Annotated in this window: 56 protein-coding genes (1 of these 56 running past the window's edge); 31 read left to right on the forward strand and 25 right to left on the reverse strand. The window is 73.3% G+C overall.

What is annotated here, in order from left to right:
- Positions 1-16: 16 nt before the first annotated feature.
- On the reverse strand, positions 17-589 hold the full coding sequence (locus BIV28_RS17265) for a VOC family protein (RefSeq protein WP_076263775.1): 573 nt from the start codon (positions 587-589) through the stop codon (positions 17-19).
- 145 nt (positions 590-734) lie between these two features.
- Here BIV28_RS17265 and BIV28_RS17270 point away from each other — a divergent pair, with 145 nt between their 5' ends.
- A complete protein-coding gene (locus tag BIV28_RS17270) occupies positions 735-1,514 on the forward strand; it encodes an SDR family oxidoreductase (protein ID WP_076263776.1) in 780 nt (259 codons plus the stop codon).
- A 65-nt stretch (positions 1,515-1,579) separates the two neighbouring features.
- Complete coding sequence (locus BIV28_RS17275) at positions 1,580-2,167, forward strand: DinB family protein (protein WP_083707466.1); 588 nt, start codon at positions 1,580-1,582, stop codon at positions 2,165-2,167.
- A gap of 6 nt (positions 2,168-2,173) precedes the next feature.
- Here BIV28_RS17275 and BIV28_RS17280 read toward each other — a convergent pair whose 3' ends face one another.
- Positions 2,174-3,022, reverse strand: coding sequence for a nuclease-related domain-containing protein (locus BIV28_RS17280; RefSeq protein ID WP_242653111.1), 849 nt, complete (start codon positions 3,020-3,022; stop codon positions 2,174-2,176).
- 134 nt (positions 3,023-3,156) lie between these two features.
- On the opposite strand from BIV28_RS17280, the gene BIV28_RS17285 reads away from it, so the two are divergent.
- On the forward strand, positions 3,157-4,155 hold the full coding sequence (locus tag BIV28_RS17285; RefSeq protein ID WP_076263777.1) for a patatin-like phospholipase family protein: 999 nt from the start codon (positions 3,157-3,159) through the stop codon (positions 4,153-4,155).
- A gap of 18 nt (positions 4,156-4,173) precedes the next feature.
- Here BIV28_RS17285 and BIV28_RS17290 read toward each other — a convergent pair whose 3' ends face one another.
- Positions 4,174-4,647, reverse strand: a complete 474-nt coding sequence (locus BIV28_RS17290; RefSeq protein ID WP_207556063.1) for a hypothetical protein — start codon at positions 4,645-4,647, stop codon at positions 4,174-4,176.
- A 105-nt stretch (positions 4,648-4,752) separates the two neighbouring features.
- On the opposite strand from BIV28_RS17290, the gene BIV28_RS17295 reads away from it, so the two are divergent.
- Positions 4,753-5,799, forward strand: a complete 1,047-nt coding sequence (locus BIV28_RS17295; RefSeq protein WP_076263779.1) for a Y-family DNA polymerase — start codon at positions 4,753-4,755, stop codon at positions 5,797-5,799.
- A gap of 34 nt (positions 5,800-5,833) precedes the next feature.
- A complete protein-coding gene (locus tag BIV28_RS17300) occupies positions 5,834-6,703 on the forward strand; it encodes an arylamine N-acetyltransferase family protein (protein ID WP_083707467.1) in 870 nt (289 codons plus the stop codon).
- A 31-nt stretch (positions 6,704-6,734) separates the two neighbouring features.
- On the opposite strand, the gene BIV28_RS17305 is transcribed toward BIV28_RS17300, so the two are convergent.
- Together BIV28_RS17305 and BIV28_RS17310 are read right to left on the reverse strand one after the other, a co-directional pair.
- A complete protein-coding gene (locus BIV28_RS17305) occupies positions 6,735-7,172 on the reverse strand; it encodes a VOC family protein (RefSeq protein WP_207556064.1) in 438 nt (145 codons plus the stop codon).
- 75 nt (positions 7,173-7,247) lie between these two features.
- Complete coding sequence (locus tag BIV28_RS17310; protein WP_076263780.1) at positions 7,248-8,675, reverse strand: esterase/lipase family protein; 1,428 nt, start codon at positions 8,673-8,675, stop codon at positions 7,248-7,250.
- 133 nt (positions 8,676-8,808) lie between these two features.
- On the opposite strand from BIV28_RS17310, the gene BIV28_RS17315 reads away from it, so the two are divergent.
- Positions 8,809-9,441: a hemerythrin domain-containing protein gene (locus BIV28_RS17315; RefSeq protein ID WP_076263781.1), complete on the forward strand. Its 633-nt coding sequence runs from the start codon at positions 8,809-8,811 to the stop codon at positions 9,439-9,441.
- A gap of 15 nt (positions 9,442-9,456) precedes the next feature.
- Here the strand turns inward: BIV28_RS17315 and BIV28_RS17320 are convergent, their stop codons facing one another.
- Entirely contained in the window at positions 9,457-10,263 is an 807-nt protein-coding gene (locus tag BIV28_RS17320) for an inositol monophosphatase family protein (RefSeq protein ID WP_076263782.1), read from the reverse strand.
- 238 nt (positions 10,264-10,501) lie between these two features.
- Here BIV28_RS17320 and BIV28_RS17325 point away from each other — a divergent pair, with 238 nt between their 5' ends.
- Positions 10,502-11,818 carry a hypothetical protein gene (locus BIV28_RS17325; RefSeq protein WP_207556065.1) on the forward strand — a complete coding sequence of 439 codons (1,317 nt, stop codon included), beginning with the start codon at positions 10,502-10,504 and terminating at the stop codon, positions 11,816-11,818.
- A gap of 82 nt (positions 11,819-11,900) precedes the next feature.
- On the opposite strand, the gene BIV28_RS17330 is transcribed toward BIV28_RS17325, so the two are convergent.
- Positions 11,901-13,583 (reverse strand): hypothetical protein, encoded by a 1,683-nt coding sequence (locus BIV28_RS17330; RefSeq protein ID WP_076263784.1) that lies wholly within the window; start codon positions 13,581-13,583, stop codon positions 11,901-11,903.
- Positions 13,584-14,130: 547 nt separating this feature from the next.
- Here BIV28_RS17330 and BIV28_RS17335 point away from each other — a divergent pair.
- The 3 genes from BIV28_RS17335 (at position 14,131) to BIV28_RS17345 (ending at position 17,018) form a co-directional block, all read left to right on the forward strand.
- Positions 14,131-15,315, forward strand: a complete 1,185-nt coding sequence (locus tag BIV28_RS17335) for a GNAT family N-acetyltransferase (RefSeq protein WP_242653112.1) — start codon at positions 14,131-14,133, stop codon at positions 15,313-15,315.
- Positions 15,316-15,394: 79 nt separating this feature from the next.
- Positions 15,395-15,952 carry an SRPBCC domain-containing protein gene (locus BIV28_RS17340; protein WP_076263786.1) on the forward strand — a complete coding sequence of 186 codons (558 nt, stop codon included), beginning with the start codon at positions 15,395-15,397 and terminating at the stop codon, positions 15,950-15,952.
- Positions 15,953-15,992: 40 nt separating this feature from the next.
- Positions 15,993-17,018 (forward strand): NAD(P)H-binding protein, encoded by a 1,026-nt coding sequence (locus BIV28_RS17345; RefSeq protein ID WP_207556066.1) that lies wholly within the window; start codon positions 15,993-15,995, stop codon positions 17,016-17,018.
- Here the strand turns inward: BIV28_RS17345 and BIV28_RS17350 are convergent.
- Positions 17,003-17,755 (reverse strand): SDR family NAD(P)-dependent oxidoreductase, encoded by a 753-nt coding sequence (locus BIV28_RS17350; RefSeq protein ID WP_076263927.1) that lies wholly within the window; start codon positions 17,753-17,755, stop codon positions 17,003-17,005. The genes BIV28_RS17345 and BIV28_RS17350 overlap by 16 nt on opposite strands.
- Positions 17,756-18,031: 276 nt before the next feature.
- Here BIV28_RS17350 and BIV28_RS17355 point away from each other — a divergent pair, with 276 nt between their 5' ends.
- Complete coding sequence (locus BIV28_RS17355; RefSeq protein WP_076263788.1) at positions 18,032-18,442, forward strand: antitoxin; 411 nt, start codon at positions 18,032-18,034, stop codon at positions 18,440-18,442.
- A gap of 15 nt (positions 18,443-18,457) precedes the next feature.
- Here the strand turns inward: BIV28_RS17355 and BIV28_RS17360 are convergent, their stop codons facing one another.
- On the reverse strand, positions 18,458-19,423 hold the full coding sequence (locus BIV28_RS17360; RefSeq protein ID WP_083707469.1) for a DUF4097 family beta strand repeat-containing protein: 966 nt from the start codon (positions 19,421-19,423) through the stop codon (positions 18,458-18,460).
- A gap of 144 nt (positions 19,424-19,567) precedes the next feature.
- Between BIV28_RS17360 and BIV28_RS20325 the strand changes: the two genes are divergently transcribed.
- The 5 genes from BIV28_RS20325 (at position 19,568) to BIV28_RS17390 (ending at position 22,683) form a co-directional block, all read left to right on the forward strand.
- Positions 19,568-19,993 carry an NINE protein gene (locus BIV28_RS20325; RefSeq protein WP_083707470.1) on the forward strand — a complete coding sequence of 142 codons (426 nt, stop codon included), beginning with the start codon at positions 19,568-19,570 and terminating at the stop codon, positions 19,991-19,993.
- A 213-nt stretch (positions 19,994-20,206) separates the two neighbouring features.
- A complete protein-coding gene (locus tag BIV28_RS17375) occupies positions 20,207-20,758 on the forward strand; it encodes a DoxX family membrane protein (protein ID WP_083707471.1) in 552 nt (183 codons plus the stop codon).
- 185 nt (positions 20,759-20,943) lie between these two features.
- Entirely contained in the window at positions 20,944-21,438 is a 495-nt protein-coding gene (locus BIV28_RS17380) for a hypothetical protein (RefSeq protein ID WP_076263789.1), read from the forward strand.
- A 40-nt stretch (positions 21,439-21,478) separates the two neighbouring features.
- Positions 21,479-22,207 (forward strand): dienelactone hydrolase family protein, encoded by a 729-nt coding sequence (locus tag BIV28_RS17385; RefSeq protein ID WP_076263790.1) that lies wholly within the window; start codon positions 21,479-21,481, stop codon positions 22,205-22,207.
- A gap of 122 nt (positions 22,208-22,329) precedes the next feature.
- Positions 22,330-22,683, forward strand: coding sequence for a YciI family protein (locus tag BIV28_RS17390; protein WP_076263791.1), 354 nt, complete (start codon positions 22,330-22,332; stop codon positions 22,681-22,683).
- A gap of 14 nt (positions 22,684-22,697) precedes the next feature.
- Here BIV28_RS17390 and BIV28_RS17395 read toward each other — a convergent pair whose 3' ends face one another.
- A complete protein-coding gene (locus BIV28_RS17395) occupies positions 22,698-23,360 on the reverse strand; it encodes an SRPBCC family protein (protein WP_242653113.1) in 663 nt (220 codons plus the stop codon).
- A 14-nt stretch (positions 23,361-23,374) separates the two neighbouring features.
- The gene (locus tag BIV28_RS17400) at positions 23,375-24,817 is read right to left on the reverse strand and encodes a cyclic 2,3-diphosphoglycerate synthase (RefSeq protein WP_242653114.1); all 1,443 of its coding nucleotides are present in this window, start codon (positions 24,815-24,817) and stop codon (positions 23,375-23,377) included.
- Between the two features lie 198 nt (positions 24,818-25,015).
- On the opposite strand from BIV28_RS17400, the gene rocD reads away from it, so the two are divergent.
- The gene (gene rocD / locus BIV28_RS17405) at positions 25,016-26,290 is read left to right on the forward strand and encodes an ornithine--oxo-acid transaminase (RefSeq protein WP_076263792.1); all 1,275 of its coding nucleotides are present in this window, start codon (positions 25,016-25,018) and stop codon (positions 26,288-26,290) included.
- A gap of 97 nt (positions 26,291-26,387) precedes the next feature.
- Here rocD and BIV28_RS17410 read toward each other — a convergent pair whose 3' ends face one another.
- On the reverse strand, positions 26,388-27,551 hold the full coding sequence (locus tag BIV28_RS17410) for a baeRF2 domain-containing protein (protein ID WP_207556067.1): 1,164 nt from the start codon (positions 27,549-27,551) through the stop codon (positions 26,388-26,390).
- A gap of 84 nt (positions 27,552-27,635) precedes the next feature.
- On the opposite strand from BIV28_RS17410, the gene BIV28_RS17415 reads away from it, so the two are divergent.
- The gene (locus tag BIV28_RS17415) at positions 27,636-28,349 is read left to right on the forward strand and encodes a hypothetical protein (protein WP_076263794.1); all 714 of its coding nucleotides are present in this window, start codon (positions 27,636-27,638) and stop codon (positions 28,347-28,349) included.
- A 21-nt stretch (positions 28,350-28,370) separates the two neighbouring features.
- On the opposite strand, the gene BIV28_RS17420 is transcribed toward BIV28_RS17415, so the two are convergent.
- Positions 28,371-28,958 (reverse strand): hypothetical protein, encoded by a 588-nt coding sequence (locus BIV28_RS17420; RefSeq protein WP_207556068.1) that lies wholly within the window; start codon positions 28,956-28,958, stop codon positions 28,371-28,373.
- A gap of 158 nt (positions 28,959-29,116) precedes the next feature.
- Between BIV28_RS17420 and BIV28_RS17425 the strand changes: the two genes are divergently transcribed.
- Both BIV28_RS17425 and BIV28_RS17430 read left to right on the forward strand, forming a co-directional pair.
- Entirely contained in the window at positions 29,117-29,305 is a 189-nt protein-coding gene (locus BIV28_RS17425; protein ID WP_076263796.1) for a hypothetical protein, read from the forward strand.
- 55 nt (positions 29,306-29,360) lie between these two features.
- On the forward strand, positions 29,361-29,762 hold the full coding sequence (locus tag BIV28_RS17430) for a YccF domain-containing protein (RefSeq protein WP_076263797.1): 402 nt from the start codon (positions 29,361-29,363) through the stop codon (positions 29,760-29,762).
- A 24-nt stretch (positions 29,763-29,786) separates the two neighbouring features.
- Here the strand turns inward: BIV28_RS17430 and ptsP are convergent, their stop codons facing one another.
- The 6 genes from ptsP to BIV28_RS17460 form a co-directional block, all read right to left on the reverse strand.
- Positions 29,787-31,469, reverse strand: a complete 1,683-nt coding sequence (gene ptsP, locus BIV28_RS17435; RefSeq protein ID WP_076263798.1) for a phosphoenolpyruvate--protein phosphotransferase — start codon at positions 31,467-31,469, stop codon at positions 29,787-29,789.
- 10 nt (positions 31,470-31,479) lie between these two features.
- Positions 31,480-31,746: an HPr family phosphocarrier protein gene (locus BIV28_RS17440; RefSeq protein WP_076263799.1), complete on the reverse strand. Its 267-nt coding sequence runs from the start codon at positions 31,744-31,746 to the stop codon at positions 31,480-31,482.
- Positions 31,747-31,820: 74 nt separating this feature from the next.
- Positions 31,821-33,926 (reverse strand): PTS fructose transporter subunit IIABC, encoded by a 2,106-nt coding sequence (locus BIV28_RS17445; RefSeq protein WP_076263800.1) that lies wholly within the window; start codon positions 33,924-33,926, stop codon positions 31,821-31,823.
- Between the two features lie 17 nt (positions 33,927-33,943).
- Positions 33,944-34,903, reverse strand: coding sequence for a 1-phosphofructokinase (gene pfkB, locus BIV28_RS17450; RefSeq protein WP_076263801.1), 960 nt, complete (start codon positions 34,901-34,903; stop codon positions 33,944-33,946).
- Positions 34,900-35,661, reverse strand: a complete 762-nt coding sequence (locus tag BIV28_RS17455) for a DeoR/GlpR family DNA-binding transcription regulator (protein WP_076263802.1) — start codon at positions 35,659-35,661, stop codon at positions 34,900-34,902. Before BIV28_RS17455 ends, pfkB begins: the two co-directional genes overlap by 4 nt.
- 260 nt (positions 35,662-35,921) lie before the next feature.
- The gene (locus BIV28_RS17460) at positions 35,922-36,308 is read right to left on the reverse strand and encodes a VOC family protein (RefSeq protein ID WP_076263803.1); all 387 of its coding nucleotides are present in this window, start codon (positions 36,306-36,308) and stop codon (positions 35,922-35,924) included.
- 106 nt (positions 36,309-36,414) lie between these two features.
- Here BIV28_RS17460 and BIV28_RS17465 point away from each other — a divergent pair, with 106 nt between their 5' ends.
- Positions 36,415-38,619, forward strand: coding sequence for an ATP-dependent DNA ligase (locus BIV28_RS17465; protein ID WP_083707472.1), 2,205 nt, complete (start codon positions 36,415-36,417; stop codon positions 38,617-38,619).
- Between the two features lie 18 nt (positions 38,620-38,637).
- On the opposite strand, the gene BIV28_RS17470 is transcribed toward BIV28_RS17465, so the two are convergent.
- Both BIV28_RS17470 and BIV28_RS17475 read right to left on the reverse strand, forming a co-directional pair.
- Positions 38,638-39,099 (reverse strand): hypothetical protein, encoded by a 462-nt coding sequence (locus BIV28_RS17470; RefSeq protein ID WP_076263804.1) that lies wholly within the window; start codon positions 39,097-39,099, stop codon positions 38,638-38,640.
- A 36-nt stretch (positions 39,100-39,135) separates the two neighbouring features.
- Positions 39,136-40,743 carry a DUF4389 domain-containing protein gene (locus tag BIV28_RS17475; RefSeq protein ID WP_207556069.1) on the reverse strand — a complete coding sequence of 536 codons (1,608 nt, stop codon included), beginning with the start codon at positions 40,741-40,743 and terminating at the stop codon, positions 39,136-39,138.
- 221 nt (positions 40,744-40,964) lie between these two features.
- Here BIV28_RS17475 and BIV28_RS17480 point away from each other — a divergent pair, with 221 nt between their 5' ends.
- The 3 genes from BIV28_RS17480 (at position 40,965) to BIV28_RS17490 (ending at position 44,457) form a co-directional block, all read left to right on the forward strand.
- Entirely contained in the window at positions 40,965-41,528 is a 564-nt protein-coding gene (locus BIV28_RS17480; protein ID WP_076263806.1) for a flavodoxin family protein, read from the forward strand.
- Between the two features lie 284 nt (positions 41,529-41,812).
- On the forward strand, positions 41,813-42,745 hold the full coding sequence (locus tag BIV28_RS17485) for an alpha/beta hydrolase (RefSeq protein WP_076263807.1): 933 nt from the start codon (positions 41,813-41,815) through the stop codon (positions 42,743-42,745).
- A gap of 191 nt (positions 42,746-42,936) precedes the next feature.
- The gene (locus BIV28_RS17490) at positions 42,937-44,457 is read left to right on the forward strand and encodes a M28 family metallopeptidase (RefSeq protein ID WP_076263808.1); all 1,521 of its coding nucleotides are present in this window, start codon (positions 42,937-42,939) and stop codon (positions 44,455-44,457) included.
- Positions 44,458-44,576: 119 nt separating this feature from the next.
- Here the strand turns inward: BIV28_RS17490 and BIV28_RS17495 are convergent, their stop codons facing one another.
- A complete protein-coding gene (locus BIV28_RS17495) occupies positions 44,577-45,725 on the reverse strand; it encodes a hypothetical protein (protein ID WP_076263809.1) in 1,149 nt (382 codons plus the stop codon).
- 193 nt (positions 45,726-45,918) lie between these two features.
- Between BIV28_RS17495 and BIV28_RS17500 the strand changes: the two genes are divergently transcribed.
- Complete coding sequence (locus BIV28_RS17500; protein ID WP_207556070.1) at positions 45,919-46,527, forward strand: hypothetical protein; 609 nt, start codon at positions 45,919-45,921, stop codon at positions 46,525-46,527.
- 3 nt (positions 46,528-46,530) lie between these two features.
- Positions 46,531-47,838, forward strand: a complete 1,308-nt coding sequence (locus BIV28_RS17505; RefSeq protein ID WP_076263811.1) for a hypothetical protein — start codon at positions 46,531-46,533, stop codon at positions 47,836-47,838.
- A gap of 18 nt (positions 47,839-47,856) precedes the next feature.
- On the opposite strand, the gene BIV28_RS17510 is transcribed toward BIV28_RS17505, so the two are convergent.
- Positions 47,857-48,381, reverse strand: a complete 525-nt coding sequence (locus BIV28_RS17510; protein ID WP_076263812.1) for a 2'-5' RNA ligase family protein — start codon at positions 48,379-48,381, stop codon at positions 47,857-47,859.
- A gap of 60 nt (positions 48,382-48,441) precedes the next feature.
- Between BIV28_RS17510 and BIV28_RS17515 the strand changes: the two genes are divergently transcribed.
- Both BIV28_RS17515 and BIV28_RS17520 read left to right on the forward strand, forming a co-directional pair.
- Positions 48,442-48,843 (forward strand): PPOX class F420-dependent oxidoreductase, encoded by a 402-nt coding sequence (locus BIV28_RS17515; RefSeq protein WP_076263813.1) that lies wholly within the window; start codon positions 48,442-48,444, stop codon positions 48,841-48,843.
- Between the two features lie 74 nt (positions 48,844-48,917).
- On the forward strand, positions 48,918-49,859 hold the full coding sequence (locus BIV28_RS17520; protein ID WP_076263814.1) for an oxygenase MpaB family protein: 942 nt from the start codon (positions 48,918-48,920) through the stop codon (positions 49,857-49,859).
- 560 nt (positions 49,860-50,419) lie between these two features.
- On the opposite strand, the gene BIV28_RS17530 is transcribed toward BIV28_RS17520, so the two are convergent.
- Entirely contained in the window at positions 50,420-51,595 is a 1,176-nt protein-coding gene (locus BIV28_RS17530; protein ID WP_083707473.1) for a S53 family peptidase, read from the reverse strand.
- A gap of 318 nt (positions 51,596-51,913) precedes the next feature.
- Here BIV28_RS17530 and BIV28_RS17535 point away from each other — a divergent pair, with 318 nt between their 5' ends.
- From BIV28_RS17535 to BIV28_RS17545, 3 genes are read left to right on the forward strand one after another with little or no spacing between them, the layout of a single operon-like run.
- Positions 51,914-52,252: a hypothetical protein gene (locus BIV28_RS17535; RefSeq protein ID WP_076263817.1), complete on the forward strand. Its 339-nt coding sequence runs from the start codon at positions 51,914-51,916 to the stop codon at positions 52,250-52,252.
- On the forward strand, positions 52,252-53,484 hold the full coding sequence (locus BIV28_RS17540) for a hypothetical protein (RefSeq protein WP_076263818.1): 1,233 nt from the start codon (positions 52,252-52,254) through the stop codon (positions 53,482-53,484). Before BIV28_RS17535 ends, BIV28_RS17540 begins: the two co-directional genes overlap by 1 nt.
- Positions 53,484-53,921, forward strand: a complete 438-nt coding sequence (locus BIV28_RS17545; RefSeq protein WP_076263819.1) for a hypothetical protein — start codon at positions 53,484-53,486, stop codon at positions 53,919-53,921. The genes BIV28_RS17540 and BIV28_RS17545 overlap by 1 nt, the downstream gene beginning before the upstream one ends.
- 139 nt (positions 53,922-54,060) lie before the next feature.
- Here the strand turns inward: BIV28_RS17545 and BIV28_RS17550 are convergent, their stop codons facing one another.
- Positions 54,061-55,439, reverse strand: the 3' portion of a protein-coding gene (locus BIV28_RS17550; RefSeq protein ID WP_076263820.1) for an MFS transporter. 136 nt of this gene lie beyond the right edge of the window; 1,379 of the gene's 1,515 nt are visible here — the last part of the coding sequence; the start codon falls outside the window, past its right edge; the stop codon is at positions 54,061-54,063.

The following is a 55,439-nucleotide window of genomic DNA, read 5'->3' on the forward strand; positions in this document are numbered from 1 at the left end:
GCTTGACATAGGGCTCTCAGTCCTGCTCGGGTTGCTCGGACTGCCTGGACTGCTCGGTCTGCTCGGCCGCCCATGCCGCGACGCGTCGGGCGCTCTCCTGCTCGGAGAGGTCCTCGACGCGCGTCAGGACGCTCCACCGCACCCCGAACGGGTCGCGCAGGCTCGCGTACCGGTCGCCCGAGACGAAGTCGGTGGCCGGCTCGCGCAGCGTCGCCCCGGCCGCGAGCGCCCGCGCAACCACGGCGTCGACGTCGGGGCAGTAGAGGCCGAGGGAGTAGCAGTCGTCCTCACCCTGGGGCGGCGCGACGAGGTGGTAGTCCGGCACCGGCTCGCCGAGCTGGAGGTGCCCGTCGCCGAGGTCGAGCTCGGCGTGGACCACCGTGCCGCCCATCTCGGTGACGTCGACGACGCGGGCGCCGAAGACGTCGGCGTAGAACCGGATCGCCTCCGCGGCCCGCGGCACGGCGATGAACGGGGTCAGGCTCGTCGACCCGTGCGGGACGCCGTTCGTCGTGTGGGCCCCGGTGGCGGCGCGGCTGCCGGGAGGGGTCGTGCCGGTGCTGTTGGTCTCGCGCGCGGTGTCCGTCATGGCCTCGACGCTAGGGCGCGGATGCACTGAGGGGCTTGAACATTCGCGACACCCGACGCCCGGAGGTGATCTCAAACCGGTTGTGCCTCCGGTGCGGCATCTGGTTGCGTGGCCGCCGTCGTCGTCCGCGAACGAAGGAGCACCCATGACCCGGCCACCCGGAACCGTCCTCGTCACCGGGGTCGGCCGACGCCGGTCGATCGGCACCGGCATCGCCCTCGGCCTCGCAGCGGACGGCCACGACCTCGTGCTGCACCACTGGCGCCCGTACGACGACCGCCTCGGCTACGAGCAGGGCGCCGACGACCCCGCGAACATCGCGCAGGAGTGCCGTGACCTCGGGGTCCGCGTCGAGCTCGTCGAGTCCGACCTGTCGGACCCCGAGGTTCCCGAAGCGCTGGTGGCACAGGCGGTCTCGGTGTTCGGAGGTCCGCTGCGCGGCGTCGTCATGTCGCACTGCGAGTCGGTCGACAGCTCGGTCACGACGACGACCCTCGAGTCCTGGGAGCGGCACTTCGCCGTCAACACCCGAGCCGCCTGGCTCCTGCTTCGCGCGGTCGCCGACCGCCTGCCCGAGCAGGCCGACCCCGACGAGCCGGTCACGAGCGTCGTGGCCCTGACGAGCGACCACACGGCGAACAACCTGCCGTACGGGGCGAGCAAGGGCGCGCTCGACCGCGTCGTCATCGCCGCCGCGGTCGAGCTCGGCCGCCGCGGGCTCCGCGCCAACGTCCTCAACCCCGGTCCGATCGACACCGGCTGGATGACCGAGGAGATCCGCGGCCTCGGCGTGGGCCAGACCCCCGCCGGTCGCCTCGGGCGGCCCTCCGACACCGCCGACCTCGTGCGCTTCCTCCTGTCGCCCCAAGGTGGCTGGGTCACCGGGCAGCTGCTCCACAGCAACGGCGGTTTCAACGCCGGCTGAGCCCCGGTGAAGGCCACGGACGTTGCGGCTGCAGATCGTCCGCAACCGGTCCTAGCCTCCTTCTCATGACCGACGCGCCTGCTGACGCAGCCCCCTCGACCGACCCGAGCGCCTTCCTCCCGCCACCCGCGCACCCGCCGGTCGCCGGCCCCGAGGTCGAGATGCTGCTCGGCGAGCTCGAGCGGGTCCGCGGCTACGTGCGCTGGAAGTGCAGCGGCGTCGACGCGGACGGCATGCGCAAGCGTCTCGGCCCGTCGGCCCTGACGCTCGGCGGCCTGCTCAAGCACCTGGCGCTCGTCGAGGACCACTGGTTCGGCGTCCGGCTGCTCGGCCGGCCGGCGAGCGAGCCGTGGGCGTCGGTCGACTTCGACGCCGACCCCGAGTGGGAGTTCCGCACCGCCGCCGACGACTCCCCCGACGAGCTTCTCGCGCTGTGGGAGGCCTCGTGCGAGTCGTCGCGCCGGTGGCTCGCAGAGGCCCTCGCCGACGGCGGTCTGGACTACCCGGCCGCCGTCACGGGGCGTGACGGCCGGGCTCCGGACACGCGTCGGATCGTCGTCGACATGGTCGAGGAGTACGCGCGCCACCTCGGCCACATCGACCTGCTCCGCGAGAACGTCGACGGCCTGACCGGTGAGGACCCCGGCCGGTAGGCGGTCTCAGGCGGGCGCGAGCGCCGTCGCCAGCCGCCGGTGCAGGTCGGCGATCGCGTCGGCGTCGAGCGGACCGGGCCTGCCGAGCAGGGAGACGAGGCGTCGCGACCACGTCACGGCCACCCCGTCGATGACGAACGACCCGCCGAAGAGCGGCCAGTCCGCGTCGACGAAGCACAGCGCCGCCGTGACGTCGACGTCGGCGTCGGGACCGAGCGCCGCCCTGACCACCTCGACCTGGCCGCGGGCGGCGGTGACGAGGCGCGTGCAGTCGCGCGTGCCGACGAGCAGCCTGTCGACGCGCGGGCGCAGGAAGCCGCCCTCGACGACGTGCCGGGGTCGCCCCTTGTAGCGCTTCGCGTCGATGACCATGCCGCCCGATGCGCAGACGACGACGTGGTCGATGTTGGCCCGCGAGCCCGGGACCCGTCGGTCGTGCAGGACGCGGAAGCTCGGCCCGGACGCCGCGTCGAGCGCCGCACCGACGTGCTCCTCGCCGCGGGCTCCGGAGTCCCAGGCCCTCGTGCTCTGCGGGTCCTCGAAGAGGGCGAGGAGCAGGCCGCCGATGCGCGGGGCTCGGGCCCGGACGCGCTGCTCCCGAGCCGCGTGGCGGCGGTCGAACTCGCGGCGGGCCGACGCCCCGGCCGCCCCGTCGACGACCGGCAGCTCGCGGAGTGGCTCCTGCGCGTCGGCCTGCACCGCGACGTGGCAGCCGAGGCAGCGCACCGTGCGGGTGATCCGGGAGTACACGGCCGCGGCACCACGGTCCAGTGCCACACCGCAGAGCACGCACGTCCCGGCGTAGCGCAGCCGCATCCGCTTCTCCCCGTCGCCGAGCGACGCCTCCCCCGTCACCCGACGGAGGCTATGTCGCGCTCCGGCGCCGCGTGGACGGTTCGGGGAATCTCGCCGGGGTGTGACGAAGCGCTCGCCGTGGGGCGTGCCCCGGCGGGCGCGCTGCGCGCGGCACGGGTCGTATCGTCGGACGCGTGGCAGAGGGGACGCGTGCAGCGGTCGTGCTCGGGTCGGGCGGAGCCCGCGGCTACGCCCACATCGGGGCGCTGGAGGTGATCGCCGAGCGGGGCATCGAGGTCGTCGCGATCGCCGGCACGTCGATGGGGGCGCTCGTCGGGGGCGTCGCCGCGGCCGGACGCCTCGAGACCTACACCGAGTGGGCGCGCAGCCTCACCCAGCGCGAGGTCTGGCGCCTGCTCGACCTCAACCTCACGGCCTCCGGGGGCGCCATCCGCGCCGAGCGGATCATCGCCCGGGTCGGGGAGATCCTCGACGGCGCGACGATCGAGAGCCTGCCGATCCCGTTCACCGCGGTCGCCACCGACATCAACGCGCGCCGCGAGGTGTGGTTCCAGCGCGGCCCGGTCGAGCACGCCATCCGCGCCTCGATCGCCATCCCCGGCGTCATCACCCCGGCCGTCATCAACGGCCGGGTCCTCGTCGACGGCGGCCTCATCAACCCGATCCCCATCGAGCCCACCGCGGCCGCGCCCGCCGACGTCACCATCGCCGTGTCGCTGGCGGGCATGCGGTCCTCGACCGGCACGGCGACGCCGGTCAAGGAGTCCTCCGAGCAGCGCCCGCACGAGGAGTGGACCTCACGGCTGCGTCGCAGCGCCGCCGAGGTCCTCGACTCCGAGCGGGTGCGGGCTATCACGGGCCGGTTCTCGCACGGTCGCGACGTCGACGCCGAGCTGACGATCCCGCCGGAGGCGGCCGACGTCGTGCCGCAGACGCCGACGGAGGCCCTCGTCACCGGACGCGCCGACATCGGCACCGTCGACCTGCTCAACATGAGCTTCGACACGATGAGCGCCCTCATCTCGCGCTACCGGATGGCGAGCAACCCGCCCGACGTCCTCGTCACCGTCCCGTCGAACGCCGTGCGCACCCTCGACTTCCACCGCGCGGCCGAGATGATCGAGCTGGGCCGCCAGCTGACGACCGAGGCCCTCGACCACGCCGGCCTCTGACGACCGCCGGCCGGTCCGTCACCCGGGTGCCGCCTCGTCGGCCGCGAAGCAGACGGCCGCCCGGCCGAGGACGACCGCCTGGCCACCGGTCGTGTCGGCGGACCGGAAGTCGCTCACGAGGTCGGCGACCTGCTCCCGGTAGGAGTAGGCGTTGGGGAACTGGTCGCGGATCACGCCCCAGATCTTGTCCGGGTCCTGCTCGACGTCGTAGGCCGTCCAGATGTGGCAGCCGGCCTGGACCACCTCGGCCCGGTCCTCCGTGGGCACCGAGGAGAGTCGGCTGAGGAACGAGTCGGCCTCGGCCCGAACCTGTTCCGAGGTGACGGTCACGACAGCGGGAACCTCCGGCACCCACCTGCTGCGGGCGAGGCCGGCGAGGTCGTCGGCGTGCTGGCCCGCCGCGCGCACGAGGTCGTCGACCGCGCCGCACCCGGCCACCGCACCACCGAGCGCCAGCGCCGCTGCCGCCACTGCACCCACGAGAACTCGCACGGCCCTCACCCCCTGCCCCAGTGTGGCCCCGATCCCCCGCGGGCACCCGGCTTTCGGCCGAGGCCTCTGCGGCGTGCTGTCGGCGCAGGCGTGTTGAGTGGGGACGTGGTCCTCCTGCACGCCGACGCCGACGCGTTCTTCGCCTCGGTCGAGCAGCGCGACGACCCGCGGCTGCGCGGTCGCCCGATGGTCGTGGCCCACGAGGTCGTCGCGTGCCCGTCCTACGAGGCGCGGGCCCTCGGCATCCACGCCGGCATGGCGACCCGGATGGTGACCCGGCGCTGGCCCGAGGTTCTCGTCGTCGGCTACCGGGGCGAGGCGTACGAGGAGGCCTCGCGGGCGCTCTTCGAGGTGTTCCACCGCTACACCCCGCTCGTCGAGCCGGGCTCGATCGAGGAGGCGTTCCTCGACGTCACCGACCGCGACCGCGGCGACCCGGCCGGCATGGCGGCCGCCCTGCGGCGCACGGCCCGCGCCGAGGTAGGCCTGCCGGTCAGCGTCGGCGTCGGGCGCACCAAGCTCATGGCCAAGCTCGCGAGCCGGCGCGCCAAGCCCGACGGCCTCGTCGTCGTCGACCCCGACACCGAGGCTCGGGTGCGGCCGCGGCTGCACCTCGACGACCTCTGGGGTGTCGGACCGACGACCTACGAGAAGCTCCACGCCGCAGGCCTTTTCGTCGTGTCCGACCTCTACGGCTGGGACGAGGAGCGGCTCAAGGGCGTCGTCTCCACGGCGATGGCCCGGCGGCTCCTCTCGATCGCCGCCGGCACCGACGACGCCACGGTCCGCCTGCCCGGCCCGCGCCGGTCCGTCAGCGCGACGCGCTCGCTGCCCGCCACCCGCACCCGCTCGAAGGTCGCCGCCGTCCTCGACGAGTGCATCGGCCGGGCGGTCCAGCGCGTCACCGGGCTCGACGACCCGCCCCGGCTGCCGGCACGGGTGGAGGTCGTCGTGCGCTACGACGACGGCGTCCAGGTGCTCCAGCGCGGAGCGCTGTCGGTGCCGACGCTCGACCTCGGCGCCCTGACGGCCCTGTCCCACGACCTCCTCGACCGCACCGGGTTCGAGTGGGACGGCCGCGGCGTCACGATGGTCGGCCTGACGCTGCCGCTGCCGGTTGCACCCACCGCGCCTCCCGCACCGACCCCTTGACCTCAGGGGCACTCGAGGTCGCACGATGACTCCCATGGACCCAAGCACCGACGCGCGCGCCGACTCGCGCACCGACGCGAGCACCGGCACCCTGACCGCTGCCGACGTCGGCGCCTACGCCCGACGCATCGGGGCGGCCCTGCCGGCGGCGCCGACGCTCGCCGCCCTGTCGAGCCTGCACCGGGCGCACCTGCTCGCCGTGCCTTTCGAGAACCTCGACATCGCGCTCGGCCGCCCGATCCGCCTCGACCTCGACGCGTTCGTCGACAAGGTCGTTCGGCACCACCGCGGCGGGTACTGCTACGAGCTCAACGGGCTGTTCGCGGCGCTGCTGCGCAGCGTCGGCTACCGCGTCGACCTCGTGTCGGCGCCGGTGGCCACGAGCGGCGGCGGTTTCACGCCGGAGTTCGACCACCTCGCGCTCGTCGTCGACAGCGACGCCATGGACGAGCGGGTGCTGGCCGACGTCGGGTTCGGCGCGGGCTTCATCGAGCCGCTGCCGCTGCGCGACGGGTTCGTGCGCCGCGAGCGCGGCACCGACGTCGGCCTGGTGCGCGACGGTGACCGGGACGGGAATAGGGACGGTGACAGCGTCACGTGGACCTACCGCGAGCGCTCGGCCGGCTCGCGCACCGAGGACTGGGTGCCGCGGTACACGTTCACCACCCGGCCGCACCCGCTCGAGGACTTCGCGCCCCGCAACGCCTGGCAGCAGACCTCGCCCGAGAGCCACTTCACCCGGCAGCGGCTGGCCTCGCGGCTCACCGCCACCGGACGCGTCACGCTGAGCGGCGACCGTCTCATCACGACGACGCACGGCAGCCGCGACGAGCGCACGGTCGACGCCTCGGACCTGGCCGCCGTGCTCGAGGAGCACTTCGGGATCACGCTCCCCGACCCGTGAGCCGCCGGACGCGTCAGGCGGCCGACGCGCCTCAGCCCCAGGCGTCCCGGGTGGGCCGGCACAGGCAGAACGGGTGGCCCGCCGGGTCGGCGTAGACGCGGAAGCCGCGCTCCGGCGAGGGCGCCGGCGGCTCGACGGGGTCGAGGGCGGTGCCGCCGAGCGCCAGCACGCGCTCGTGGGCGGCCACGATGTCGACGACGACGAAGTCGAGGTGCGCCTGCTGCTGGCCGCGCGGCCAGTCGGGCGAAGTCTGGTTCGGCGCGACCTGCGTGGCGATGCGCGGGCCGTCCCAGAGCACGTTGAACCAGTCGCCGTCGGGATCGGCGTCGACGCGGCCGCCGAGGAGGTCGGCGTAGAACTGGGCCACACCGGCGGCGTCGGCGCAGTCGAGGGCGACGCAGTCCCAGCCGATGCGCTGGTCGGCGGGCAGGCCCACTCCGGTGGAGTCTGCTGCGGTGGTGTCGGTCATCGACCCAGCCCAGCACCCGCCACCGACAGGCGCCAGCGGGTTTCCGGCGACCACCCCGACGGGTCCGGCGACGCGTCAGGTGTCGGTCGGCCAGACGAGCGTCGTCGAGGTCACCGGCCGCACGGTCGAGACCGGACCCGAGCCGGCGATCGTCACGGTGTGCGTGCCCGGCGGCAGGTCGGCGAACCGCACCGACCCGTGCCCGTCCCGCGTGGTCTTCTCCATCGTCGCGAGCACCGTGCCCGTCTCGCTGCTCACGGTGACGACGACGGGCTGGTCGGGCGACCCGGCGTCGGGGTCGTCGGCCTCGAGGTCGAAGGCGACGCGCAGCTGGTGCCCCTCGGTGACGAGGTCGGGCACGACGGCGCGGACGCTGGTGGTGGCCAGGTCGCGCCGGCGCACCGGCTTGGCGGTGAGGATCTCCTGCACCTGGTCGAGGACGAACGGGTTGCACTGGAGGTTGGTGTGCTGCTCGGGGACGCGCACCGCGAGGTTGGTGTCGAGGCTTTCGCCGAGCCCGACCGCCCCGGTCAGGGTGACCGTGCCGTCGCCGTAGTCGTCGTCGGCGCCGAAGGTCTGCGAGGTCACGGCGCGCCCGTCCTGGAAGGTCACGGTGGTCTGCGTCGGCTGGCGCACCCCGAGAACGAGGTGCGTCGTGTCGCGGCTGCCCGGCCGGGCTGCCTCGGCCGCCTGCAGGTCGGTGTGGAAGGCCATGGCGTCGGCGAGCATCGCGGTGTCGACGTTCGGCACCTGCACCTCGGTCGTCTTGGCCCACCCGTCCGCCCCACCGGCGCCGCCGATGCACGCGTACTCCGGCAGCAGCTGGTGCAGCGAGGGCATGCTCCGCGCGAACTGCGTCAGGTCGACCGACAGCGGCCCGATGCCCTTCTTGACGCCGTTGACGAGCTGCTCGAGGGCGTCGGTGGCCCCGCGCCAGGGCGTCCCGAGCGTCACGAGCTTGCGGGTCACCTCGGCGCCGCCGCACTTCTCGATGTACCACCGCGCCACGAGGCCGCCCATCGAGTGGCAGACGAAGACGACCTTCGCGTCGGCCCACTCGCCGCCCCGGGCGCGCAACCGCTCGAGCGCGGGCTCGACGACGGTGCCGAGCCGCTGGCCGTTGTAGCGGTTGGACAGGCGCCAGTCGTAGGCGAACGGGATGAGGGTCGCCGGCTGCGCCCCGTCGTCACGCCGGTAGCCGAGCTTCTCGAGGGCGTCGACGAGCACGTCGTAGCCGCGGATCGGCGTCCAGATGCCGGGGATGACGTGGACGTCCGGCATGAGCGCCACCGCTTCGACGCCGTCGCCCGGGTGGTCGTCGCCGATGCCGGCCGGCAGGGCGTGCTTGAGCACCGAGTCGCCGCCGGTGAACATCTTCCACACCGCGCCGGCGCTCGGCGCCCAGATGAGGTTCGCGCTGGCCGGCGACCCGTCGGCGCCGCGCACCCCGAGGGTGCTGCCCGTGATGCCCGGGAGAACCACGACGAGATCGTTGCTCGTCATCCGACCCACCGCCTCGCTGCCGCTGACCGCTGGTGACCCTTCCGACCAACGGTGGCACCGATGCCCTCCGCTGATACGCGAAACGGGTATGAACGCGACAGTTGCCGAACGCCGAGCCCGCGAAGGAGCATCCGTGGACATCACCGAGGTCATCGCCCACCAGCACGAGGAGCAGCGACGGATGTTCGCGATGCTCGAGGAGTGGCCCCGCGACGACCACGAGGGACTTGCCGCTGTGTGGAAGCGCCTCGAGGTGCTCCTCGAGGTGCACGCCGAGGCCGAGGAGCGCTACTTCTACCCCGAGCTGCTCCGCCTCGGCACGGGCGGCGCCGACGCCGAGTCGGTCGACGAGGAGGTCGAGGACGCCGTCCACGACCACAACGAGATCCGCAAGGCGGTGCGCAAGGTGGGCCGGTGCCGCACCGGGTCCGACGCGTGGTGGACCGCCGTCGTCGACGCCAACGTGCACAACAGCGACCACATGGGCGAGGAGGAGCGCCAGGACCTCGCCGACTTCCGCCAGCGCGCGAGCCTCGAGCTGCGACACGAGATCGCCGTGCAGTTCCTGCGCTACGAGGCCCAGCGCTGGGCCGACGGGATCACCCCGAGGGACAAGGACCCCGAGCGCTACGTCGACACGAAGAAGCCCGCGCGGGCCACGCGCACCGAGAAGCGCGCGGCCCGGTCCGCGACGAAGGCGACGCGCACCGGCCCCGCGCGCAAGGCCGCCTCGAAGAAGGCCTCGAAGGAGGCGTCCGAGGGCTGAGGCTGCGGGCCGCCGTCAGTCGGCGTCGGCGGCGAGCGCCGCGACGACCCGGTCGTAGACGCCCGTCGCGCCGGCGGCCACGAGCCCGGGCGGGGCGGTGTCGCGCGGCGAGTACGCCTCGCCGTCGGTGCGCCCGAGGACGCCGCCGGCCTCGGCGAGCAGGAGCGAGCCGGGCACGTGGTCCCACGGCGCGCCGCGCCCGTAGAGGACGTAGTCGGCCGCGCCCTCGACGAGCTTGGGGTAGTCGATGCCGCACGACACCCACGTCAGCTCGAGCGGCGGCAGGCCATCGAGGCTGCGCCCGATCCAGGCCCGGCGCGACGTGCGGCCGCGCAGCCCGTCAGGGCTGGAGGTGCCCGACGCGTCGGGCACGGTGAGGCGCGTCGTGCCGTCGGCGTCGTGGCGCCACGCGCCGGCGCCGCGCTCGGCGACGTAGCCCAGCCCGTGCTGGGGCTGCCAGATCCAGGCCCGGACCGCCTCGCCGTCGACGGTCTCGCTGACCATGACGGCGTGGTCGGGCGAGCCGTGGACGAAGTTCTTCGTGCCGTCGACGGGGTCGAGAGTGAAGGCGTGCGACGCCGCGGCGTACCGGTCCATGAGGGCCGGGTCGGCGGCGAAGGTCTCCTCGCCGAGGACGACGGCGTCGGGGAAGGCGTCGAGCAGGGCGCGGCTGATGAGCACCTCGGCCTCGCGGTCGGCGTCGGTGACGAGGTCGCCGGGCCGCTTCTCGTGGACCTCTCCCTCGGCCAGGGCCCGGAAGCGCGGGTTGACCACCTCGTCGGCCACGTCGCGCAGCAGGGTCAGGATCTCGTCGGTGTCCACGTCAGCAACCTAGCCCCTCGCGCGACGCCCCTGCCGGAGCCCTGCCGGAGCGCCGCTGGAGGGCGGCTGGACCCCCGCTGGACGCCGCCTGCCGAGAGCATGTGCACCATCTGAGAGTTTCATGAAAACCTCTGTCCCCCAACCAGTTCCACCCTAACGAAAGCACCCACGGGATCGTCCGGAGGGTTACATTCCGCGCATCGGGGGCCTTCTGAACACACCCATGGATGGAGCACACATGAGACTGCGTTCCACAGCATCAGTCCTGGTCGCCGCCGCGTCACTCGTGGTGGCGGCCGGAGCGGCGACGGCGGGCACACCCACCGCGTCCGAGCCGCAGGTCATCAGCGACGACGCCCTCAAGGCCGAGTCGGTGACGATGGGAGGCGCCACGGTGCTGCCGACCACGCGCACGGTCGCCCACTGGCACGGGTCGACGACCGACCCGTCCGACGGGAAGACGTACGGCTACAACATGGTCGGCGCCGACCCGCACTCGTGCGCCGGGGCGGCCTGCGACGTGACGGTCCAGGTCGACATCACGCCGATCAAGGTCGTCATCGCCGGCCGGACGTTCGACGGCTCGGACGTCGTGCCCGCGACGCTGGCCTCGCCGCAGTTCGCCACCGGCGACTACGGCTCGACGACGGCAGCGACCGCCGCCGGCGCGTTCCCGAGCTCCCCGGCCTTCGTCCGCGGCGCCGGAGGCCCCCTCTCGCAGGAGGACGCCGGGGTCCCGCTCCAGCTGCAGGACGCGACGATGCGAGCCCAGTTCGACAAGACCGGCACGAGCCCGTACCACCTGCGCCTGCACCCGAACGTGCTCGCCCCGGTGACCATCACGGTGCCGAGCAACCAGGGCGGACTGCTCGCGAGCGGCCGCGGGGTCGTCTTCGCGAGCGTCGACATCGGCTGGTGGTCGGCGCAGATCACCAACCTCGAGAGCAGCGCCGACCCGACGCACCTGCCGCTCTACCTCACCGACGACGTCATGCTCCACAGCGGCAAGTCGCTCACCGACTGCTGCGTCATCGGCTACCACGGCACCAAGGCGGCGGGCGACCGCAAGGGCGGCGGCCAGACCCAGGGCAACGCCCCCGTGCAGACCTTCGCGTGGGCCTCCTACGTCAGCCCGGGCCTCTACTCCCGCCCGGACGGCGGCACCGACTGGGCGCTGCAGGACATCCACGCCATCAGCCACGAGATCGCCGAGTGGGCCGACGACCCGTTCGTCAACAACGGCGTCGAGCCGTGGCTGACGCCGACCGCGCCCCAGTACGGCTGCACGTCGGTGCTCGAGACGGGTGACCCGGTCGTCGGCATCGGCTTCGCGCAGGGCACGAACACCTTCCGGCAGGGCCCCAACCCGAACGGTACCCGGAGCGCCGACGGCGCCTACCACCCCGAGGACGAGGCGCTCTTCCCGTGGTTCCTGCGCCTGCCTGCCGACGCGGCCGGCTCGGAGCCGACGCAGAGCGGGACCGGCGGTCGCTACACCCTCATGGGCGACCTCAACCCGTTCCCGGGCTTCCGCCAGCCGGCCACCGGCTGCTGACGCCCCGGCTCGCCCCTGCTCGCCCCGGCGAGCGCGTCCCGACGCCCACCCCCGCCCTCGCGCGGGGGTGGGCGTCGGCGCGTCAGGCCGGCTCGCCGTCGGGACGCAGGTGGTCCGGCAGCCCCAGCCAGTAGCCGAGGATGCCGCGGGCCACGCCGTCAGGGCCGGGACGCGGCCGGTCCGCCGGGTCGCCGATCGTCGGGTCCGCGGGCCGACCGTCGGGTCCGGTGGCGAGCTCGGTCGCGAGGCCGGTGGCGAGCTCGGGCTCGGGGTCGGGCTCGGCGGGCAGGGCGTCGGCGAGCGCCCGCAGCAGGTCGTCTCGGCCCCGCATGCCGAGCGCGTAGACGAGGCTGCGGACGTGGTCGCCGGCGTCGTGGCCCGTGCCGGTCGCCACGATGCCCGCGACGCGCAGCGCCACGGCGCGCTCACGGGCGTCGCGCCGGGGCGAGGACGGCTCGATGGCGTTGCCGAGGACGTACCCGGCGGTCGTCGCGACGTCGGTCGGGGTGTCCGGACCGAGGCTGACCCGCTCGAACAGGTCGAGGTCCTCGGCCTGCCCGAGCCACGACAGGATGGTCAGGCTCTCGTGGGCGGCGACGACGTCGCCCTGGCCGAGCGCGTCGGCGAGCGCCCGCGCCTGCACGCGACCCACGACCCCGGCCTGCGGCGACACCATGAGGATGCCGAGCGCCGTGCCGCGCTCGCCCTCGTCGGTCGACCCGAGGGCGGTCTCGAGCAGGTGGGCGAGCACCGGCTCCTCGATCGACTCGTGCCCGCCGGCCTCCTCGAGCTCGGCGCGGATGCGCTTCATGGACGTGCGGAACGCCTCGGCGCTGATGGCCCGGCCGTCGCGGATGATCGAGGCGGCCACGCGTCGGTCCTCGGCCGTCAGCACCGTCGCGAGGCGTGGGGCGCTGATGCCGAGGGCCCGCACGAGGTTCGCCGCGCCGCGGTGCACGCGGTAGGGCAGGTCGGGGTCGCGCAGGTGCTGCACGGCGAGCCGGGCGGCCTCCAGCCGCACCTCGCCGTCGAGCCGGCGGCCCTGCACGAGGGTCGTCAGCACGATGAGGCAGGCCCGCAGCACGCTGGGGTTGGTCGGCCGGCGCAGCTGGTCGAGGACGACCGACACCGCTTCCGGGTGGTCGGTGTGGTGGAGCATGCCGAGCGGGTCGTTGTAGAACTGCGCGTCGGGCCGGCCCGTCACCTCCGCCGCCATCGCGGCCACGAGGGGCCCGCTGCGGGCGTGCCCGACGAGACGCGCGAGCGCCTCGGAGCGCTGGGCGTACCCGATGCCGAGGCCGAGGCTCGTCTCCTCGAGCAGCCGCCGCAGCAGCGCCTCCCAGTCGCTCGCGCGCACGAGCGGCCGCCCGATCCGGCCGAGGGCGTCGGTCAGCTCGTCCCACTCGAGGCCGGTCATGCGGTCCTCGGACAGGGCGCGCTCGAGGAGCAGCAGGGTGCGGTCGGTGTCGGGCTCGTCGGCGGGCGACAGCACGGCCACCGACCGGACCGGGTTGCGGGCCCGGCCGAACCGGTCGACCGCCGTCAGGAGCGTGCCCTCGTCGAGGTGGAGCACCTGCTCGTAGCGCCGCACGAGGTGACGCGTCATGACGACGTGCCCCCGCTCCCAGCGTCCGACCTGGGCCCGATGCACCGGCGTGGCCACGCCGTTGCCCTGCGCGAAGCCCGCGGCGCTGCGCAGGGTGGGGTCGAGGGCGTTGAGCCGCGCGTTCCGCAGCACCCACTGGATCTCGTCGATGAGCTGCATCGCCTGTCACCTACCCCCGTCCGCAGGCACATACCGGGCGCCGACGGGGTCGTGGTTGCACGAGGACGTCCGCCGCGCAACCTCGGCCTTCGGATTCCGAAGCAGTTCGTAGGGTGGCGCGAACGGGGGAGGCACGGGCGCGGAGCCGCAGTCTGGGGGCGGCTCCGGGGCTCGACCCCACGGCACCCGATCCGGCAGGCAGCCCGGCACACGGTCCGGCGCAGCCGGGCGCACTCGGCCGACCCCTGTCCACCCCTGCATCGCAACGTCCCCTCAACCGACGCGGCGTCCCCGGTCGGACGCTCGCAACTCCCCCGAGTTGCGGCGGGCAAACTGCTGCGCAACGCGCGTTTGCCCGGTTACCCCTGTGGGTACGGTAGGCCCCGGAACGCAGCCAGTGGAGGGGAAGCGGGCCTTTTGGACCGGGAGCCGGTGTTCGGCTCCCGGTCTTCCCGCGTCCGGACCCATAACCCGTGGCTCGGTGTCGTGGTCGGCTGGCAGGGTTGCCCCCGTGAACCCCGCGCACCCGCAGCCAGCCCCCACCTCCGTGACCGCACCGAGCCTCACCGACGGCATCGTGACGCTGCGGGTGCACACCGACGCCGACGCCGACGCGGTCGTCGAGCAGTCGTCCGACGCGGACAGCCTGCGGTGGACGACCGTTCCGCGCCCGTACGGCCGCGACGACGCCCTCGGCTGGATCGAGGGCAACCGCGCCGCATGGCTCACCCCCGACGGCACCCGCACCTGGGCCATCGACTGGGTCGACCCGAACGACCCGGCCGGTCGCCCGCGGTTCGGCGGCAGCATCGACCTGCGCCCGATGGTGCGCCCCGGCGTCGGCGAGCTCGGCTTCGGCCTGCACCCCGACGCCCGCGGCCACGGCGTCATGGCGCGGGCGGTCCGCCTCGTGCTCGCCCACGCCTTCTCCGAGGGCGGGTGGGGGCAGCCGCTGACCCGCGTGCACTGGCGAGCGGTGCGCGGCAACTGGGGCTCGCGACGCGTCGCGTGGGCCACCGGGTTCACCCCGCACGGCACGCTCCCCGACAGCCACCCCGACCCGTCGGGCCAGTCCCCCGCGCTCGACACGTGGACGGCCAGCATCGGCCCCGGCGACGGCACCCGGCCGGCCGCGCCCTGGTTCGAGCCCACCGTCGTCGAGGCGCCCGAAGCCGGCCTGCGGCTGCGGCCGTGGCGGCCAGAGGACGCCGAGGCCATCGAGCCGCGCGACGCCGACCCGACGCACTGGATGCCGGCCCGCTCAGTGCTCTCCACCGACACCTTCCCCCTGTGGCTGCTCGTGCGCCAGGAGCGGATGGCCGAGGGCACGGCCGTCGACTGGTGCGTCGCCGACGCCACCACCGACCGCGCCCTCGGCGGCGTCACGGTGTTCTCCCGCGTCGGGCCGATGACCGGCGACGCCGCCGAGCTCGGCTACCAGCTGTTCCCGAGCGCCCGGGGCCGGGGCGTGGCCAAGACGGCCGCACGGCTCGCCACCGCGCACGCCTTCCGGCCGCGCGAGGAGGGTGGCCTCGGGCTGCGCCGGCTCGTCGCCGAGACCGCGGCCGACAACGACGCGAGCAACGCGGTGCTGCGGGCCACGGGGTTCACCTCGTGGGGTCGCGAGGTCGCCGTCGACGTGCTCGCCGACGGCTCCTGGGGCGACGGCCTGCACTGGCAGCTGTTCCGCGACGACTGGCTCGCGAAGGACGCCCACCGGCAGCAGGGGTAGCCGCGGCGGGTATGTGCGGGAGTGAGTCCGTCCAGCGACCACCACCGACCCGCACACCGACCCGCGAAGGAGGCCCGACGTGAGGCTGCGCCACGACCAGGAGCTCGACGCACCCGCCGACCTCGTCTGGGAGCACTTCATGGACCTGCGCCGGATCGGGCGCAGCTTCCCCGGCGCCGAGGTCACCGAGGTCGACGGCGACGCGTTCGTCGGGCAGATCCGCGCCCGGCTCGGGCCGCTGTCGGTGTGGTTCGACGGGACCGGCTCGATGATCGAGCGCGACGCGTCCGCGCGGCGGGCCCGCCTCGAGGCCACCGGCCAGGAGCGGCACGGCCTGGGCAAGGCGACCATCGGCGTCACCCTCACGCTGCACCCGCTCACGGCCGAGCGCACCCGGGCCCGGCTCGACACCTCGCTCGACTTCTACGGGATGCCGCTCGAGGTCGGCCGCGGCCTCGTGCAGCGCGCGTCCGACCCGCTCATCGAGCGGTTCCTGACCAACATGGCCCGCGCGGGCGACGCGGCGGGCGATGCCCCCGGCGCGACCGACGACGACTCCGGCCCGCTCGACCTCGTGCGCACGGCGGGCGACCTGCTCGGCTCCTTCCGCCGTGACGGCGGGCGCCGCCGGCGCTGAGACGGGTGACGGGGCGGGTGACGGGCGGGTGACGGCGCGGGTGGCGCTTCGGGTGGCGGTCGTCGGGGCCAGCGGGTACGTCGGCTCGCGGCTCGTCCCCGAGCTGCTCGCGCGCGGCCACGAGGTCGTCGCCCTGCACCGGCGGCCCGAGCCGCAGCGCTTCCCGTGGTCCGACGCGGTGCAGTGGCGCCGGGCCGACGTGCAGGACGAGGCGCAGGTCGTCGCGGCCCTCGAGGGCGTCGACGCCGTGTGCCACCTCGTGCACGGCCTCGACGACGCCGACTTCCTGCAGCGCGACCGGCGGGCCGCCGACAACGTCGCCTACGCCACCGGCCGCGTCGGCGCCCGGCGGCTCGTCTACCTGTCGGGCATCGTGCCCGACCTGCCGCTCGAGCAGCTGTCCGAGCACCTCCTGTCGCGCCTCGAGGTGGAGCAGGTGCTCGCCGGGGCCGACGCGTCGGTGCTGACCCTGCGCGCGTCGATGGTCATCGGGGCCGGCTCGACGAGCTTCGAGGTGATGCGCCAGGCCTCCCACCGGCTGCCCGTCGTGCAGGCGGTGCCGGCGTGGATGCGGGGGTCGGTCATCCAGCCGGTCAGCGCGGCCGACGCGGTGTGGGCCCTGGCGGAGGCGCTCGAGCGGCCCGACGTGACCGGCTGGCTCGACCTCGTCGGGCCCGAGGCGCTCGGCTACGTCGACCTGCTGCGGACCTACGCGGCGCAGGCCCGCCTCGTGCGGGTGCAGGTGCCGGTGTGGCTCGCGCCCGTCGACACGGTGGCCCGGCTCGCCGGCGCGCTCGTCGACGTGCCGAGCCGCACCGTCGAGTCGCTCGTGCCGAGCCTCGGGCACGACATGGTCGCGACGCGCGACGCCGCGACGGTGCTCGGCGAGGCCCCGACCGGCCGGCTCACCCCCGCCGAGGCGATCGCACGTGCGCTCGCCGAGGAGCGGGAGGACGGGGCCGCGGTCGGCGGCGACCCCCAGCGTCCGTCGGCCGGCGACCCCGACTGGTCGCGCCACCGCCCGCTGCTCACCTGGCTGCGCTCGCTCGCTCAGCGGGCGATGTAGCCGCCGTCGATGTAGAGCTCGGAACCGGTGACGAACGCCGCGTCGTCGCCGGCGAGGTAGGCCACGCCCGCGGCGATCTCCTCGGGTCGGCCGAGCCGCCCCATCGGCGTCTGGTCGATCATCACCTGCTCGAACGGCGTCCCCCTCGCCGCGTCGAGGATCGGGGTGTCGATGAAGCCGGGGTGGATCGAGTTGACCCGCACGCCCTCCGCCGCCCAGTGCAGCGCGACGTTCTTCGTCAGCGTCCGCACGGCGCCCTTGGCGGCATGGTAGGCCGGCGAGGTCCCGAAGCCGCCGCTCGTGCCGAAGATCGAGCTGATGTTGACGACCGAGCCGTGGCCCGACGCCTTGAGGTGCGGCGCCGCGGTCCTCATCCCGAGGAAGACGCCGGTCTGGTCGATGCCGATGGTGCGCTGCCAGTCCTCGAGGGTCGTCTCCTCGATGGTGGCGAGGTCGCCCATGCCGGCGTTGTTGACGAGCACGTCGATGCCGCCGAACTCCTCGACCGCCCGGGCGCACGCGGCCTGCCAGTCGGCCTCGCTCGCGACGTCGTGCCGGACGAACACGGCGCGACCACCGGCGTCGCGGATCTGCAGCGCGGTCTTCTCGCCGTCGTCGACGTTGACGTCGGTGACGAGCACCGCGGCACCTTCGTCGGCGAGGCGCAGTGCCGTGGCCCGACCGATGCCGCTGGCCGCGCCGGTGACGAGGGCGACACGTCCTTCGAGTCGCTTCATCGTGATCACTTCGATTCCTTGGGAGGGGTGCAGCAGGACGCACCCTGTAGCTCCACTGTCCGCCCGGGACCCCTTGTGGCGCAGTTCTGCCGGTCACATCGGGGCGTTTGGTGACCGACGAGACAGCGCCGGCCACGGAGTCGGGGTCGGATCAGGGTCGGCTCGGGGCCGACCCCGGTTGCGCCCGACGGCCTCGCGGATGGACGCTGGCTGCAGAGGGCCGGACGACGGGTCGGGCCCTGGGAGTCCCTGACCAGAACCACCCGAGGAGGCACCGTGTCGTTCGGTGACCAGATGAAGCACAAGGCCGAGGAGGTCCACCTCCAGGCCAAGGCGAAGGACTTCGGCGACGCCGTCGCCGAGATGCTCAAGACGGCGGCCTCGATCGCCGCGAGCTACGCCAAGGAGAACCGCGAGAAGGTCGACGGGGCGCTCGACAAGGTCGAGGGCACCATCGAGGAGAAGACGAACGGCAAGCACACCGACACCGTCACGAAGGTGCGCGCCAGCGTCGACAAGGGCATCGACAAGCTCGTCGAGAAGAACGCCCCGCAGACGCCGGCCGCTCCGACGACCGGTGCGACACCGGGTACTGCGCCGGGCTCGTCGAGCTCTCAAAGCTCCTCGGTGCCCGACGACCGGTTCTCGGCCTTCGACGACGACGCCCCCGCCGGCTCCCCGTCCTGAGGCCCGGCCGGCGGGTCAGCGGTAGCGGACCTCGATGTCGCCGGAGCCGGTGCGGACGGTGACGTGGTCGGGGCTCGACTGGCTGTTGGTGACGCTGACCTCGGTGTCACCGGAGCCCGTGCTCGGGGAGACGGCGTAGGGCCCGGCCGGCAGGCGCACCGACGCGTCGCCCGAGCCGGTCTCCACGCGCACGTCGTCGGCCGCCGTGGTGAAGTCGAGGTCGACGTCGCCGCTGCCGGTCTTGGCCGTGACGTCGGCCCGGCCGAGGCCCGACCCGTCGACGTCGCCCGACCCGGTCTCGAGGCTGAGCACCCCGGCGACGTCGCGGGCCGCCACGTCTCCGGAGCCGGACGTGGCCCGCGTCGCGCCGAGCGCGCCGGTGACGGTGAGGTCGCCGGAGCCCGTCTCGACGGTCACGGCGGTGCCGTCGGGCACGGTGACGACGTGGTCGACCGAGCCCCAGCCGAGGAAGCCGGCGCAGTCAGCGTCGACGACGAGGGTGTCGCCCGACCACGAGGGCTTCGGGGCGTCCCCGCCCGGGCACCGCGCGTCGGTCTGGACGCCCACGGCGCCGGCCGGGCCGCCGCCGCGGACCTCGATGTCGTTGGCCCCGCCCCGGATCGTCAGCGTGGCGGGCACGCGCTGGAAGGACAGCGACGTCGTGCTCGAGCCCTCGCCCGTGAGGGCGTCCCCGGAGACCGCCGCGACGCCGGCCATGAGCAGCAGGGCCGCGCCGAGACCGGCGAGCAGCCAGGACCTCCGCGCCGGCGAGGTGCCGGGACCCCGGGGTGCGGGCGGGGCGGACGGGGCGGGCGGAGCCGGCGGCGTGCGGTCGCCCGCGTCGAGCGTCGGGCGCAGCCACGCATCGCCGTAGGCCTCCCCGCCGGGGGCGTCGCCGGGGACCCGGTCGTCGGGCACGGGCGGACCCTCGGGAGGTTTCGGGTGCTGGCCGTATCCGCGCGTCGGCTCGTCGGAGGTCACCCGTCCCACGGTAGGCGCCGAGGCCGTCTCCGGGCCATGACGTTTGGCCCAGATGCGGCGTGCCGGGAGTCCCTGTCGGGTCGCTGCGACATCGGCCATGCTGGGTGGGAGGACGTTCAGAGGTCGACGCACAGGGAGGTCGTCATGAGCCAGTCACCCGACACCGGGGCCACCCCGCAGCCGCCGCGCGAGATCCCCGCCGGCTGGTACCCCGACCCGGAGGGGAAGCCGCAGTCGCGCTACTGGGACGGCGACGCGTGGACCGACCAGGTCGGGCCCGCACTGCCGCAGGCCGCCCAACCGGTGCAGCCGGTGCAGCCGGTGATCCAGCGGGTCGAGGTCGACGCCGACGGCCGGCCGGTGAGCGACCGGTCGCGGCTCGCGGCGACGCTGCTCTGCTTCTTCCTCGGGGTGTTCGGCGTGCACCGCTTCTACGTCGGCAAGGTCGGCACCGGGGTGCTGCAGGTCGTGACCTTCGGTGGCCTCGGCATCTGGGCCCTCGTCGACCTCGTCCTCATCATCGTCGGCGCGTTCCGCGACAAGCAGGAGCGGCTCCTCGTCAACTGGTGACGGCGAGGGGCGGCCAGGGACACCCACATCCAAGGTGTCCGACATCTGTTGCGTGTCAAGCGAATTCCCGCACTCGCGCCTGAGCGCCCGAATCGACACCGTACGCCCCGGTACGGGATGGGTACCGCGACTCAAACGACGGCCGGACCGTATCTGCGGCGGTGGTCGGCCTTCTGAGGTCTCGACAGCTTCGACCTCACAGGAGACACCACCATGTCGCAGATCGCCGTCGACCGACCCGGTCGCCGCAGCCACCGCCCCGCCCCCACCGGCATCGGCGGCGCCGTCACCGGCGTCGTGGGCACCGGCATAACCATCGTCACCGCCGGCGTCGACCGCCTCCAGGCGTTCCTCGTCCGGTACAGCCTGCAGATCCTCCGCGTCAGCCTGGGCCTGGTGTTCCTCGGGTTCGGCGTCCTCAAGTTCTTCCCGGGCCTGAGCCCGGCGGAGGCCATCGCCTCGGCCACGGTCGACCGGCTGACGCTCGGGCTCGTGTCGGGCCACAACGCCGTGCTGCTCACGGCCGTCACCGAGACCGTCATCGGCCTGACGCTCGTCAGCGGGAAGTTCCTCCGCGTCGGCATCGTCGTGCTCGGCGGCGCGCTCATCGGCATCATGTCGCCGCTCGCGCTCTTCACGGCCGACCTCTTCCCGCACGGCCCGACGCTGATGGGCCAGTACGTCCTCAAGGACATCGTCCTCGCGGCCTCGGCGCTCGTCGTCTGCGCCTACGCCCTCGGCGCGCGCCTCACGCCGCGGGACTGACAGCTCGACCGACAGCTCGGCCGACAGCTCGACCGACAGCTCGACCGAGCACCGACGTCCCCGCCGCGGCCGGCCACCACACCGGCCGCGGCGGGCGCACCACCTCCGCGAAAACCCCACCGCCATCCCGTCGCCCGGAGCATCCTGCAAGCAGGACCCGGCGACCGTCGGACGAAGGACGCACCATGACCGCCATCCCCGTGCCCCGCACCGGCACCCACACCGGCACCCACACCGGCACCCACGCCGGGCCGTTCACGCTGCACACCTCCGACGGACCGTCGGACCACCGTCCGTTCGTGGGCCGGCCCGACCCGGGCGTGCGCACCCACCGCTTCCCGGCCGCCACCTACCTGTGCCGCGAGGTCGCCCGCGACGAGCGCGCCTTCGCGCTCGCCGAGCTGGCCGCGTCGGGACGCCGCGCATCCCGACGCGTCGGAGCGCTCGCCGCCGTCGTGGGCCTCGCCTTCGTCGCGATGCTCGTGCTCCTGTCGACGGGGCGCGCCTCGGACCGGACCGGGGTGCTGCTCCTCGTCGGGATCGGCGCCGTCATGGTGCTGGCCATCGTCGGGCTCGTCGTGGTGCTGCGGCGCCACGAGCGCGAGTACGACCGGCTCGCCGACCGCGTCCGCCGGTACGAGGCACGGCTCGTCGAGCTGCGGGCAGCCCGGCGACGCTGAATCCCCCTGCGGCGTCCTCGCGTGGGTGAGGATGGCGGTCATGACCGACACCGCCGCGACCGCGACCGACGTGACCGTCCCGACCGACACCGGCGACGTGCCCACCCGGCTCTGGCTCCCGCCCTCGGGCGAGGGACCGGGCATCGTCCTGCTCCAGGAGATCTTCGGCGTCAGCGCCTACGTCCGCCGCCGCGCCACCGACCTCGCCGCGCTCGGCTACGTCGTCGCGGCGCCCGAGATCTTCTGGCGGCTCGGGGTCACCGACCCGGTCGAGGGCGAGGACGCCCTCCAGCAGGGCATGGGCCTCGTGCAGCGCCTCGACTGGCAGCAGGCCGTGCTCGACGCGTCGGCCACCGTCGAGTGGCTCCGTGACCGCGACGAGGTGACCGGCGGCGTCGGTGTCGTCGGGTTCTGCTTCGGCGGCGGGCTCGGCTTCAACGTCGCGGCCCACCTGGAGTCCGAGGGCGCGACGCCGGTGGACGCACTCGTCAGCTACTACGGCTCGGCGCTGCCGGGGCTGCACGACGTCATGTCGGTGTCGGCGCCGAGCCTGCACCACTTCGGGCTCGCCGACTCCTTCATCGACACCGACACCGTCCGGCGCATCGAGGCCTCCCTCGGGAAGGAGCCGCAGACCGTCGTCGTCACCCACCCCGGCGCCGACCACGCCTTCGACAACGACGACATGCCGTGGTTCCACGCCGGCGCGTCGGGCGAGGCCTGGGCCCGCACCGAGGAGTTCCTCGCCGAGCAGCTGCCCACCGACTGACGGAGGATCGCCGAGAAAGGCCCGATGGCCGTGTCGAAACCGCCGACCCCCGCTCGACGTGGGGGTGAGTCGGCACCGGCCGACACCGCCCACCACGACCACCACTCACGAGGAGCACTCCCATGACGCAGTACCTGCTGTCCGTCCACCACACCGCCGACGACGTCACGCCCGACCAGGCCGAGATCGAGCGCATGTACGCCGACGTCGACGCGTTCAACAGCAAGCTCCAGGCCTCCGGCGCCTGGGTGTTCGCCGGCGGCCTCGTCGACCGCTCCGAGTCCAGGGTCGTCGACGGCACGTCCGGCGCCGACTCGGCCACCGTCACCGACGGGCCGTTCAGCGAGGCCCGGGAGTGGCTCGGCGGCTTCTGGGTGATCGAGGCCCCCGACCTCGACGCCGCCCTGTCCGTCGCCAAGGACGGCTCGCAGGCCTGCGGCGCCCCGGTGGAGGTGCGCCCCTTCCAGGGCGAGTGACCGGGTCCGCTCGATCACGCGGCGAGCGCCGCCGCCTCGGCCCGCTCCTTGATGCCGAGCAGCATCTTGCGCGTCATGAGCGCGCTGCCGGCGGCGAGCGGCTCGCAGACCGCCCGTGAGGCGTGCGTCGTGTAGCCGTACCGCTCGCGCACGAGCAGCCGCGTCGTGAGACCGGGGTGCTTGCGCACGACGAACGCCCACGAGAAGTCGTACGGCGGCCCCGGCTCGCCCTGGCGGGCCCGGCCGTCGATGACGAGCGCGTGCCCCTCGTCGACCGACGCGACGCGCAGCGCGAGCTCCGGGTGCAGCCGGAAATCCTCACCCGGGTGCGGGTGCTGCCACTCCTCGTGCACGTGGTCGGCGCTCCTGACGCGGCAGCCCACGAGGTTCTCCAGCCAGTCGTAACTGTAGAACCCGCCGTGCTCCTGCCCCAGCTGGGCGACCCACGGCCACACCTGCTCGGGCGGCGCGTCGATGGTCACGGCCCGCGTCGCCACGAGCGAGGCGTCGGGGATCAGCTCGTCGCCCGGCAGCGCGTCGAGCGTCTCCCCCGTCGTCGACCCGTAGCGCAGGTACGCCCACCGGAACGTCCACGCGGAGAAGGCGACCGCGGTCGCGAGCGCCCCGAGCAGGGCCGCTCGGCGCATCGGGTGCACGTCCCACCTGATCGGGTTCACGGGGTCCTCCTTCGTCACGTCGTCGCGAGGTGCGGGTCGGTGGCGACACCGGACTCGTCCCGCCGGTCCAGCGCCTCGCGCACGGCCGCGTCGAGCTGGCCGGGCGTGCGCTCGCGCAGCTCGTACCGGGCCCGGACGATCGGCACGCCGACCTCGAGCACACGGGTCAGGTCGATGGGCGTGCCGGCCACGACGGCGTCGCACATGCCGGCGTCGGCGACGGCCTCGATCGACGCCTCGAGGTCGCGCACCTGGGTGGCGCCGTAGCCCATCGCGGGCAGGATGCCGCGCGCGTTGGGGTAGCGCTCGAACGTGGCGGCGATGGAGCCGACGGCGTACGGCGTCGGGTTGACGATGGCGGCCGCGCCCGCCTGCCGGGCCCCGACGACGCCGGCGCCGTAGGTCATCGACCCGTGGGTCAGGGTCGGCCCGTCCTCGACGACGACGACCCGGTGACCGCGCACGAGGTCCTCGTCGTCGACGCGGACCGGGCTGTCCGCCAACACGATCCGCGCATTGGGGTTGAGCCGCAGGCAGTCGGCGACGACGGCCTCGATGTCGTCGGGCCGGGCCGAGTCGCACTTGTTGACGAGGACGACGTCGGCCATCCGGACGTTGGCCTCGCCGGGGTGGTAGCGCGTCTCGTCGCCGGGGCGCAGCGGGTCGGCCAGGACGATGTGCAGGTCGGGCTCGTAGAACGGCAGGTCGTTGTTGCCGCCGTCCCAGAGGATGACGTCGGCCTCCTGCTCGGCCTCGCGCAGGATCTGCTCGTAGTCGACGCCGGCGTACACGACGCACCCGTTGTCGAGGTGCGGCTCGTACTCCTCGCGCTCCTCGATGGTGCACTCGTGGCGGTCGAGGTCGGCGTAGGTGGCGAACCGCTGGCAGGCCTGCTTCGCGAGGTCGCCATACGGCATCGGGTGGCGCACCGCGACGACGCGCAGCCCGGTGCGCCGCATCAGCCGGCTCAGGTAGCGGGTCGTCTGGCTCTTGCCGACGCCGGTGCGCACCGCGGTGACGGCGACGACCGGCTTGCTGCTGCGGAGCATCGTCTGCCGGGCGCCGCGGAGCCAGAAGTCGGCCCCCGCCGCGATCGCCTCAGAGGCGAGGTGCATGACCCGCTCGTGCGGCACGTCGGAGTAGGCGAAGGCCACGACGTCGACGTGCTCGCGGGTCACGAGGTCGGTCAGCTGCGCCTCGTCGACGATCGGGATCCCTTGCGGGTAGAGCGAACCCGCCAGCTCGGGCGGGTAGCGGCGTCCGTCGATGTCGGGGATCTGCGTCGCGGTGAAGGCGACGACCTCGTAGGCGGGGTCGTCGCGGAAGGTGACGTTGAAGTCGTGGAAGTCGCGACCGGCGGCGCCGAGGATGACGACGCGTCGCGGCGCGGTCCCGGGGGCCCGGCGTGAACCGTCCGTGGCGTCCGGGCTGGGGGCGAGGGGTCCGGTGGTGCTCATGGCCAACTCCGCGGCTGAGGTCGACCGCCGGAACCGACACACCCTGGAGCGGGTAGTCCTGGCTGCGGGACCCGCCACTCCCATGGTGGCACCGGGCCGGCGACGCGTCAGGCGGACGAGACCAGTCTCACCGCGAGCGGCACGTGGTGTGCGGCACGACCGCCTGACGGCCGGGCCGGACGGTGCGACGATCGAGGGGTGAGCACGACGACCGACCGTGACGGCCACCCCAGCGGTACGAGCGGCACGAGCGACTCGAGCGCCACGCCCCGCGCGACCGCGACGCACGAGCACGTCTCCCTCGCCGAGCAGTGGCTGGCCCGCAACTACCACCCGCTCCCCGTCGTCATCGCCCATGCCGAGGGCGCGTGGGTCACCGACGTCGACGGACGCCGCTACCTCGACGCGCTGGCCGGCTACTCGGCCCTGAACTTCGGGCACCTGCACCCCGTGCTCGTGGGCGCGGTCCGCGACCAGCTCGACCGGCTGACGCTGACGAGCCGCGCCTTCCACAGCGACCGGCTGGCCCCCTTCGCGCGCGACCTCGCCGCCCTCGCCGGCAAGGACCTCGTGCTGCCGATGAACACCGGCGCGGAGGCGGTCGAGACGGCGATCAAGACGGCCCGCAAGTGGGGCTACGAGGTCAAGGGCGTGCCCGACGGCAGGGCACGGATCGTCGTCATGGCAGGCAACTTCCACGGGCGCACGACGACGATCGTCAGCTTCAGCGACGACCCGGTCGCCCACGACCACTACGGGCCGTACACGCCCGGGTTCGACCTCGTGCCGTACGGCGACGCCGCGGCCCTCGAGGCGGCCCTGACCGACGACACCGTGGCCGTCCTGCTCGAGCCGGTCCAGGGCGAGGGCGGCGTCGTCATCCCGCCCGAGGGCTACCTGCGCGACGTGCGCCGCCTGACGAGCGAGCGCCGGGTCCTCATGGTGGCCGACGAGATCCAGTCGGGGCTCGGCCGCACCGGCACGACGTTCGCCTGCGACCTCGAGGGCGTCGTGCCCGACCTCTACGTGCTCGGCAAGGCCCTCGGCGGCGGCATCCTGCCGGTGTCGGCGGTCGTCGGCGACGCGGACGTCCTCGGCGTCTTCACGCCGGGCAGCCACGGCTCGACCTTCGGCGGCAACCCGCTCGCGGCCGCGGTCGGGCACGCGGTCGTCGGGCTCCTCGAGACCGGGGAGTACCAGGAGCGGGCGACGTGGCTCGGCGAGGTGCTCGCCGACGGGCTCGCGCCGCTCGTCGGCCACGGCGTCGACGCGGTCCGCGTGCGCGGGCTGTGGGCCGGCGTCGACGTCGACCCCGCCCTCATGACCGGGCGCGAGGTGTGCGAGCGGATGCTCGAGCAGGGCGTCCTCGTCAAGGACACCCACGGCTCGACCGTCCGCATCGCACCCCCGCTCGTCGTGGAGGAGCGCGACGTCGAGCTGCTCGTCGACGCCTTCGCCCGCATCCTGCACTGAGCCCGGGACCGGGCGGCAAAGTGCCCACTCGACCAAGCCAGCCGGCCGAGTGGGCACTTCCCCTCAGGTCGAGTGGGCACTTCCTCGCAGGTGCGGGCTACTCCCCGCCGTGGCCGGGCATGCTCGGGAACCGCGAGCGCGGCGTCGACTCGTCGGACCACCGCAGCACGGCACCGACGCCGTCGGCCGGATGGGCCTGGCCGGGGTCGACGAGCGTCACGCCGGCGCGGGAGCAGACGGCCGCCCACACGAGCGCGGCGTCGGCCGGCACCTCCACGGGCTCGGACGCGCCGGCGAGCGATGCCTCCTCGCGAGTGGAGCCGATCTGCAGGCGACCCGAGCCGACCCACAGCGGGTGGTCGTGCACGCGTCCCTCGACGAGGAGCACCTCGTCGACCTGGGCGCGCTGGAGCACCTCGACGACGGGCTCGAGCCCCTCGGCGGCGGCCTGGGCGCGGCCGGTCTGCTCCTCGAACCGGCCGACGACGTCGGCCTCGGCGGCCGCGCGGGTCGCCGCGAGGACCGACTCGGTGGCCTCCCGCTCGGCGACCTCGGAGGTGCCCTCGCCGCGTCCGCCGGTGCGCAGCCGGACGATGCGCGACCGCAGGGCGTCGCTCGCGTGGTGTTCCAGGTAGCTCATCGCGTGCTCGTCGCCCATGAGGACGACGACCTCGGGCCGGTGCTCGCGCACGACCCGGTCGAGCTGCTCGGCGACGGCCGCCGCGTTGCGCTCCCACGAGTCCTCGACGCGCGCCTGGAACTTGCGCTGGGCGGTGGCCGGGGCCCCGGCCCGGTGGATCTCGTCGTGGCCGCTCTCCACCGACGTCGTCTCGGGCTCGCCGACGCCGGGCACGACCTCGACGTCGGCGCCGGAGCGGTCGAGCCGGACGACGACGTGCGGCAGGGTGCCCGCGAGCGCCCGCACCGCCGGCACGAGCGACGGGATCGGGCCCCACGTCGCGTCCTCGCGGGGCCGGACGGGCAGCTCGACGGCGTCGAGCAGGCCGTCGGCGTTGGCGACGAGCAGCCGGCCACGGAGGCCGCCGTGCCCCGTCGGTGCCAGCGCCGCCTCCTCGAGGCTGTCGACGACCTCCCTCGGGGCACCGTCGGCGACGAGCCGCCGCACGATGTCGCGCCATCGCGCGTCGAGGTCGTCCGAGGTGGCCGGGTCGGTCTTCGTCACGTCGATCGTCACGCTCACGAACGGGCCGGTGGCCTCTGCGAGCCCGTGGAACATCTCGAGGTCCATGTGCGCCTCCATGTCTGGGACATCTCGGTCAGGGGGACACCTCGTCTCCTACCCACTCCGGCGCGCGTCCGACGCCCCCGTCGGCGGACGTCGCGCATGTCTGTCATGGTGGAGGTGATGGACCACGTCTGGTACGCGGCGTACGGGTCGAACCTCTCGCGCGACCGCTTCACCCACTACCTCGCCGGTGGCCGCCCGCCCGGCGCGGCCCGCGGGTACACCGGCGCACGCGACGCGTCCGAGCCGCTCGCCGACGTCCCGCTGACGCTCGAGGGCCAGGTGTACTTCGCGTGGGACTCCCCGACGTGGGGCGGCGGCATCGCCTTCTACGACCCCGACGCGTCGGGCGTGGACGTCGTCGACGCGAGCCCGGACGCCGGTGCCGCGTCAGGCGTGGCGGCGCGGGCCTACCTCGTCACCGGCGAGCAGTTCAGCGACGTCGCGAGCCAGGAGATGCGGCGCCCCGTCGGTCGCGACCTGCCGCTGGCCGACCTGTTCCGCGAGAGCCGCACCGCCGTGCTCGGGCCCGGGCGCTACGAGACGCTCCACGTCGTCGGCGAGGTCGACGCCGTGCCGGTCGTGACGTTCACGGCGTCGTGGGAGCACGCGTCCGTCGAGCTCAACCCGCCGGTCGACGCCTACCTGCGCACCATCGCGACCGGGCTGGCCGAGTCGCACGGCTGGGACGCGCCGGAGATCTGCGACTACCTGCTCTCGCGCCCGGGGTCCGCGCCGACCTGGACCCCCGACGCCCTCGCCGACCTCGTCACCGACACCCTCGCACCGCAGGCCGCCGACTCCCGCCCCTGACGACGGGGCCGAGTGGCCGAGTCAGGACCAGTCGATGTCGGTCACATAGGCGTCGTGGTCCGACAGGTGCCGGCCGTCTGTCGCCATCTCGACGCGTCGCGCCGGCTCGGCAGGTGGCGCCGACGTGGGCACGGCGATGTGGTCGATGCCCTTGAGGCCATCGAACCGGTGCGGGACGTCGGCCGTCACCGCCCGGAGGTCAAGCTGCTCGAGCGCAGTCCGGATCGCCGTCCGGCCGGCTGCGCTGCCGGCCGTCTCCGGACCTTCGAGAGCGTGGTTCCAGTCCCCTCCCCACACCGTCCGCCCTGCCGGGAGAGCGCGAAGGAGCTGTCCGACGGCGGCCTCGGTCCGGGATCCGACATCGTGTCCGTCTCCGGGCCACGCGGCCCCGGCGGACCGCCAGGGCAGGACGCTGCTGCACACGTGCAGGTCGTCGACGCTCACATGAACGGATGCCGGGTGGGGATCAGCATGCCGGTCGACGTTCCCGAGGCCTGCCCGGACCGCCACGGCTGCCCAGGCCCGCTCAGGTGCCATGTCCGCCCCGGTGAAGGCGACGACGCTGCCGGTGAGCTCGGCGTGACGCGGCACCTCGGTCAGGAGCCACACGTCGGCACCGACGTCCGCCACGAGCCGCGCGTGTGCGGAGCTCCACCGACCAGCGACGTTCCACGTACCGATGCGCATGCCCGGACGCTAGCCGGAGCGGGACGCATCGGGCAGCGGTTCGGGCCGAGTCGCGTCACAGCGGGTGCGACACTCGGAGGGTGAAACGGTCGCCCTACCTGATCGCGCTCGGCGTGCTCCTCTTCCTCGTCGGCGTCCTCTGGACGCTGCAGGGCCTGGGTGTCGTGGGCGGGAGCGCCATGTCGGGGGTGACCCTGTGGGCGGTGATCGGCCCGGTGGTCGCGCTCGGTGGAATCGCCCTCGCCCTGTGGCCCCGCCGGAGGCCGTGAGTCTGACGCGTCACGGTTCGCGTCCACCCGCACCCACCGCTGGTTGGATGGCCCCATGCGGACACTGCTCAACGTCATCTGGGTCGTGCTCTCAGGCTTCTGGCTGTTCCTCGGGTACGTCGCGGCCGGCATCCTGCTCTGCATCCTGATCGTCACGATCCCGTGGGGCGTGGCGTCGTTCCGCATCGCGGTCTACGCGCTGTGGCCGTTCGGGCGCACCGTCGTCAGCAAGCCCACCGCGGGAGTGGGGTCGTTCCTCGGCAACGTCGTCTGGGTGATCCTGGCCGGCATCTGGCTCGCGATCGCGCACGTCGTCACGGGCCTCGCCCTGTGCGTCACGATCATCGGCATCCCGTTCGGCATCGCCAACTTCAAGATGATCCCGATCTCGCTGGCTCCGCTCGGCAAGCAGATCGTCAGGCTCGACGAGACCGACCAGCCCGCGCTCATCGGCTGAGCGGGACGGGCCGGGGCTCCGTCGTCAGAGGAGGTCGGTGAGCTCGTCGTTGGCGGCCTCGCGGACGGCCTGCAGGGCGTCGTAGGCGGTGCGCGCACCGCGGGCGGCGGCGGCGAGGCCACGGCACTGCGCGACGGAGTGCAGCGACAGGGCCAGGCGCACGATCGGCACCTTGCTCGGCGCCATCGACAGCGACGAGACGCCGAGCCCGACGAGCACGAGCGCGAGCAGCGGGTCGCCGGCCGACTCGCCACAGACGCCGATCGGCCGACCGGCGGTCGCGGCACCCTCGCTCGCGAGCGCGACGACGTCGAGGACGGCGGGCTGCCAGGGGTCGAGCAGGTCGGACAGCTCGCCCTGCATCCGGTCGGCGGCCATCGTGTACTGCGCGAGGTCGTTGGTGCCGAGCGAGCCGAAGTCGACCTCGCCGAGCACGTGCCCGGCCCGCAGCGCGGCGCCCGGCACCTCGATCATGACGCCGGCCTTGGGCAGCCCGTTCTCGCGGACCCGCCGCGCGAACCAGGCCGCCTCCTCGACCGTCGCGACCATCGGGGCCATGACCCGCACGTCGGCGCCGGTGTCGCGGGCGGCGATGGCGAGCGCCTCGAGCTGGGCGTCGAGCAGCTCGGGCCGCTCGGCCGACAGCCGCAGGCCGCGACGCCCGAGCGCCGGGTTCTCCTCCGGCCCGAGGTCGGCGAAGGCGAGCGGCTTGTCGGCGCCGGCGTCGAGCGTCCGGACGACGACGCGTCGGTCCCCGAAGGGCGCCATGACGCGTCGGTAGATGTCGGCCTGCTCCTCGACGGTGGGCGCCTTGTCGGCCGAGAGGAAGACGAACTCGGTGCGGAACAGGCCGACGCCCTCGAGGTCGAGCGGCCCTGCGGCCTCGGCATCCTCGACGCCGCCGATGTTGGCGAGCAGCGCCACCGGGGCACCGTCGGACGTGCGTCCGGGACCCGACAGGTGCGCGAGGGCGTCGGCCCGACGCTGCCGGCGGCGGCCCTGCTCCTGGACGACCTCCGGGTCGGGGTCGACACTGACCTCGCCGGAGTCGCCGTCGAGCGCGACGGGCGTGCCGGGGGCGATGTCCATGGCGCCGTGCAGCTGGACGACGGCGGGGATGCCCATCTGGGCGGCAAGGATCGCGGTGTGGCTCGTGCGGCCGCCGCCCTGGGTGATGATGCCGACGACGAGCGCCCGGTTGAGGGTGGCCGTCTCGGCCGGGGCGAGGTCGTGCGCCACGAGGACGCACGGCTCGGTGAGGTCGGGTACGCCCGGCGCCGGCACCCCGAGCACGGCGGCCACGGCCCGCGAGCCGACGTCGCGCAGGTCGGTGACGCGTTCGGCGAAGTACCCGCCGAGGGCCTCGAACTGCGCGGCGTACTCCTCGACGGCGTGGGTGATCGCCGTGGCCCGGCCCTGCCCCGCGGCGAGCAGCTTGTCGGCCGCCTTGACCAGGCCCTTGTCGCGGGCGATGAGCGCGGTGGCCTTGAGGATCTGCTGCGCGGTGTCGTCGGCGTGGGCAGCCCGCTCCTCGAGCGAGACCGCCACCGCCTCGAACGCCGCCTTGACGTCGGCCAGGGCGGCCTCGGGGTCCTCCGGTGCAGCCTCGTTCGACGGCGGCGGGACCGGTGGTGCGACCTGCACCACCGGTCCGTACGCCGTGCCGGGGCTGACGCCGATGCCGTGGATCGTCGTCTCGGCGGGCATCAGTGCCTCCTCAGGCGTCGAGGTCCTGCGAGAGCAGGTCCACCAGCTGGTCCAGCGTCGCGTCGGCACCGTCGCCGTCGGCGGTGAGCACGACCTCCTCGCCGTGCTTGGCCCCGAGGGCCATGACGCCGAGGATGCTCGTCGCGTCGACGGGGTCCTGGCCCGGCCGGGCGATCTCGACGTCGAGGCCGCTGTTGCTCGCGGCCTCCACGAAGAGCGCGGCGGGCCGGGCGTGCAGGCCCACGGACGAGGCGATGGTGACGGTACGGCTGGGCATGGACTGCTCCTTCTGGTCGGGAACGTTGGTCGGGAACGTCGGTCGGGAACTCAGTCAGGACTTCAGTCGGGACTTCAGACGGTAGCGGTGGCCTCGACCTGCGCAAGGTTCGCTTCGCGGGAGCGCAGGGCGATGAAGATGCCGGTCATCACCACGATGCCGATGACCAGGGCGAGGAGGAAGAGGAGGAAGTTGCCGATGAGCGGCAGCACCCAGATGCCTCCGTGGGGGGCCCGGAGCGTCGCGCCGAAGATCATGACGAGCGATCCGGTGACGGCCGAGCCGATGACCGAGCTGGCGATGACGCGCACCGGGTCGGCGGCCGCGAACGGGATAGCGCCCTCGGAGATGAACGACAGACCGAGCAGCCAGGCGGCCTTGCCGTTCTCACGCTCGGGCTCGGAGAAGAGCTTCGGGCGCAGCGTCGTGGCGAGCGCCATCGACAGCGGGGCGACCATGCCGGCGGCCATGACGGCGGCCATGATCTTCAGCTGCGGCGCCTCGGTGGAGGCACCGGCCGCGGCGAGGCCCGTGGTCGCGAAGGCGTAGGCCACCTTGTTGACCGGGCCGCCGAGGTCGAAGCCCATCATCGCCCCGAGGATGGCGCCGAGGACCAGGGCGCTCGCGCCGGTCATGCCGGTGAGCCAGCTGTTGAGATCAGCTGTGAGGCGGGCGATCGGCCTGCCGAGAACGACGATGAACAGGCCGATGGTGATGAACGAGGACAGCAACGGGATGACCACGACCGGCATGACGCCCCTGACCCCCTTGGCGACGTTCCAGCCCGAGACCCACCGGGCGACGAGGCCGCCGAGCACGCCGGTGACGATGCCGCCGAGGAAGCCGGCACCCATCGTCGCGGCCACCGAGCCGCCGACGATGCCGGGCACGAGGCCGGGCCGGTCGGCGATGGCGAAGGCGATGAAGCCGGAGAGGATCGGCACGAGGAAGCCGAACGCGGCGCCGCCGATGACGAAGAGGAGCGCGGCCCACGACGTCAGGCTGGTGATGCTGAACGTCTCGGCGATGTTGAGCGGGTCGCCGGGCTTGAGGTTGTACTTGACGATCTCGATCGGGCCCTGGTCGCCGAGGGCAACCGTGGAGAGCATGAAGCCGAGCGCGATGAGGATGCCACCGGCCGCGACGAACGGGATCATGTAGGACACACCGGTCATCAGCCACTGGCGGACCTTCGTGGCGGTGCTCGCGCCCTCCTCGACCTTCGAGGTGAGCCCGCCGGACGCGCCGGCCGTGGCGGCAGCGGCGGCAGCGGCCTCGCGCTTGCTCGGGTCGGCGTCCCACTCGGCGACGAGCTGCTCGGCCTGCGACACGAGGGCCGGGCCGTCGGAGATGCCCTTCTTGACGCCGACGTCGACGAGCGGCTTGCCCGCGAAGCGTCCGGCGTCCTTGACCGGGAGGTCGTGGGCGAAGATGACGGCGTCGGCAGCGGCGATCTGCGCCGCGCTGAGCGGCTTGGAGCCGGCCGAGCCCTGCGTCTCGACGAGCATCGTGTGGCCGGCGGCCTTCGCCGCGTTCTCGAGGCCCTCGGCCGCCATGTACGTGTGGGCGATGCCGGTGGGGCACGAGGTGACGCCGACGAGGTTGAGCGCGCGGCGCTCGCGGGTCGCCGTGGCGACCGAGCCCGACGCGGCACCGGTGGCGTCGCTGCCCGCGGTGGCCGACGCCGCACCCGCCGCGCCGGACGCACCGGCTGCTGCCGTGGCGCCGGCCGGGGCGTCGAGGGCGACCTCCTGGCTGACGATCCGCACGACCTCGGACTCGGTCGTCGCGGCGAGGAGCGCGTCCTTGAAGTCCTGCTTCATGAGGGCCCGGGCGAGCTTCGGCAGCATCTGCATGTGCGCGTCGCCGCCGCCCTCGGGGGCCGCGATGAGGAACACGAGGCGGGCCGGGCCGTCCTTGGCGCCCCAGTCGATGCCGCTGGTGCGGCCGAACACGAGCGAGGGCTCGGTGATGGCGGCGCTGCGGGCGTGCGGGATGCCGATGCCGCCGGGCAGACCCGTGGCCATCGTCTCCTCGCGGGTGCGGACGTCCGCGAGGAACTGGTCGAGGTCGGTGCAGCGGCCGGTCGCGACGAGGCGCTCGCCGAGCGTGCGCGTCGCCTCGTGACGGTCGGCACCGGCGAGGTCGAGGACGACCTGCTCTTCGGTGATGAGGGACATGCGGGTTTCCTTTCGGTTCAGCCGGCGAGGCGCCAGGTGAAATCAGGGGTGTCGGTGCTGTCGACGGGGATGCCGAGGAGGTCGGCGGGGGTGGGGACGCGGCTGCCGGGCAGCGTCACGGCCGCGGCGCCCCAGAGGACCCCGGTGGTGAGGGCGTCCTCGGGGGCCTGTCCGGTGGACAGGCCGTGGAGGAGGCCGGCGAGCATGCAGTCGCCGGCCCCGACGGTGGACAGCGGGGCGGTGATCGTCGCGCGGGCGTGGGCGGCCCCGTCGGCGGTGACGAGGAGCGCGCCGTCGCCGCCGAGGCTCACCGCGACGCACTCGATCCCGTTCGTGACGAGGTCGAGGGCGGCGGCGTGGACGTCGCCGAGGGTGGGCAGGTCGTGCCCCACCACCTCGGCGAGCTCCTCGTGGTTGGGCTTGATGAGGCTCGGGCGGGCCGCGACGGCGTGCGCCATCGGGGCTCCCGAGGAGTCGACCGCGACGCGGACGCCGAGGTCGCGGACGCGTCGGACGAGCGTTGCGTAGAGGTCGGCCGGGGCGCCGGGCGGCAGGCTGCCGCACCCGACGACCCAGTCGGTGTGCGCGGCCGGGTCGGCGGCGAGGCCGACGGTCGCGGACAGGAGGGCGTCGACCTCGGCGGTCGAGAGGGTCGGGCCGGGCTCGTTGAGCTTGGTCGTCGTGCCGTCGGGCTCGAGGACGCTGATGTTCATGCGGGCGCTGCCGGTGACGGGCACGCTGCACCGCGGCACGCACGCGGCGTCGAGCAGCTCCTCGAGCAGGTGGCCCTCGGGGCCCCCGACGGGCAGCACCGCGACGGTCTTGCCGGCGTTGGCCGCGAGGGCGCGGGAGACGTTGACTCCCTTGCCGCCCGGGTCGATCCGGCTCTCGGTGGCGCGGTGCACCTCGCCGCGGCGCAGCGCGTCGATGACGACGGCGCGGTCGACGCTGGGATTCGGCGTGAGCGTGACGATCATGCGGTCACCACCTCGGGTCCGGCGGCCCGGATGTCGGCCGCGACGTCGTCGGGAAGGTCGGTGTCGGTGACGAGCACGTCGACCTCGTCGAGGCCGGCGAAGCGGTGCAGGTGGTCATCGCCCGCCTTGCTCGAGTCGGCGAGGACGACGGCGGTGCGCCCCGCGGCGACCATCGCGGTCTTGACGACGCCCTCGGACTGGTCGGGCGTCGTGAGGCCGCGCGCGACGGACAGGCCGTTGGTGCCGACGAAGGCGACGTCGACGACGACGTCGCGCAGGGCGTTGACCGCCCAGATGCCGACGGAGGCGCCGGTGAGGGGCCGGACGGTGCCGCCGACCACGTAGAGCGAGATGCCGGGGCGGCCGCAGAGGATGCCGGCGATCTGGACGCTGTTGGTGACGACGGTCAGCTCGGCGTCGGCCGGGAGCAGCTCGGCGAGCGCCTGGGTCGTCGTGCCGGAGTCGAGGACGATGCTGCCGCCGGCGGGCACGTGCTCGAGGGCGCGGGCCGCGATGCGGCGCTTGACGTCGGCGAGCCGGCCGAAGCGGGTGGCGAGGTTGGGCTCGACCTCGAGGCGCTCCACGGGGATCGCACCGCCGTGGACCCGCCGCAGGGAGCCGCGGCGCTCGAGGGCGGACAGGTCGCGGCGGATGGTCTCGGCGGCGACCCCGAGGGAGTCGGCGAGCGCCGTGACCTCGACCCGGCCGGCCTGACGCGCCTCGCTCATGATGCGCTGCTGCCGCTCCGCTGCGTACATCGGACCCCTTCGTCCTGTCGTGCCTGCTGTTCGCTGCCGGTTCGGTGCCGTCCGGCGGGTGGGCCCGTCGTGGCCCGCTCCCTTCATGGAACCACCGAAGCGGACTCAAGTAAAGAGATTCGGGCACCCGTATTTGTGGAAGTCGGGGCGCAGAAGCGCTTCGCAACCACTGTCCCGTGAACGAAACGGGTCGAAACGGGCAGACATCATCGCCCGCCCGGGTGGGTTGCGCGGCGAACGGGCGGGGTCGGTCAGCTCGGTCAGCTCGGTCCCGGCGCCTCGAGCACCGACAGGACGTTGCCCGACGGGTCGGTGAACCAGGCGATGAGCGGGCCGCCCTGGCGGAAGATCCCCGACGCGTCGGTCTCGGTGGGCGTGCCCTCGTAGCGCTCGAAGGTGACACCCCGGGACGTGAGGTCGGCGACGGCGGACTCGATGTCGTCGACCGGGAAGTTGAGGATCGTGTACGTGGCCGGGGTGTGGTCCGGCTTCGGGTAGACGAGCACCGGGCGGTCGCCCGCGAGGTGCAGCGTCAGCATGCCATTCTCCTCGGTGACGCGCAGGCCGAGCGTGTCGGAGTAGAAGGCGCGGGCCGCGTCGACGTCCTTGACGGCGAAGCCGCTGAACGCCTTGGAGTTCTCGAGCACCGGGGTCCCCTCTCGTCGTGGTCGTCCTCCCAGTGAACTCCTCGACGCGGCGGTGTGGGGGCTTGGTTGACGGCCTCGTGACGGTGCGCGTCGTTACGATCGCCGGGTGAGCGCCAAGCCCGTCGTCGTGTCCGCTCCCAGCCCTGTCGATCCGTCCGGGGTGCGGGAGGTGCGCGTCTCGAGCCCGGACCGCGTGCTGTGGCCGGCGTCGGGGATGGCCGACGGCAAGCCGGTCACCAAGCTCGACATGGCCGAATACCTTGTCGCCGTGGCCGACCCGCTGCTGCACGCGCTCGGCGACCGGCCCGTGACCCTCCAGCGGTTCCCGGAGGGCATCGAGGGCGAGGAGTTCTTCTCCAAGAACCCGCCCAAGGGCGTGCCCGACTGGGTGCGCACCGTCATGTGCACGTACCCGTCGGGGCGACGCCACCCGCAGCTCGTCGTCGACGAGGTGGCCACGGCCGTCTGGGCCGCGCAGATGAACACCATCACCTTCCACCCGTGGCCGGTGCGCACCGGCACGATCGACAACCCCGACGAGCTGCGCATCGACCTCGACCCCCAGCCGGGCCGCGGGTTCGCCGACGCGGTCGAGGCGGCGTTCGCGCTGCGCGAGGTCATGGCCGAGATCGGCCTGACCGCCTGGGCCAAGACGTCCGGCAACCGCGGCGTGCACGTGTACGCCCGGGTGGCGCCGACGCACGAGTTCCTCGACGTGCGCCACGGCGTCATCGGCATCGCCCGCGAGCTCGAGCGGCGCCTGCCCGACCTCGTCACCACGTCGTGGTGGAAGGAGGAGCGCGGCGAGCGCGTCTTCGTCGACTTCAACCAGGCCTGCCGCGACCGCACCATCGCCTCGGCCTACTCGCCGCGTCCGCTGCCCGGCGCTCCCGTGTCCACGCCGCTGACATGGGACGAGCTGCGCGACGCCGACCCCAAGGCTCTGACGCTGCGCACGGTGCCCGAGCTGGTGGCGTCGCGCGGGCACGCGTGGGCGGGCATGGACGACGCGATTGGTGACGTCGCGGCCTCGATCGCCCTCTGGGACAAGGACGTCCACGAGCGCGGCCTCGGCGAGCTGAACTTCCCGCCCGACTACCCGAAGATGCCCGGTGAGCCGCCGCGCGTGCAACCGAGCAAGCGCCGGCAGGACAAGTCCGACGCCGAGTACATGGCCCCGAAGGCCGAGCGCGACGCCGAGCTGCGCGAGGTCTGGGGCGAGGTCGTGCCGCCGGTGCCGCCGATGCTCGCCAAGCCGGTCAAGGACTTCTCGGCCGTCAAGGCCGACGTGCTCTACGAGCCGAAGTGGGACGGCTTCCGCTCGATCATCTACCGCGCCGGCGGCCTCGTCGAGATCGGCTCGCGCAACGAGAAGCCGATGACGCGCTACTTCCCCGACGTCGTCGAGGCCGTGCTCGCCAACTTCCCCGACAAGGCGGTCATCGACGGCGAGATCGTCCTGGTGTCACCGGAGTCCGGCGACCGGCTCGACTTCGACCTGCTCCAGCAGCGCATCCACCCGGCCGCCTCGCGCGTCAAGAAGCTCGCCGCCGAGACCCCGGCGTCGTTCGTCGCCTTCGACCTGCTCTCCCTCGACGGCGTCTCGTACGTCGACCGGCCGTTCAGCGAACGGCGGGCGGCGCTCGAGAAGGCGCTGGCCGACGCGTCGGCCCCCGTGCACCTGACGCCCGCCACCGCCGACGCCGACGTGGCGCGCGGGTGGTTCACCCAGTTCGAGGGGGCCGGGCTCGACGGCGTCATCGCCAAGCCCGTCGACGTGCACTACGAGCCGGACAAGCGGCTCATGTTCAAGATCAAGCACGAGCGCACCGCCGACTGCGTCGTCGCGGGCTACCGCGTGCACAAGAGCGGCCCCGACGCCATCGGCTCGCTGCTGCTCGGCCTGTACGGCCCCGACGGCAAGCTGGCCTCGGTCGGGGTCATCGGCGCGTTCCCGATGGCCCGCCGCAAGGAGCTGTTCACCGAGCTGCAGCCGCTCGTCGCCGAGTGGGACGAGCACCCGTGGAACTGGGCGGCGCCGGAAGAGGACGCCGACGGCAACCCCGTGCGCAACCCGCGGTCCTCGGAGTACTCGCGGTGGAACAACGGCAAGGACCTCTCGTTCGTGCCGCTGCGGCCCGAGCGCGTCGTCGAGGTGCGCTACGACCACATGGAGGGCGACCGGTTCCGCCACACGGCGCAGTTCGTCCGGTGGCGGCCCGACCGCGACCCCGAGTCGTGCACGTACGCCCAGCTCGAGGAGCCGGTCAGCTACGACCTCGCCGACGTGCTGTCCGCCAAGGGCGACTGACCCGGACTGCCCCGCCCCTCAGGTGGGGCGGCCGGTGGCGATCCGGCCGAGCGAGAAGAGCAGGCCGAAGCCGCTGCCGACGAAGCCGAGGACGAGCAGGACCCGGGCGACGACGGTCCACGCCGACTCGGGGCCGTAGTCGAACGGGAACACCGTCCACAGCTGGACCAGCGCGACGAAGCCGAACCCGATCGTCACGACGTCGCCGAGGGCCCTGAGCCGGGGTGCCCGGACGAAGGCCGTGAGCACGTTGACGACGATCGAGGCGATGATCGCGGCGTTGACCGCCGGCAGGACGAGCGTCGTCTCCGAGGTGAGGAACGGCACCGCCTGCCAGCCCGGGGCGACGTTGAGCAGGTAGTAGATGATCCCGTTGACGACGGCCGCGCCGAGGTTGCCCCCGGCGACCGACGCCGGCGTCGGTGCGCGGGCCGCGTGCTTGGTGTGGACGCCGTGCTGGGGATCCAGCTGGGTGGACATGGGGACTCCTTCCCGGCCGGCCGGTCGACCGGCCGGTCACTCGCTCGGGGTGTGGTGCCAGAGGTCCGGCTGGCGGACCGGTTGCGGCTCACCCGGCTCACCCGCCTCACCCGGCTCGGCGGACGCGTCCGGCGGGGGTGGGGCGACGGCGCCAGCGGGCGGTCCGGTCGGCGGCGGGGGCTGCGGCAGCGCCTCGGCCCCGCCGGTGTCGAACCGGAACGGCGGGTAGACGTCGGTCATGAGCGCGGCATAGGCCATGACCCGGTACACCCAGCGGTTGAGGCCGACCACGACGTCGAACAGGCCCCGCGGCATCGACCCGCTGAAGAGCAGCACGAGCCCGGCGACGAACACGAGGATGCTGAGCACCCCCGGCCAGCCGCCGACCCGCACACCGTTCTCGTTCGTGTGCGACTGCGTCCCGGCGATGAGCGCGATCACGACCCAGTGCGGCAGCAGGAGCAGCCACTTGACGAAGATCAGGCCGCGCGAGAGGCGCTCGGGGTAGGCGATGTCGAGACGGGCGTCGTCGCCCGGCTGCGGCTCGAGCGAGAACTCCGGGTACCGGTCGGTGCCGAGGCCGCCGGTGCTGCAGTAGTGCATGACCCGCCAGCTCCAGCGCATGACCCCGACGTTGAAGTCGAAGAGGCCGCGCGGGTAGCGGCCGGTGAAGAGGATCGCGAACCACGCGCAGAACGTCGTCACGCCGAAGGCGATCCACAGCCCCAGCAGGACGAGGAAGTGCGGGATGGCGAGGAACCACTTGACCAGCCACATCCAGCGGGACAGGTCCGGTGCGATCCGGGCCTCGAGCACGACGGGGTGCTCGAGCGTCGGCATCGCGACCCCGACGTAGGCGTCCCCGGGAGGTGCGCCCGGTGGCGGCAGGCCCTCCGCCGGGGTACCGGCGTCGGCCGGGACGGCGCCCATGGCCACGGGGGTGCCGGTCGGCGGGGGCGCGCCCTGGCCCTTCCGGTCACGGTCGCTGCCGCGCACGCCCGCCACGACGAGGAGCACGCCGGCGACGAACATCACGAGGCCGAGGACGGCCATCCCGATGGCGACGGGGACGAGCGCCGAGGACCGGACGCCGACGACCGCGGTCGTGGTCACCCCGGGCTGGCCGGACGCGTTGAGCACCGCGATGCTCCAGCTGCCGGAGGTGGCGGTCCAGGTGAGCGTCTGCGTGCCGGTGCCCGACGCCTTGGCGGCCCAGAAGGTCTGGGTGCCGGGCGGTTGGACCGACCCGCTGCCGGGCACCGCCTGGGTGGTGACGACGCCGTTGGGGCCGAGCCGGACGACCTGGTCGTGGGCGGCGCCCGCGAGGTACTGGTTGAGGTCGGCCGCCGGGGCGACGCCGACGAAGACGGGGTTGACCCCGTCGGCAGGGGTCACGGACATGCGCAGCTGCAGGTCGAGGCGGTCGACGACGGTGCTCGGCCCGTCGAGGCGCACCACCGACTGCGGAGAGGTCACGGCGACGCCGGTGGAGGCGAGGCGGTCGATGGTCACCGAGTGCCACCCGCCCGAGTCCCGCGACGTCGCCTCGAAGACCCCGATGGCACCACCGCCGATGAGCAGGCCCAGCCCCGGCAGCAGGAGCAGGCAGCCGATGACCAACATGACGACATGACGTGTTCTCATGGCGAACTCCATTGACGGCTCTACATCTTCGACGCTAGGCCGGTCTCGCCGGGCGGTCCGGGGAATGTGACCGAGGAGTCGCCCGAACCGGTGTCGGCCGCCCGGCCTGCGAGGTTTCCGGCGATGTGGGTCGCGCGGTCGTGGCGTCGCCGCGTCTCGTCGGTCACCTTCCGCGGGCGGGCCCTGCCGGCGGCGGGACGATGGTCACGGAGGCAGAGCCCATGAGCATCCTCATCGTCTACGAGTCCATGTTCGGCAACACCGCCGCGATCGCCGAGGCCATCGCCGACGGGATCTCCCACCCACGCGGTGCGCCGCCCGGCAGCCCACCCGGCACCACGTCCCCAGATCCGGGCGGCCACCCCACCTCGGTCTGCGTCCTTCCCGTGACGCAGGCGCCGAGCACCGTCCCCGACGACGTGCAACTGCTCCTCGTCGGCGGCCCGACCCACGCGTTCTCCATGTCCCGCGACTCGACGCGCGCCGACGCCGCCCGCCAGGGCGCGTGGGGCCCGGTGCGGCGCGGCATCCGCGAGTGGATCCAGGACCTCGTCCCGAGCGAGGACCTCAAGGTCTTCACGTTCGACACCCGCGTGCACGTCCGGATGATGCCCGGCTCTGCCGCCAAGCAGGCCGCGATCGCCCTGCGACACCAGGGATTCCGTCGGGCCGAGCGTGGCCAGAGCTTCTGGGTCGGCGGCGTCCCGGGGCCCCTGTCGCACGACGAGCTCGTGCGCGCCCGGGCCTGGGGCGGCTTCCTCGCGACCCTGCTCGTCCCCGCGTGACGAGGCACGTCGGGGCGAAATAATGGGGCCCGGCTCGCGGTGCGAGTCCGGGCCCCGGTGGCGGTTCACGTACCACATCGGGCCAACCGCCGAAGTCTTTGCGTCGTCACGAATTCTTCCGACTTCCTTCATTGAAGGTGGGAAGACACGCCGATTCGTCCCGAATAGGTGTTCCTTGCAGGAAGGCTTGGCTCCTCTTGCGGAAACCTTGCGGTAACCACCGCGCAGCGCCCCGGCCGGCGTCATACAGTTCCGGCAGCGCCCACCGACGAGCGAGGACCACAATGCAGAGCAGCACGTTCACGCTGACCACGCCCGACGGCACCGAGGTGTTCGTCAACCGCTGGCTGCCCGACGGGCGGGACGGTGGCCAGATCAGGGGCGTCGTCCAGATCTCGCACGGCATGGCCGAGCACTCGTCGCGCTACGCCCGGTTCGCCGAGCGGCTGACCGGCCGCGGGTACGCGGTCTACGCGTCGGACCACCGCGGGCACGGGCGCACGTCCGGCACCCGCGGCCTCTTCGCGGCCGACGAGGGGTGGCAGACCGTCGTCGACGACCTCCGCGCCGTCACCGACCACGCGCGCGAGGAGCACCCCGGCCTGCCGGTCTTCCTCGTCGGGCACAGCATGGGCAGCTTCCTGGCCCGGTCCTACGCCGCGCAGCACGGCGCGTCGCTCGCCGGGCTCGTGCTGTCGGGCACCGCCGGCAGCGCCGGACCGCTCGGCAACGTCGGCGTGCTCGTCGCGACCGCCCAGGCGCGGGTCCGCGGCCACGAGCACGCGAGCGGCCTCATGAACTCGCTGACCTTCGGGCAGTACAACGCGGCGTTCAAGCCGACGCGCACCGAGTTCGACTGGCTCTCGCGCGACCCGGCCGAGGTCGACAAGTACGTCGCCGACCCCGACTGCGGGTTCGTCTTCACGGCCGGCGGCTTCGTCGACCTGCTCAAGGGCCTCGCCGCCGTCAACACCGACCGGGTCGCCTCGCGCATCCCCAAGTCGCTGCCCGTCCACCTCGCCGCCGGGTCGATGGACCCGGTCGGCAACAAGGGCAAGGGCGTGCAGGAGGTCGCCGACCAGCTGCGCCGGGTCGGCGTCGAGGACGTCACCGTGACGATCTGGCCCGGTGCCCGGCACGAGATCCTCAACGAGACGAACCGCGACGAGGTCGAGACCGAGATCGCCGACTGGATCGACGCCCACCTCCCCGCCTGAGCCCTGTGCAGGACGGGTGCGCTGCCGCTACCGTCGTCAGATCGGGGAGTCGCCACCACACGGCGGGCGACGAGGTCCGCCTGCACGGTCCGGCGGTCGTCGACGTCGCGCCAACCGCACGTCAAGGAAACCGCTGTCGCCGGGCGGAGTCCGAGCGTCGATGCCCGGCGCGAGATCTTCGGAGCACTCACATGGACCGAGCATTTCGCCCTGCCGTCGCGGCCGTCGCCGCGGCGGTCCTCGCCGGGATCGGCGCGCTCAGCGCATCGACCACCTCAGCAGCCGCACCACCGTCGGGGTGCGGCACGAGAGTCAACAACACGACGGCACTGCTGCTCGAGTGCGTCACGCTCGACGGCGTGCGCGAGCACCAGGCCGCCCTGCAGTCGATCGCCGACGCCAACGGCGGCACCCGCGTGTCCGGCAGCCCCGGCTACGACGCGTCCGTGGACTACGTCGTCGGACGCCTGCGCGCCGCCGGCTGGCGCGTGACCACCCAGCCCTTCCAGTTCCAGACGTTCGTCTCGCTGTCGCCGTCGATCCTGCAGGAGGTGGCACCCTTCCCGGGGCCGCTACCGCACGCGATCATGAGCTACTCCGGCAGCGGCGACGTCACCGCGGCCGTGAGCACGCCGTCCGGAGATTTCCGCGGCTGCAACGCGGCCGACTGGGCCGGCTTCCCGGCGGGCAACATCGCGCTCGTGTCGCGCGGGGCACCTCCCGGCTTCCCGGTGGCCTGCACCTTCGCCCTCAAGGCCCGCAACGCCCTCGCGGCAGGCGCGGTCGGCGTCGTCGTCTACAACAACGCCGCCGGGCCGCTCAACGGCACCCTCGGGGCCGACTTCACCGAGGACATCGGGGTCGTCGGCATCGACCAGTCGCTCGGCCTGACGCTGGCCTCCACGCCGGGGCTGGTGCTGCGGCTCAAGACCGACACCCTGCGCGGCATCGCGACGACGGCCAATGTCCTGGCCGAGCTGCCGGGCAAGAACACGAGCAACGTCGTCATGGCCGGCGCGCACCTCGACTCGGTCAACGCCGGGCCGGGCATCAACGACAACGGCAGTGGTTCGGCGGCCCTGCTCGAGGTGGCCGAGAACCTCGGAAAGGTCAAGCCGCAGAACACGATCCGCATCGGGTGGTGGGCTGCCGAGGAGTCGAACCTCGTCGGGTCCACGTACTACGTCAACAACCTGTCGGCGAGCGAGCTGCAGCGCATCGCGCTCTACCTCAACTTCGACATGGTCGGCTCGCCGAACCACGTCTTCTTCGTCTACGACGGCGACAACTCCGACAACGAGGGCGCCGGCCCCGGCCCGGCCGGGTCGGCGCAGATCGAGAAGACGTTCGAGGCCTTCTACGCCTCGCGCGGCATCCCGTCCAAGGGCACCGACTTCTCCGGACGCTCGGACTACGGTCCGTTCATCGCGAGCAACGTCCCCTCCGGTGGCCTGTTCACCGGGGCCGAGGGCGTCAAGACCGCCCAGGAGGCGGCGCTGTGGGGCGGCACGGCCGGCGTCGCGTACGACTCCTGCTACCACCAGGCGTGCGACACCTACGCGAACGTCAACCTGACGGCGCTCGACGTCAACAGCGACGCCATCGCCGACGCGGTGCTGCGGTACGGCATGAGCACCGCCCTCATCAACGGCACGAAGTCGAAGGGCAACTTCCGCCCGCCGGCTGACCCGGGGGCGCCCGTCACCAGCTGACGCATCGACGCCTGAACCCCCGACACCGCAACACACCGGGTCGTTGCCAACTCCGACTGGAATAACCCGGACGGGTTGGCGACTGCTCGGTGTGTTGCGGGTGGAGGGCGCCGGACGCGTCAGGTGAGCGGGGTGCCGACGGGGAGGCCCGCGAGGGCGCCGTCGGGCACGACGTGCACGCAGCCCCACTCGAGGCCGAGGCGCGTCATGACGTCGGGGCTCGTGACGTGGCGCAGCCGGCCGCCCTCGGCGAACCAGACCGGCGCCGAGCTCTGCTCGCGCAGCAGGGTGTGGTCGCGCGGCGCCGACCGGAGACCGGCGAGCGAACCCAGCGGGATCTCGCGCACGGCGTTCCAGTCGAGGTGCAGCGCGTCCATCCACGCCGGCGACGGGATGCCGAAGGCTTTGCCCCCGTAGACGACGTAGACGCCGTCGGTGCCGCGCTCGCGCACCAGCGTGCCGTTGCCGGGGCAGGTCGACACGTGCGCCATCGAGCCGGGCTTGGCCGCCACGACGTCGGTCCAGCGGTAACCACCGGCGTCGAGCTCGGCCGGCGACGGGATCCAGAACGCGGCGCCGCCACGGATGACGTTGATGCGCGGGTCGGTCGAGTCGTGCAGGAGGCGGCCGTTGGCGAGCCACGACGGCGTCTTGCGGCTGTAGGAGCCGACGAAGAGGCCGCGCCAGGTCGTGCCGTTGCTGCCGGTGATGGCGCGCTCGGCGGGGTCGTCGACGGTCGTCAGGCGGATCCGCACCTCGACGCCGGGGTTGTTGTTGTCGTAGACGAGGACGTAGGTGTAGCGGCTGTCCTGCTCCCAGCCGTAGGCGACGACCTGGTGGTCGTGGCCGAGCTGGGTGATGTCGCGGGCCTGCGTCAGGCCGAGCAGCACGGGCTGGCCGGAGTTGAGCCGCGCCTTGAGCCTCGGCAGCTCGTCCTCGCGGGTCATCCGGGCAACTCCCTTGCCGCGCAACCAGGTCGGGTGGTCGAGGCTCGTCGCGTACTGCACGAACTTGACGCCGTTGTCGACGAAGGTGTCCATGAGCCGGTCGTAGACGTAGTCGGCGAGGAGCGTGCCGTCCTGCGGCAGCGAGCGGTTGTCCGGCATGCCGAGGCCGGCGTACCAGTAGTCCATCGACGCGGCCGCCATGCCGCCGCAGCGGCCACCGGTCGTGACGTCGATGCCGAGCGCGGGGATCCGCAGCACGTGGTTGGTGAACGAGTTGCTGAACGCGAAGCCGTGCTCGGCCGGCGTGAAGGCGATGCGCATGGTGGTGCTCTTTCTCCCGTGGTGATCCGGTGAGCGGATCGGTTTCGGGGACAAGAGGGCCGGCCGGCGGCACTGAGACTGAGCGTCGCTACTCAATCGGTCCGTTTCGTCCGTATCGAGCGTGGGGTGTGCCACCTCTGAGGAGTGGACGCCCGCCGCCGGGGCGGGCCACGGAGCCGTTCGGGGGCCCACCATGCGCACCACGCCAGCAGCCGTACCTCGCCGTCGCGGTTCGGGGGTGGTGGTCGCGGCGCTGGCCGCCGTCGCGCTGGCGGGCGCCCTCACGGCGTGCGCGAGTGCGTCAGGCGGCTCTGGCTCCTCGACGCCGGTGACGCCCTCCCCCGCGACGTCCGCCGCCCCGACCACGGACCTGCCCACGACCGGCGTGCCGACGACCGACGCGCCGACGAGCGACCTGCCGACCACCGAGGCGTCCGGCGTCGTCCCGGAGGACCTCGTCGGCACGTGGCAGAGCCTCGACCAGGGCTCGGCCGAGGTGCTCTACCGGATCCACCCGGACGGGTCGTTCGAGCGGGCCGAGGTGATGATGCAGCAGCGGTCGAGCGGCACCTTCCAGATGCAGGTGGCCACCAAGGGGACGCTGTCGGTCGAGGGCCGGTCGCTGCTCGTGAGGCCGAGCGGCGGCTGGCAGAGCCTGCACGACCCCGGCTCCCCCAGCGGCGACTACGACCACCAGCCGCTCGACGACCTCTCGGTCGAGGCGTACCAGTGGTCCTTCGACGGGCCGCACCTCGTGCTCGTCGGCCAGTTCGGAGCGGTTCCCTACGAGCGGGCGGCGTGACCCGTGCCCGGGCGGCGACCGCAGGGGGCGCTCGGGCCGGTCGCGCGGGCGTGGCGGGCGGCGTCGACGAACGCGGCGCAGGTCGTCGTCAGCATCGTCGTGGCGGCGTTGCTGGCGCTGGCCACGTGGCTGACGTCGCAGGCCTCGAGCGCGTGGACGTCGTCGACGCGCCTGGAGACCAAGGCGGCGGCGCTGCTCGGCGAGGACCTGCGGCACGTGTACCAGGACGAGGTGCCGCTGGCGCTGCAGGTGTCGCTGATGCAGGTGCGGGCCGACGCGCTCGACGCCGCGGGGGCCGGGTCGCCGGCGGCGGCGGTGGAGGCGCGGGTGCTGCGCAAGGCGTCCGGTGAGCTGCGGGCGAGCCTCGGCGCGTCGGCGTCGCTGTTGGCCGACCGGTACGCGGACGTCGACCACGGCTACGCGGTGAACCGGCGGCTCGCCGACGTCGTGGGGTCCTCGGCACGGGTCGCGCGGGCCGAGGTCATCGACGCGGTGGCCGAGGGCGACCGGTTCGCCGCCGGGGCGGCCTGGGCAGCAGGAGCCGCCGTGGCCCTCGCGCTCGGGTACGTCGTGGTCCGCCTGGTGTCGACGCGTCGGCGCCGGGGCGCTTCGGGTTCGGGTGGCGCGGGGGCCGGCGACCCCGACATCGGCGTCGTGCCGGGGCCGTGGCAGGAGCGGACGACGGTGACGCGCGTGGCGGCCGGCGCGGCCCTGCTCGCCTGGCTGCTGCTGCCGGTGCTGACCGCGGCGCAGCTCGTGCTGGGTTCGGCTGCGTCGTCGGACGGGGCGGCGGGGTCACGCCGGGCCACCGGGATGGCGAGCACGATCCTCGGCACGCAGCTGCGCCAGGCGCTCGTCGTCGACGCGGCGCAGACGGCCATCCGCACCCAGATGGTCTCTCTGGCAAGGCAGTTCGTCGACGTATCGGTCGGTGACGCGGGTCAGGAGGCGATCGCCCGCGCCGACGAGTCCGCGGCCGGCACGTGGGCCACGCTGTCGGCCCGGATGCTCGAGCTGCCGGTGCACGCCGACGGCGTCGACGCCGACATCGTGCAGCTGCTGGCCTCGGGCGACGCCGAGCTGGCCGCAGACCTGCGGGCCCAGCAGTCGGCCGTCGACGCGTCCGACCGGGCCGGCGGCGCGGCCGACCTGCTGTCGCTCGCGGTGCTGCTGGCCGGCCTGACGGCGGCAGTGGCAGCGATGGCGAAGGTCGCCGGCCGCACCGGACGGCTCGCCACAGCGGCCGCGTCGGGACTCGTCGCGGCCGCCGTCGTCGTCGCCGCCCTCGCGGTCGCCCACGCCACGGCCTGACCGGGCGGGACGCGTCGGTCAGGGGACGCCGGTCAAGGGCCACCGGCGTCCGTCTGCGGTGTCGACGAGCGCGGCGTGGTCGCAGCGGAGGGTCAGCGGGAGCACGTCGGCCACCGAGGTGACCGCGAGCGGCAGCTGCGCGGCCGTCAGCCCGGTGGACACCGAGACGTGCGGCACCCAGTGGCCGGGCTCGTAGTGCCGGTGGATCTTGGCGCCGGTGTCGCGGAGGGCGGCGACGGCGTGCTCCTGCCGCGAGGCGGTCGCCGACGTGACCGAGCAGGCCAGGGCGGCGCGACCACGTGGGAAGGCGACGGTGCCCTGAACGGCGATCTCGACCGGTCCGGCGTCGGGCAGCGTCGCGGTGGCGGCGAGGACGGCGTCGAGGTCCCACTCGAGGCACACGCCGTAGGACAGGTGCGGCACGTGCCGCCCGTGCGTGTGCGTCAGGAGGGTGGCGATGCCGCGCTCCTCGAGCCGCTCCCACAGGCGCGTGACCGTGCGGGCGGACGGCGGGTCGAGCAGGAGGCAGAGCGCGAGCGCCATGCCCCATTGTGGCGGGCTCGTCGTCGGCGTCGGTGGACGACGCGTGCGTAGGGTGGGCGGATGGAGACCCCGAGCGACCTCGACGTCGTCGCCGCGCACCGCTACGTCTCGCTCACGACCTTCCGCCGCGACGGCACCCCGGTGTCGACACCGGTGTGGTGCGCTCGCGACGGCGGCGAGCTCGTCGTCGTCACCGTCGACCCGGCGGGCAAGCTCAAGCGACTGGCCCACACGGCGCGGATCGAGCTGCGGCCGTGCGACATCCGTGGTCGCGTCGCCCCCGAGGCGCCGACGTACGCAGGGACTGCGCGTGTCGACCGGACGCCGGAGGGCGTCGCCGCGGTGAAGCGGGCGATGGGCCGCAAGTACGTCATGGCGCGGCTCGGCGACCTGGTCGCCGCCGCGACGTCGTGGGCCGTCAAGCGACAGGCGCGGGCCGGCATCCGGATCACGCTCGCCTGACGCGGGCGCTCGGGGGCGCCGCAACGTTGGACAGCGCGCTTGGGAGTGACGGGTTCCTCGCCTAGCGTGGCGACATGACCCTCCAACCGGTGACGCGCGCCCTCCAGCGTCGGCTCGGGATGATGCTGCGCGACAAGGTCGCCGGTGACGACGCCCCCGCCCGGGCCGCGCGCATCTGGGGCGCCGAGGGCGAGCGGTGGTTCGCGCCGACCGACCCGGTATGGCGGGTGCACGCCGACGCGTCGATGTTCCCCGGCGGCATCACCTCGCTGCTGCTGCAGATGCTGCACCCGATGGCGATGGCGGGGGTGGCCGGGCACAGCGGCTACAAGAGCGACCCCTGGGGCCGGCTGCAGCGCACGAGCCACTACCTCGCGACGACGACGTTCGGCACGGTCGAGCACGCCGAGGAGGCCATCGCGCACGTGCGCGAGATCCACGAGCGGGTGCGCGGGCGCGACGCCCTCGGTCGGCCGTACCGCGCAAGCGACCCGCACCTGCTGACGTGGGTGCACGTCGCGGAGGTCGACTCGTTCCTGCGGGCGTTCCAGGCGTTCGCGGCTGCGCCTCTGACGTCCTCCGAAGCCGATGTGTACGTGCGGCAGGCGGGCGTGCCCGCGGCGCGGCTGGGGGTACCGACGCCACCCGCGTCCGTCAGCGAGCTGCGCGCGGTGCTCACGTCGTACCGTCCCGAGCTCGAGGCGACCGACGCGGCCCGCGAGGCGGCGCGGTTCCTGCTGCTCGACCCGCCGCTGCCGTGGACGGCCCGGCCGGGCTACGGCGTGCTGGCGGCGGGTGGCGTGTCGCTGCTGCCGGGATGGGCGCGGGAGATGCTCGGGCTGCCGGTGCCGGACCCGGTGGCGCGGTTCGTCGGCCGTCCGCTCGGCCACCTCGGCGCGGCGACGGTCCGCTGGGGCATGGCCGGTCTGGGCGAGCGCCGCCCCTCCGACGCCCGCGATCAATCCGCTACGGTGACGCGAGACGTGCGGGACTACTCGCTGACAGACCGCAGGTGACGCACGGGGGCCTCACTCGCTGCGCCCTCCGTCGCGATCTTCACGATCGTCTCCTGAAGGACTTCTGCCTTGCCGTCAGAGACGGCGGCGTTGCGCTCGGCGGCCTGAGCACGCCTCTCGGCATCCGCGAGAGCCTGACGGAGCTCAGCCTTCGTAGGTTGCTGCATCGGTCCGCGTCCCATGACGCCTCCTCCATCGTGGTCCAGTTCGTGAACAGTACCTCTGCGGTGTCGGCTTGTCTGGAGCATCGAACACTAGGTCAGCATTGACGTGTACCGGGCCACGACATCAGCAAGAACCATGACGGTGAGCCACGGCCTCGCTCCAATGGGCCCTTTCGTCAGGGTTGTTGTGGACGTCTGCTGCCGATCAACAAGTGGCATGTCGCTTGTCAGATCGGCCAGAGAAACCGGGCGAGCTCGACAATTCGCTGAGCCGACCAAACCGGGATTCGTCTGTCCGAACTGTCAAGCGTCAACGGGGGCCTCACAGACGGCACTGACGGCGCGCAAGGAAGGGGCCCGCCTGAGACGGACCCCTTCCTTGTCACTGCTGGTGGATCAGAACGCGCTGGTGCCGTTCGGGGTGCCGAGGCCGGTCGGGCCGTCCCAGCCGGTGCCCGACGTGCACCACACGGCCGGGGTGCAGGTGCCGTTGGTGCCGGTGGTGACGTCGTTCAGGCCGGAGGTGTGCGCCCACGTGTAGGACGCCGGGTAGCCGGCGGTGTTGCCCGACAGGGCGTAGACGCTGCCGATGATCGGGGCCGAGGCGCTGGTGCCGCCGTAGACCTGCCAGCCCTTGCGGCCCTGGTAGGACGTCGAGTCGTACACGGCCACACCGGTGTTCGGGTCGGCAACGGCCGACACGTCGGCGTTGGCCTTGCCCGAGCACTGCGTCGCGGCGGTCTGCCACGCGGGCTTGGCGTTCAGGGTCGAGCAGCCGCTGCCTGCGCCGCTCCACGCCTTCTCGGCCCAGCCGCGGCTCGTGCCGGATGCACGGGTGAGGCTCGTGCCGCCGACGGCGATGACGCTGTCGAAGGAGGCCGGCGACTCGATGCCGTAGCCGTTGTCACCGGTCGAGGCGGTGATCGCGATGCCGGGGTGGTCGTAGGCCGAGGTTCCCGCAGAGTCGGAGCCGCCGTAGCTGTTGCTGATGGCCGAGACGCCCTGCGTGGCAGCGTAGTTCACGGCCGTGCCGAGGTTCGCGAACGACGGGGTGCTGGCTTCGACCAGCAGGATCTTGCAGTCGGGGCACGACGCCGAGACCATGTCGAGGTCGAGGCTGATCTCGGTGGCCCACCCGGCGTCGGTGCGCGGGAGGCTCGAGCCGCCGGTCTGGTTGACCTTGCGGAAGCAGCCGTTGGCGCTGGTGCAGGCCGGCAGGCCGAACTGCGTGCGGTAGGTGGCGAGGTCCGCCTCGGCTGTCGGGTCGTCGTAGGCATCGACGATGGCGACGGTGCGCCCGCCGCTCGACAGGCCCGTAAGGCCGTACGCCGACTGGATGTCGGCCGGGCCGTACCCGCTCGGGGCCGCGGTCACCTGCGGCTTGCCGGTCGCGTCGACGACGACCATGTCGTTGCAGCCGGCGTAGCCCGCCGCGGGAACCGCGCAGACGTGCGAGGCGCGGTGGGTGGACGCGGCCGGTGCAGCCGTCGGTTGGGCCATCGCCGACGTCGCGCCGACGGTGAGCATCAGCGCGCCGACGGCAGCAGAGAGTGAGAGAGCCGAGCGTTTCACAGGTCCTCCAGGGTTGGGTGTGACGCTCGGCGCAGCGTCGATGGGGGTCGGCGGCGCAAGCGTCGAGGCCTCCCAACCTGACGGGCGCCGCGTTCCGGACGCGGCGCCCGGCGAGGTAAAGCGTTGGCCAACGTTTGGGAAGACTTCTGCCACGCAAAGGAATTGGCGCGCTGAAGGTGTGGAGGCTCGGCGGTGCGTCTCCCGCAAGGGCTGAGCGGTCAGCGAGCGCAGGCGCGTCGCCCCGTCCCGACGCGTCTCGCAGCCGGGGGCTGTGGATGACGGCGGGCGGGGTGTCCGGGATGTCCCTAGCCTCGGGGCATGTCCTACGCGATCGACACCGAGGGGGCCGGCGCCGCCGGTGACACCCTCGCCCTGACCGCCACCGCGCTCAAGGACTGTGCCGAGGCGTTGGCGTTCGCCGGCGGCCTGCTGCGCCGGGGCGTCGGTGACGACGACCCGTTCCTGCTCGGCGCGGTCACCGAGTTCACGACCACCCACACGGTCGGTGTCGAGACGGCGTCCGGCGCGTTCGCCGCGCTGGGGCGCAAGGTGGCGTGGGTCGGGCATTCGGGCCGCCAGGTCGAGCTCGTGGTGGCGCAGTCGCTCGGGCAGCTCGGCCGCCCTGCTCCCGCCGGTCACGACGGGACGGCGCTCTGATGCGCGTCGACCGGGAGGCCCGGCAGGGCCCGATGCACGTGCCGACCGGCGACCCGGACGCGTTGCGCCAGGCCGCGCGCCGGTTCGGGTCGATCGCGTCGACAGGCCTGCAGACGGCCGGGGTGCGCGGGCAGGTCGACGGCGTCCTCGCCGCGGTGTGGCAGGGCACAGGCGCCGACGTCGCGCGCGCCGAGGCGGCTCACCTCGCGTCGCGAAGCCGGCTGGTGCTCGAGCAGGTCGGCGGGATCGGGCCAGCGCTGCTGGCCCTGGCCATCGCGCTCGAGGCGGCCCAGACCGTGGCCCGAGCGTCGCTGCGGGAACAGGAGGACGCCACGGCGCAGTACGAGGCCGACGTGCAGGCCAGCGCCTTCACCTTCACGCCGGAGCAGCGTCAGCACCGCCTGCACCTCGCCGTCGAGGTGCGGGACCGCCGGCTGCAGCTGGCTCGCGGGCGGTACGAGGAGGCGCTCGCCACGCTGCACGTCCGACGCCGAGCCCTGACGCGTCAGCTCGGTGAGCTGGCGACGCAGCGGTTCGGGCCGGGCAGCCTCGCCGGGCCGTTCGTGGTCGCGCCGGTGCGCAACGTGCAGGACGAGATCATCGGCGACCTCCCTCTGACGCAGCGGATGCTGGTCCCGCCGAAGGACGTGCAGGTCCCGGTCGACGAGTACGACGACCTGCAGACCGGGCTGCCGGAGTGGTCACTGTCCCAAGGGCTCATCGACGCCGGCATCACGTCGGGACCCAAGGTCGTCGACCAGGTCTCGTGGGGCATCGGCGCCTCGATCACCGCGACGCAGATCGTCGGCAACGGCGTCGAGTCGATCGACTGGTACTCGAATCGCGTTGTTCCCGGAACCAGCTACGGCCCGGCGATGTCAACCCTCAAGACCATCAACAAGTGGGTCGGCCGAGCGGGAACTGTCGCCACGGCCGCCACGACAGGAGTGAGCCAGGTGCTCGACGACAACGAGAAGTACCCGAACATGCCGTGGTGGAAGAGGAGCCTGCGCGCCGGCGTGCAGGGCGGGACCGCAGCCGTGGTCGGCTTCGGATCCGGCGTCGCCTGCGCACCAGCCGGTCCCATGGGCTCGGTCGCCTGCGGAGTCGCGGGCGGCGCCTACGGGCAGGAGATCGGTCGTCGCACTAACGCGACGTGGAGCTTGCTCGCCCCGACGCGCGAGGACACCAAGCAGACACGCCTGCGCCCTCTTGTCGCGGAGTGGAACTGATGGACTTCACGTCGGTGTTGGTCCTCGCGCTCTTCGGCTTCTTCGTCTTCATCACCTATCAGGCCATCGCCAGCCCCAACCGCGCTCGCACGTTCGAGACCTCGACGGCGGGTGAGGGCGGCTACTACATGACCCTGGGCCTGTTCATGGGCTTCGTGCCCATCACCCTCTACAGCGTCTTCGTCAAGATCGACTATGACTCGTTCGTGGTGAACGCCTTCGGCGTCTGGATGGTGGCCTGCACCGGTTGGGGCCTGCTGGGCATCCTGTTGCCCTTCCCGATCCTCAAGTGGTTCGTGCCGCCGGCGTACCGCACCGAGACCGAGCACATCTACCCGCGACCCGTCATCGGGCTGAAGCGCGTCAAGTACCTGACGTATCCGGACGACGAGATCTCGACGTCCGAAACCTCCACGACCGGAGACAGCGACGCATGAGCCGGCAGACCGTCCGGACGTGGTCGCAGGCCAGGCCCCTTCCCTGGCGGTGATGCACGACCGCGATCGACGACCTTGACCGCTGACACCGTGCTGCACGTCGTGGGCGACGCGCAGCACGGCTCGCGGTCGAGTTGACTCACGCGACGGCCTCAGACGCACGACGCGACGGAAGCGCGGACACGACGGCGAGCAGGGCCATGACGCTCGCGAGGTAGACGAGGCTGTGCTGGAAGGCGGCGCCCGTGCCGGTGGTCGTCACCGCGAAGTAGAGCAGGCCGACGAGGGCGACACCGATGCAGTTGCCGAGCTGCTGCACGGTCGACATCGTGCCGCTCACCATCGCGGCGTCCTCCCGCCCGGCCTGCGACATGACCGCGCCGATCTGCGCCGTGAGGCACACGCCCATGCCGAACCCGGAGACGACGAGCCCGGGAGCGAGCCACAGCACCGAGCCGTGCGCCCCGGCGTCGGCCACGCCCACCCAGGTCAGCGCGTGCCCGAGGAGGAACACGAGCGCGGACGCCGGCCCGACAAGTCTGCCCCAGCGGGCCACGAGCGACGCTGCCTTCGAGGTGCCGGCGAGGTACGGCAGGGCGACGAGCCCGAAGAGCGCGCCCGAGGCAAGAGCACCGAGGCCGCGGTCGGCCTGCAGGTAGAGGGCGAGCACCATGAAGTACGAGGCCATCCCGAGGAAGAGCAGGAACTGACGGGCCAGGCCGTGTCGCAGAGCCGGCGACGCCTCGAGCGCGACGCGAAGGAGTGGGTCGGCGCCGCGTCGGTGCAGCGTCCGGGCCCGGACGACGAGCGGGACCGTCAGGACGACGCCGGCGGCGAGGCTGAGCCACGTCCACAGCGGCCAGCCGTGGCTCTGGCCCTCCATCAGCGGCAGCAGCACTGCGACCAGAACCGTTGTGGCGAGGGCCAGCTCGACCAGGTCGAGGCGCGCAGCGCGGTTGGGGCGCACGTCGGGCAGGGTGCGTCGGACCAGCGCGAGGGCGGCGACGCCGACGGGCACGTTGACGAGGAAGATCGAGCGCCAGCCGAGGCCGAAGAGGTCGAGCTGGATGAGGAGGCCGCCGATGATCTGGCCCGACACGGCGGCCAGGCCCATCGCGGTGGAGTAGGCGGCGAGAGCGCGGCGGTAGGCGGCGCCGGAGTAGGTGTCGCCGATGAGGGCGAGGACCATCGGCGTCAGCATCGCGGCGGCCACGCCCTGGGCGAACCGGGCGGCGACGAGCACGTCCATCGTCGGGGCGAGGCCGCAGGCGGCCGACGTGACGACGAACAGCGCGGTGCCGGCGGCGTACACGCGGCGGCGGCCCCACCGGTCCCCGAGGCGGGTGGCGGCGAGCAGCATCGCGCCGTAGGTGAGCCCGTAGCCGGCGACGACCCACTCGAGGGCGGTGGCGGTGGCGTGGAGGTCGCGCTCGATGGACGGCAGGGCGACGTTGACGATGAAGAAGTCGAGGACGTTGAGGAAGATGCCGGCGAGCAGCACGAAGAGCGGCAACCGGC

It is taken from the genome of Intrasporangium flavum (assembly GCF_001956915.1).
GTDB classification, from domain to species: domain Bacteria; phylum Actinomycetota; class Actinomycetes; order Actinomycetales; family Dermatophilaceae; genus Monashia; species Monashia flava.

Coding starts and splice junctions, on each gene's coding strand:
- BIV28_RS17265 (WP_076263775.1), bottom strand. CDS start 589: ATGACGGACACCGCGCGCGAGACCAACAGCACCGGCACGACCCCTCCC.
- BIV28_RS17270 (WP_076263776.1), top strand. CDS start 735: ATGACCCGGCCACCCGGAACCGTCCTCGTCACCGGGGTCGGCCGACGC.
- BIV28_RS17275 (WP_083707466.1), top strand. CDS start 1,580: ATGACCGACGCGCCTGCTGACGCAGCCCCCTCGACCGACCCGAGCGCC.
- BIV28_RS17300 (WP_083707467.1), top strand. CDS start 5,834: ATGGACCCAAGCACCGACGCGCGCGCCGACTCGCGCACCGACGCGAGC.
- BIV28_RS17305 (WP_207556064.1), bottom strand. CDS start 7,172: ATGACCGACACCACCGCAGCAGACTCCACCGGAGTGGGCCTGCCCGCC.
- BIV28_RS17310 (WP_076263780.1), bottom strand. CDS start 8,675: ATGACGAGCAACGATCTCGTCGTGGTTCTCCCGGGCATCACGGGCAGC.
- BIV28_RS17325 (WP_207556065.1), top strand. CDS start 10,502: ATGAGACTGCGTTCCACAGCATCAGTCCTGGTCGCCGCCGCGTCACTC.
- BIV28_RS17330 (WP_076263784.1), bottom strand. CDS start 13,583: ATGCAGCTCATCGACGAGATCCAGTGGGTGCTGCGGAACGCGCGGCTC.
- BIV28_RS17350 (WP_076263927.1), bottom strand. CDS start 17,755: ATGAAGCGACTCGAAGGACGTGTCGCCCTCGTCACCGGCGCGGCCAGC.
- BIV28_RS20325 (WP_083707470.1), top strand. CDS start 19,568: ATGAGCCAGTCACCCGACACCGGGGCCACCCCGCAGCCGCCGCGCGAG.
- BIV28_RS17375 (WP_083707471.1), top strand. CDS start 20,207: ATGTCGCAGATCGCCGTCGACCGACCCGGTCGCCGCAGCCACCGCCCC.
- BIV28_RS17380 (WP_076263789.1), top strand. CDS start 20,944: ATGACCGCCATCCCCGTGCCCCGCACCGGCACCCACACCGGCACCCAC.
- BIV28_RS17385 (WP_076263790.1), top strand. CDS start 21,479: ATGACCGACACCGCCGCGACCGCGACCGACGTGACCGTCCCGACCGAC.
- BIV28_RS17390 (WP_076263791.1), top strand. CDS start 22,330: ATGACGCAGTACCTGCTGTCCGTCCACCACACCGCCGACGACGTCACG.
- BIV28_RS17400 (WP_242653114.1), bottom strand. CDS start 24,817: ATGAGCACCACCGGACCCCTCGCCCCCAGCCCGGACGCCACGGACGGT.
- BIV28_RS17410 (WP_207556067.1), bottom strand. CDS start 27,551: ATGGAGGCGCACATGGACCTCGAGATGTTCCACGGGCTCGCAGAGGCC.
- BIV28_RS17415 (WP_076263794.1), top strand. CDS start 27,636: ATGTCTGTCATGGTGGAGGTGATGGACCACGTCTGGTACGCGGCGTAC.
- BIV28_RS17430 (WP_076263797.1), top strand. CDS start 29,361: ATGCGGACACTGCTCAACGTCATCTGGGTCGTGCTCTCAGGCTTCTGG.
- ptsP (WP_076263798.1), bottom strand. CDS start 31,469: ATGCCCGCCGAGACGACGATCCACGGCATCGGCGTCAGCCCCGGCACG.
- BIV28_RS17440 (WP_076263799.1), bottom strand. CDS start 31,746: ATGCCCAGCCGTACCGTCACCATCGCCTCGTCCGTGGGCCTGCACGCC.
- BIV28_RS17445 (WP_076263800.1), bottom strand. CDS start 33,926: ATGTCCCTCATCACCGAAGAGCAGGTCGTCCTCGACCTCGCCGGTGCC.
- pfkB (WP_076263801.1), bottom strand. CDS start 34,903: ATGATCGTCACGCTCACGCCGAATCCCAGCGTCGACCGCGCCGTCGTC.
- BIV28_RS17455 (WP_076263802.1), bottom strand. CDS start 35,661: ATGTACGCAGCGGAGCGGCAGCAGCGCATCATGAGCGAGGCGCGTCAG.
- BIV28_RS17470 (WP_076263804.1), bottom strand. CDS start 39,099: ATGTCCACCCAGCTGGATCCCCAGCACGGCGTCCACACCAAGCACGCG.
- BIV28_RS17475 (WP_207556069.1), bottom strand. CDS start 40,743: ATGAGAACACGTCATGTCGTCATGTTGGTCATCGGCTGCCTGCTCCTG.
- BIV28_RS17480 (WP_076263806.1), top strand. CDS start 40,965: ATGAGCATCCTCATCGTCTACGAGTCCATGTTCGGCAACACCGCCGCG.
- BIV28_RS17485 (WP_076263807.1), top strand. CDS start 41,813: ATGCAGAGCAGCACGTTCACGCTGACCACGCCCGACGGCACCGAGGTG.
- BIV28_RS17490 (WP_076263808.1), top strand. CDS start 42,937: ATGGACCGAGCATTTCGCCCTGCCGTCGCGGCCGTCGCCGCGGCGGTC.
- BIV28_RS17495 (WP_076263809.1), bottom strand. CDS start 45,725: ATGCGCATCGCCTTCACGCCGGCCGAGCACGGCTTCGCGTTCAGCAAC.
- BIV28_RS17500 (WP_207556070.1), top strand. CDS start 45,919: ATGCGCACCACGCCAGCAGCCGTACCTCGCCGTCGCGGTTCGGGGGTG.
- BIV28_RS17510 (WP_076263812.1), bottom strand. CDS start 48,381: ATGGCGCTCGCGCTCTGCCTCCTGCTCGACCCGCCGTCCGCCCGCACG.
- BIV28_RS17515 (WP_076263813.1), top strand. CDS start 48,442: ATGGAGACCCCGAGCGACCTCGACGTCGTCGCCGCGCACCGCTACGTC.
- BIV28_RS17520 (WP_076263814.1), top strand. CDS start 48,918: ATGACCCTCCAACCGGTGACGCGCGCCCTCCAGCGTCGGCTCGGGATG.
- BIV28_RS17535 (WP_076263817.1), top strand. CDS start 51,914: ATGTCCTACGCGATCGACACCGAGGGGGCCGGCGCCGCCGGTGACACC.
- BIV28_RS17540 (WP_076263818.1), top strand. CDS start 52,252: ATGCGCGTCGACCGGGAGGCCCGGCAGGGCCCGATGCACGTGCCGACC.
- BIV28_RS17545 (WP_076263819.1), top strand. CDS start 53,484: ATGGACTTCACGTCGGTGTTGGTCCTCGCGCTCTTCGGCTTCTTCGTC.